Annotated in this window: 43 protein-coding genes, 1 tRNA gene and 2 rRNA genes; 19 read left to right on the plus strand and 27 right to left on the minus strand. The window is 54.2% G+C overall.

Features of this window, described 5'->3' with window-relative positions; genetic code table 11:
- The first annotated feature begins 3 nt into the window (after positions 1-3).
- The 3 genes from rrf (PUZ33_RS22110) to rrf (PUZ33_RS22120) all read left to right on the plus strand — a co-directional run bounded on the left by rrf (PUZ33_RS22110) (position 4) and on the right by rrf (PUZ33_RS22120) (position 368).
- A 5S ribosomal RNA gene (gene rrf / locus PUZ33_RS22110) occupies positions 4-119 on the plus strand.
- A 14-nt stretch (positions 120-133) separates the two neighbouring features.
- Positions 134-209 (plus strand) — tRNA-Thr (locus PUZ33_RS22115).
- Positions 210-252: 43 nt separating this feature from the next.
- Positions 253-368, plus strand: a 5S ribosomal RNA gene (rrf, locus tag PUZ33_RS22120).
- Positions 369-474: 106 nt separating this feature from the next.
- Here rrf (PUZ33_RS22120) and PUZ33_RS22125 read toward each other — a convergent pair.
- The 7 genes from PUZ33_RS22125 to PUZ33_RS22155 form a co-directional block, all read right to left on the minus strand.
- Positions 475-1,233 carry an amino acid ABC transporter ATP-binding protein gene (locus tag PUZ33_RS22125; RefSeq protein WP_013099005.1) on the minus strand — a complete coding sequence of 253 codons (759 nt, stop codon included), beginning with the start codon at positions 1,231-1,233 and terminating at the stop codon, positions 475-477.
- Positions 1,234-1,240: 7 nt separating this feature from the next.
- Positions 1,241-2,344, minus strand: coding sequence for an amino acid ABC transporter permease (locus tag PUZ33_RS22130; RefSeq protein WP_058680237.1), 1,104 nt, complete (start codon positions 2,342-2,344; stop codon positions 1,241-1,243).
- Between the two features lie 9 nt (positions 2,345-2,353).
- Positions 2,354-3,535 (minus strand): amino acid ABC transporter permease, encoded by a 1,182-nt coding sequence (locus PUZ33_RS22135; RefSeq protein ID WP_013099003.1) that lies wholly within the window; start codon positions 3,533-3,535, stop codon positions 2,354-2,356.
- A 67-nt stretch (positions 3,536-3,602) separates the two neighbouring features.
- Positions 3,603-4,628 (minus strand): amino acid ABC transporter substrate-binding protein, encoded by a 1,026-nt coding sequence (locus PUZ33_RS22140; RefSeq protein ID WP_013099002.1) that lies wholly within the window; start codon positions 4,626-4,628, stop codon positions 3,603-3,605.
- 473 nt (positions 4,629-5,101) lie between these two features.
- A complete protein-coding gene (locus PUZ33_RS22145; protein ID WP_013099001.1) occupies positions 5,102-5,323 on the minus strand; it encodes a lipoprotein in 222 nt (73 codons plus the stop codon).
- Between the two features lie 293 nt (positions 5,324-5,616).
- Complete coding sequence (locus tag PUZ33_RS22150; protein ID WP_058680238.1) at positions 5,617-8,730, minus strand: efflux RND transporter permease subunit; 3,114 nt, start codon at positions 8,728-8,730, stop codon at positions 5,617-5,619.
- 11 nt (positions 8,731-8,741) lie between these two features.
- The gene (locus PUZ33_RS22155; RefSeq protein ID WP_013098999.1) at positions 8,742-9,881 is read right to left on the minus strand and encodes an efflux RND transporter periplasmic adaptor subunit; all 1,140 of its coding nucleotides are present in this window, start codon (positions 9,879-9,881) and stop codon (positions 8,742-8,744) included.
- 386 nt (positions 9,882-10,267) lie between these two features.
- On the opposite strand from PUZ33_RS22155, the gene envR reads away from it, so the two are divergent.
- Positions 10,268-10,987: an acrEF/envCD operon transcriptional regulator gene (gene envR, locus PUZ33_RS22160; protein ID WP_058680239.1), complete on the plus strand. Its 720-nt coding sequence runs from the start codon at positions 10,268-10,270 to the stop codon at positions 10,985-10,987.
- Here envR and PUZ33_RS22165 read toward each other — a convergent pair.
- The 13 genes from PUZ33_RS22165 to acuI form a co-directional block, all read right to left on the minus strand.
- Positions 10,903-12,984 (minus strand): putative bifunctional diguanylate cyclase/phosphodiesterase, encoded by a 2,082-nt coding sequence (locus PUZ33_RS22165; protein WP_058680240.1) that lies wholly within the window; start codon positions 12,982-12,984, stop codon positions 10,903-10,905. The two genes, envR and PUZ33_RS22165, sit on opposite strands and share 85 nt — an antisense overlap.
- A 139-nt stretch (positions 12,985-13,123) precedes the next feature.
- Positions 13,124-13,288, minus strand: coding sequence for a DUF2556 family protein (locus tag PUZ33_RS22170; protein ID WP_029883261.1), 165 nt, complete (start codon positions 13,286-13,288; stop codon positions 13,124-13,126).
- Positions 13,289-13,468: 180 nt separating this feature from the next.
- On the minus strand, positions 13,469-13,765 hold the full coding sequence (fis, locus tag PUZ33_RS22175; protein ID WP_000462905.1) for a DNA-binding transcriptional regulator Fis: 297 nt from the start codon (positions 13,763-13,765) through the stop codon (positions 13,469-13,471).
- A gap of 23 nt (positions 13,766-13,788) precedes the next feature.
- Positions 13,789-14,754: a tRNA dihydrouridine synthase DusB gene (gene dusB, locus PUZ33_RS22180; RefSeq protein ID WP_013098996.1), complete on the minus strand. Its 966-nt coding sequence runs from the start codon at positions 14,752-14,754 to the stop codon at positions 13,789-13,791.
- Between the two features lie 329 nt (positions 14,755-15,083).
- Positions 15,084-15,965 carry a 50S ribosomal protein L11 methyltransferase gene (gene prmA, locus PUZ33_RS22185; RefSeq protein ID WP_058680241.1) on the minus strand — a complete coding sequence of 294 codons (882 nt, stop codon included), beginning with the start codon at positions 15,963-15,965 and terminating at the stop codon, positions 15,084-15,086.
- Between the two features lie 11 nt (positions 15,966-15,976).
- Positions 15,977-17,428 (minus strand): sodium/pantothenate symporter, encoded by a 1,452-nt coding sequence (gene panF, locus PUZ33_RS22190; protein WP_020687390.1) that lies wholly within the window; start codon positions 17,426-17,428, stop codon positions 15,977-15,979.
- On the minus strand, positions 17,418-17,660 hold the full coding sequence (locus PUZ33_RS22195) for a YhdT family protein (RefSeq protein ID WP_013098993.1): 243 nt from the start codon (positions 17,658-17,660) through the stop codon (positions 17,418-17,420). Before PUZ33_RS22195 ends, panF begins: the two co-directional genes overlap by 11 nt.
- Before the next feature lie 108 nt (positions 17,661-17,768).
- The gene (accC, locus tag PUZ33_RS22200) at positions 17,769-19,118 is read right to left on the minus strand and encodes an acetyl-CoA carboxylase biotin carboxylase subunit (RefSeq protein WP_003860388.1); all 1,350 of its coding nucleotides are present in this window, start codon (positions 19,116-19,118) and stop codon (positions 17,769-17,771) included.
- Between the two features lie 10 nt (positions 19,119-19,128).
- Complete coding sequence (gene accB / locus PUZ33_RS22205; protein WP_013098992.1) at positions 19,129-19,593, minus strand: acetyl-CoA carboxylase biotin carboxyl carrier protein; 465 nt, start codon at positions 19,591-19,593, stop codon at positions 19,129-19,131.
- A gap of 21 nt (positions 19,594-19,614) precedes the next feature.
- Positions 19,615-20,067, minus strand: coding sequence for a type II 3-dehydroquinate dehydratase (gene aroQ / locus PUZ33_RS22210; protein ID WP_040021895.1), 453 nt, complete (start codon positions 20,065-20,067; stop codon positions 19,615-19,617).
- Positions 20,068-20,300: 233 nt separating this feature from the next.
- Positions 20,301-20,900 carry a protein-methionine-sulfoxide reductase heme-binding subunit MsrQ gene (gene msrQ, locus PUZ33_RS22215; protein ID WP_013098990.1) on the minus strand — a complete coding sequence of 200 codons (600 nt, stop codon included), beginning with the start codon at positions 20,898-20,900 and terminating at the stop codon, positions 20,301-20,303.
- A complete protein-coding gene (msrP, locus tag PUZ33_RS22220) occupies positions 20,901-21,902 on the minus strand; it encodes a protein-methionine-sulfoxide reductase catalytic subunit MsrP (RefSeq protein ID WP_013098989.1) in 1,002 nt (333 codons plus the stop codon).
- A gap of 77 nt (positions 21,903-21,979) precedes the next feature.
- Positions 21,980-22,954, minus strand: a complete 975-nt coding sequence (gene acuI, locus PUZ33_RS22225; RefSeq protein ID WP_045293540.1) for an acrylyl-CoA reductase (NADPH) — start codon at positions 22,952-22,954, stop codon at positions 21,980-21,982.
- A 181-nt stretch (positions 22,955-23,135) separates the two neighbouring features.
- Between acuI and csrD the strand changes: the two genes are divergently transcribed.
- From csrD to tldD, 8 genes are all read left to right on the plus strand, one after another.
- On the plus strand, positions 23,136-25,076 hold the full coding sequence (gene csrD, locus PUZ33_RS22230) for an RNase E specificity factor CsrD (protein ID WP_013098987.1): 1,941 nt from the start codon (positions 23,136-23,138) through the stop codon (positions 25,074-25,076).
- Positions 25,077-25,358: 282 nt separating this feature from the next.
- The gene (gene mreB, locus PUZ33_RS22235; protein WP_000913396.1) at positions 25,359-26,402 is read left to right on the plus strand and encodes a rod shape-determining protein MreB; all 1,044 of its coding nucleotides are present in this window, start codon (positions 25,359-25,361) and stop codon (positions 26,400-26,402) included.
- A gap of 61 nt (positions 26,403-26,463) precedes the next feature.
- Positions 26,464-27,468 carry a rod shape-determining protein MreC gene (gene mreC / locus PUZ33_RS22240; protein ID WP_013098986.1) on the plus strand — a complete coding sequence of 335 codons (1,005 nt, stop codon included), beginning with the start codon at positions 26,464-26,466 and terminating at the stop codon, positions 27,466-27,468.
- Entirely contained in the window at positions 27,468-27,956 is a 489-nt protein-coding gene (gene mreD, locus PUZ33_RS22245; RefSeq protein WP_013098985.1) for a rod shape-determining protein MreD, read from the plus strand. Before mreC ends, mreD begins: the two co-directional genes overlap by 1 nt.
- A gap of 9 nt (positions 27,957-27,965) precedes the next feature.
- The gene (locus PUZ33_RS22250; RefSeq protein ID WP_038420713.1) at positions 27,966-28,559 is read left to right on the plus strand and encodes a Maf family protein; all 594 of its coding nucleotides are present in this window, start codon (positions 27,966-27,968) and stop codon (positions 28,557-28,559) included.
- A complete protein-coding gene (gene rng, locus PUZ33_RS22255; RefSeq protein WP_014833490.1) occupies positions 28,549-30,018 on the plus strand; it encodes a ribonuclease G in 1,470 nt (489 codons plus the stop codon). The genes PUZ33_RS22250 and rng overlap by 11 nt, the downstream gene beginning before the upstream one ends.
- 41 nt (positions 30,019-30,059) lie before the next feature.
- Positions 30,060-33,860: an AsmA2 domain-containing protein YhdP gene (yhdP, locus tag PUZ33_RS22260; RefSeq protein WP_274205370.1), complete on the plus strand. Its 3,801-nt coding sequence runs from the start codon at positions 30,060-30,062 to the stop codon at positions 33,858-33,860.
- Between the two features lie 84 nt (positions 33,861-33,944).
- On the plus strand, positions 33,945-35,390 hold the full coding sequence (tldD, locus tag PUZ33_RS22265) for a metalloprotease TldD (RefSeq protein WP_058680243.1): 1,446 nt from the start codon (positions 33,945-33,947) through the stop codon (positions 35,388-35,390).
- 49 nt (positions 35,391-35,439) lie between these two features.
- On the opposite strand, the gene aaeR is transcribed toward tldD, so the two are convergent.
- Complete coding sequence (aaeR, locus tag PUZ33_RS22270) at positions 35,440-36,366, minus strand: HTH-type transcriptional activator AaeR (RefSeq protein ID WP_013098979.1); 927 nt, start codon at positions 36,364-36,366, stop codon at positions 35,440-35,442.
- A 178-nt stretch (positions 36,367-36,544) separates the two neighbouring features.
- Here aaeR and aaeX point away from each other — a divergent pair, with 178 nt between their 5' ends.
- The 5 genes from aaeX to PUZ33_RS22295 all read left to right on the plus strand — a co-directional run bounded on the left by aaeX (position 36,545) and on the right by PUZ33_RS22295 (position 41,522).
- The gene (aaeX, locus tag PUZ33_RS22275; RefSeq protein WP_003860416.1) at positions 36,545-36,748 is read left to right on the plus strand and encodes a p-hydroxybenzoic acid efflux pump operon protein AaeX; all 204 of its coding nucleotides are present in this window, start codon (positions 36,545-36,547) and stop codon (positions 36,746-36,748) included.
- 7 nt (positions 36,749-36,755) lie between these two features.
- Entirely contained in the window at positions 36,756-37,688 is a 933-nt protein-coding gene (gene aaeA, locus PUZ33_RS22280) for a p-hydroxybenzoic acid efflux pump subunit AaeA (protein WP_013098978.1), read from the plus strand.
- 5 nt (positions 37,689-37,693) lie between these two features.
- Positions 37,694-39,661: a p-hydroxybenzoic acid efflux pump subunit AaeB gene (aaeB, locus tag PUZ33_RS22285; RefSeq protein WP_013098977.1), complete on the plus strand. Its 1,968-nt coding sequence runs from the start codon at positions 37,694-37,696 to the stop codon at positions 39,659-39,661.
- 88 nt (positions 39,662-39,749) lie between these two features.
- Positions 39,750-41,204: an NAD-dependent succinate-semialdehyde dehydrogenase gene (locus PUZ33_RS22290; RefSeq protein ID WP_013098976.1), complete on the plus strand. Its 1,455-nt coding sequence runs from the start codon at positions 39,750-39,752 to the stop codon at positions 41,202-41,204.
- A gap of 45 nt (positions 41,205-41,249) precedes the next feature.
- On the plus strand, positions 41,250-41,522 hold the full coding sequence (locus PUZ33_RS22295) for a barstar family protein (protein WP_013098975.1): 273 nt from the start codon (positions 41,250-41,252) through the stop codon (positions 41,520-41,522).
- Between the two features lie 67 nt (positions 41,523-41,589).
- Here the strand turns inward: PUZ33_RS22295 and yhcN (PUZ33_RS22300) are convergent, their stop codons facing one another.
- The 3 genes from yhcN (PUZ33_RS22300) to argR all read right to left on the minus strand — a co-directional run bounded on the left by yhcN (PUZ33_RS22300) (position 41,590) and on the right by argR (position 43,075).
- Positions 41,590-41,856, minus strand: a complete 267-nt coding sequence (gene yhcN / locus PUZ33_RS22300) for a peroxide/acid stress response protein YhcN (RefSeq protein WP_013098974.1) — start codon at positions 41,854-41,856, stop codon at positions 41,590-41,592.
- A gap of 109 nt (positions 41,857-41,965) precedes the next feature.
- Positions 41,966-42,229, minus strand: coding sequence for a peroxide/acid stress response protein YhcN (gene yhcN / locus PUZ33_RS22305; protein WP_013098973.1), 264 nt, complete (start codon positions 42,227-42,229; stop codon positions 41,966-41,968).
- Positions 42,230-42,604: 375 nt separating this feature from the next.
- Positions 42,605-43,075, minus strand: coding sequence for a transcriptional regulator ArgR (gene argR, locus PUZ33_RS22310; RefSeq protein ID WP_013098972.1), 471 nt, complete (start codon positions 43,073-43,075; stop codon positions 42,605-42,607).
- A 397-nt stretch (positions 43,076-43,472) separates the two neighbouring features.
- On the opposite strand from argR, the gene mdh reads away from it, so the two are divergent.
- Entirely contained in the window at positions 43,473-44,411 is a 939-nt protein-coding gene (gene mdh / locus PUZ33_RS22315; protein WP_058680244.1) for a malate dehydrogenase, read from the plus strand.
- Between the two features lie 51 nt (positions 44,412-44,462).
- On the opposite strand, the gene degS is transcribed toward mdh, so the two are convergent.
- The 3 genes from degS to zapG form a co-directional block, all read right to left on the minus strand.
- Positions 44,463-45,530: an outer membrane-stress sensor serine endopeptidase DegS gene (gene degS, locus PUZ33_RS22320; protein WP_013098970.1), complete on the minus strand. Its 1,068-nt coding sequence runs from the start codon at positions 45,528-45,530 to the stop codon at positions 44,463-44,465.
- A gap of 93 nt (positions 45,531-45,623) precedes the next feature.
- Positions 45,624-46,991 carry a serine endoprotease DegQ gene (gene degQ, locus PUZ33_RS22325; protein WP_013098969.1) on the minus strand — a complete coding sequence of 456 codons (1,368 nt, stop codon included), beginning with the start codon at positions 46,989-46,991 and terminating at the stop codon, positions 45,624-45,626.
- Positions 46,992-47,163: 172 nt separating this feature from the next.
- A complete protein-coding gene (gene zapG / locus PUZ33_RS22330; RefSeq protein WP_008502832.1) occupies positions 47,164-47,562 on the minus strand; it encodes a Z-ring associated protein ZapG in 399 nt (132 codons plus the stop codon).
- Between the two features lie 189 nt (positions 47,563-47,751).
- Between zapG and zapE the strand changes: the two genes are divergently transcribed.
- Positions 47,752-48,876: a cell division protein ZapE gene (gene zapE, locus PUZ33_RS22335; protein WP_058680245.1), complete on the plus strand. Its 1,125-nt coding sequence runs from the start codon at positions 47,752-47,754 to the stop codon at positions 48,874-48,876.
- Positions 48,877-49,019 lie beyond the last annotated feature (143 nt).

Here is a 49,019-nt window from a genome sequence, read left to right on the forward strand (position 1 = left end):
TTGCCTGGCGGCTTTAGCGCGGTGGTCCCACCTGACCCCATGCCGAACTCAGAAGTGAAACGCCGTAGCGCCGATGGTAGTGTGGGGTCTCCCCATGTGAGAGTAGGGAACTGCCAGGCATCAAATTTAGTGTGCTGATATGGCTCAGTTGGTAGAGCGCACCCTTGGTAAGGGTGAGGTCCCCAGTTCGACTCTGGGTATCAGCACCACTTTATACTTAGGTTAAAGTTCGGCAAGAAGTAAAAGAATTTGTCTGGCGGCTTTAGCGCGGTGGTCCCACCTGACCCCATGCCGAACTCAGAAGTGAAACGCCGTAGCGCCGATGGTAGTGTGGGGTCTCCCCATGTGAGAGTAGGGAACTGCCAGACATCAAACAAGTGAAAAGGCCATCCGAAAGGATGGCCTTTTTGCATTTCTACACGGCGCACAGCGTAGGCCGGGTAAGACGAAGCCGCTACCCGGCATAACAAACGACTAGTGAATCACCTGTGACAGGAATGCTTGCGTGCGTTCTGACTTCGGATGCGCAAAGAACTCATCCGGTGGCGCCTGTTCAACAATCTCTCCGCGATCCATAAAGATCACCCGATCAGCCACGGTCCTGGCGAACCCCATTTCATGAGTCACGCACAGCATAGTCATTCCGGATTGTGCCAGCCCAATCATGGTATCCAGGACTTCTTTCACCATTTCAGGATCCAGCGCTGAAGTTGGTTCATCAAACAGCATAATTTTGGGCTTCATGCACAGTGAACGGGCGATAGCCACACGCTGCTGCTGGCCACCCGATATCTGGCCTGGAAATTTATTGGCGTGCTCAGCAATACGTACACGTTCCAGATAGTGCATCGCTAACGCTTCAGCTTCCTTTTTTGGCATTTTGCGCACCCAAATCGGCGCAAGCGTACAGTTCTGTAGCACCGTCAGATGGGGGAACAGGTTAAAGTGCTGAAACACCATCCCGACTTCCTGACGCACGCGTTCGATGTTGCGAATGTCTTCATTCAGTTCGATACCATCAACAACAATACGCCCCTGCTGATGCTCCTCAAGGTGATTGATGCAGCGAATGGTTGTCGATTTCCCGGACCCGGAAGGGCCGCAAAGGACAATGCGTTCGCCCTGCTTGACCTTAAGATTGATATCTTTCAGGACGTGAAATTGCCCGTACCATTTATTCACGTTTTCCAGCGTAATCATCGCGTCGGCGGGTGTCATAGTTATTTGGCTCATAATTTCCTCAGTGCGGTGTACGCCCGGTGTTAAAGCGCTTTTCCAGATGCTGGCTATAGCGCGACATGCTAAAACAAAAGATCCAGTAGATCAGAGCAGCAAAGACATATCCTTCGGTGGACATGCCAAGCCAGACAGGGTCAACCGTTGCCTGTTGCACGCTGCTAAAGAGATCGAACAATCCGATAATGATCACGAGGCTGGTATCTTTGAAGAGGGCGATGATCGTGTTCACCAGCCCGGGGATAACCAGCTTGAGTGCCTGCGGAAGTATCACCAGCCCCTGTGTTTTCCAGTAACCGAGCGCCAGTGATTCCGCAGCCTCATACTGCCCTTTAGGCAATGCCTGCAGACCGCCACGCACCACTTCCGCAACGTAGGCTGACTGGAACAGAATGACTCCCACCAGGGCACGGATCAGTTTGTCTATCGTCGTGCCTTCTGCCATAAACAATGGCAGCATGACCGAAGACATAAAAAGGACGGTAATAAGCGGTACACCGCGCCAGAACTCAATGAAAATAACCGAGAGCACACGGACAACGGGCATTTTTGAGCGACGGCCTAGCGCCAGTAAAATGCCCCACGGCAGTGCGCCTGCGATCCCAACAGAAGCAATAATCAGCGTCAGCGTTAAGCCGCCCCATTGTCGGGTTTCCACACGTTCCAGCCCCAGGAAACCACCGTACAACAGCACCCACACAGCAATCGGATACACCACCGCCCAGCAGGCGATGTACCGTCCGCGTTGCGGCAGCCTTTTCCAGAACATCACGGCGATGGAGAGCAGCCCAATAACCAGCGCCAGATTGATTCGCCAGCGTTGTTCGTGCGGATACAATCCATACATGAACTGACCAAAACGCTCGTGGATAAACACCCAGCAAGCGCCAGCTTTTGTACAATCTGCCCGGGTTGAACCGACCCAGTTAGCCTGCAAGAAAGCCCAGTTAATGAGTGGCGGGATCAACTCCCACATCAGCCACAGACAAATTATTGTCAGCAGACTGTTACCCCAGCTGGAGAACAGATTCTTACGCGCCCAGAGAATAAAACGTCCACCTGTCGGGTTGGCAGGACGCGAAGAGTGCGACAGTATCGCTTTTGTCATCATAGTTCCTTAGCGCTCGACCAGTGCGATACGGCGGTTATACAGGTTCATCAGCAACGAGATCGCCAGGCTGATAATCAGATAGACGGACATGGTGATGGCAATGGTTTCAATGGCCTGTCCTGTCTGGTTAAGCACGGTGCCGGCGAACAGTGACACCATATCCGGGTAGCCAATTGCGGCGGCCAGCGACGAGTTTTTGACAATATTGAGGTACTGGCTGGTCAGGGGCGGAATGATGACCCGTAACGCCTGTGGAATAATGACCTGTCGAAGCGTTACCGTATGAGGTAACCCCAGAGAGCGTGCTGCCTCGTGCTGTCCATGCGGGACTGCCTGGATCCCCGCCCGAATGATTTCGGCGATAAACGCAGACGTATAAATGGAAAGGGCCAGGGTCAGGGCCGCCAGTTCAGGAATTAACACCATCCCGCCCTGGAAGTTAAAGCCCCGCAAATGTGGGACATCCCAGTGTAACGCGGCACCAAAAAGCCAGTGTGTCAGTAGCGGCAGACCGATAATCAAAAGCGCCGCAATTGGCCATGTCTTGCGAAGCTGCCCGGTTTTGATCTGATGTTTGCGGTTATAGCGAAATAGCCCGGCAGAGAGGGCGAGTGCGATGATAATCGCGGCGATAAAAGCATATATCCCTTCTGCGAGTTCAGGAGAAGGAATATAAAGCCCACGGTTGCTCAGAAAAAACAGATCGAAGGCATCGACAGCCTGACGTGGCCCCGGAAGGTTACGCAGCACGGCGAAATACCAGAAAAAAATCTGCAGCAGCGGCGGGATATTACGGAACGTCTCAATGTAAATGGTGGACAGCTTTCGCAGCAGCCAGTTATCTGACAGGCGAGCGAGGCCAATAAAAAAGCCCAGTATGGAGGCGAAAACAATACACAGCGCGGAGACCAGCAGTGTATTGAGTAAACCGACGAGGAACACGCGGCCGTAGGTATCGCCTTCCTGATAGTCAATAAGATGCTGAACAATGCCAAAACCCGCACTGCGATCCAGAAAAGCAAATCCGGAGGTAATACCACGATTATTCAGGTTGGTAACCGTGTTATGAATTAAATAAATGGCGATAAGAACAACCGCAAGAATGGCAATAATCTGGAATAGCCAGGCGCGGACCGCGGGATGAGAAAAGGATAACGATCCTTTTACGGGGGAGCGGCGATGGAACATAAAGAAACCTCGGTAACCATGACTCTGGAGTGGGCACTGCGTTCACAGTGCCCGTTACAGCAAAGACTTAACGTACTGGCGGTGCGTACTGAATACCGCCGTTATTCCAGAGATTGTTCTGGCCGCGTTTGATCTTCAGCGGGCTTTCCGATCCCACGTTGCGCTCAAAGATCTCAGCGTAGTTGCCCACCTGTTTAATGATGTGGTACGCCCACTTGTTATCCAGCTTCAGATCCTTGCCAAAATCGCCTTCTGTGCCCAGCAGGTGTGCCATATCCGGGGTAGACGGTTTGGCAGCTTTCTCATCGACGTTTTTCGAGCTGATACCCATCTCTTCTGCATTTAACATGGCGAACAGGGTCCAGCGAACGATAGAGAACCAGTCTTCGTCGCCACGGCGAACGACGGGACCAAGGGGCTCTTTAGAGATGACTTCAGGCAGGACGATCCACTCTGCCGGGTTACTCAGCTTAATACGCAGCGCGTAGAGCTGTGACTGGTCAGACGCCAGCGTATCGCAACGGCCAGATTCCAGCGCTTTGGCTGATTCATCAGAGCGATCGAATGTCACCGGGGTGTACTTCATATTATTCGCTTTGAAATAATCGGCGACGTTAAGCTCGGTATCGGTACCGGCCTGAATACATACGGTTGCACCGTCCAGCTCTTTGGCGCTTTTCAGACCCGCTTTATTGTGGGTCAGGAAACCGATGCCGTCATAATAGGTGACACCGGTGAATGACATCCCCATGCCTGCATCACGGGAGGAGGTCCAGGTGGTATTACGGGAGAGCATGTCCACTTCGCCGGACTGCAGCGCGGTGAAACGTTCTTTGGCCGTCAGCGGGGTATATTTTACTTTGCTGTCATCACCGAAAACGGCAGCGGCGACGCCCCGGCAGACGTCAACATCGATACCGGTAAATTTGCCGTTAGCATCGGCATAAGAGAAGCCAGGCAAACCGTCGCTGATACCGCACTGAACAAAACCTTTCTTTTTCACGGCATCCAGCGTTGTGCCCGCATGGGCCTGACCCGCAACAGCAAACAACATACCCGCAGCGGCCAGGCTGGCTATCATCGTCTTTTTCATAATGCATCCTGTGTGGCTAAATTTATCGTTATTTAGGTGTTTTAAACACTTTTACCCATCTGTGGCGTTGGCCGACGTTTATATAGCAAACGTAATGCCAGGTTTCGCGCTCGATGAAATAAGCGATAAGTGAACGCTTAATGCTGAGTGTAGACAGGCTTAAATAAAAGGAGCGCCCCGAAACGGTGCGAAATTACAACCTGTGCCACAAATCGGAGCAAAACTTTTAAGGAGGGTCAGAGAAAAAGAAGAGATAGTTTCCGGAGTGAATATTGGCCGGGTATTCAATAAGATGAATGGGTGAAAATCATTAAAACTGAATACAAAATTAAAAGGGGAAGTGAAAAAGAGGTGACAGGCTTCTGGCTAAAATTAATGGTGTGAATAAATACGGGTCTTTTTTTTACTGATTTGATATTACTGCACTCATTCAAAGCAAAAGCGCGGCCAGAGCCGCGCTTTCTGAACAGATGTTATCGGGTCAGGGCAACAATACCCAGCGTCAACCCCGCCACCGCGGCAGCACCACCAGCGATAGCACCTGCTGTTTCCCAGTTATCCTGAGTGGTACCTTTCATACAGGTATTGGTATGAACCAGTCGGCCCTGATCGTCGTATACCGGTACACATGGGGAGTCGTGCGCGCATCCAGCCAGCAGCGCAGCGAGTAGTGCAACGGAAATGAATCTTTTCATGATGTTACCTCAGTATTATTTCGCGTCCGCTACAAAGCCAGGAGGGCTATTAACGAACTGGAGGTTATTTTACCACCGGGATAAGCCCACGTTACACGAGGAATAATCTCAAATTATGTTGTTTGTAAACATCGTGGAGAAAAGCGTTTCGTCAGAACGAATTAATGGAGAAATTATGGAGTAACAACGTGGCGTTCTTACTTAATGCAAACTGACTCTTTTTAACACTGCGATCTTAATACACTGTTTATCTTAAAATAAAAAAGGCACCAGAGGTGCCTTTCAGGTATTCATTACTCTTTATGGCGCGTAAAGCGTCGCCGGACGACCACAAAGAAAACGGGCACGAAGAAGATAGCCAGAAGCGTTGCGGAAAGCATGCCCCCCATGACCCCTGTCCCGACCGCGTTTTGCGCACCGCTCCCGGCGCCATGGCTGATCACCAGCGGCATGACGCCAAGAATAAAGGCGAGCGAGGTCATCAGGATCGGTCGAAGGCGCATTCTCGATGCTTCCAGCGTGGCTTCAATGATGCCTTTACCCTCTTTTTCCATCAGATCTTTGGCAAACTCAACGATCAGAATGGCGTTTTTAGCCGACAAACCAATCGTTGTCAGCAAACCCACCTGGAAATAGACGTCATTGTTCAAGCCACGTAACGCTGCTGCAACCAGCGCCCCTATGACTCCCAGCGGAACCACCAGCATCACTGAGAAGGGAATGGACCAGCTTTCGTAAAGAGCAGCCAGACACAGGAACACCACTATCAGTGAAATAGCGTACAACGCAGGCGCCTGATTTCCGGAAAGTCGCTCCTGATAAGACATTCCTGTCCAGTCATACCCGATGCCGGAAGGCAGTTTTGCAGCAAGACTTTCCATCAGCGCCATGGCCTCACCGGTACTTTTACCGGGTGCGGACTCACCGATGATCTCCATGGATGGCATTCCGTTATAGCGCTCCAGGCGAGGTGAACCGTACACCCAGTGCGAGGTGCTAAAGGCGGAGAAAGGTACCATCTCACCATTTGCGCTGCGTACATACAGGTTGCTGATGTCACCAGGCAGCATACGGAAGTGCGCATCAGCCTGGACATAGACCTTTTTCACGCGTCCATGATCGATAAAGTCATTTACATAAGTTCCACCCAGGGCCGTTGAGATGGTCTGGTTGACATCAGAAAGACTGATGCCCAGCGCCTGAGCCTTCTCCTGGTCGACATCCAGTTTAAACTGCGGGGTATCTTCCAGACCATTTGGCCGCACGCGCACCAGCATGTCAGGGTGCGCTTTCACCATTCCGAGAAGCTCATTCCGCGCCTGCGTCAGCGAGGTATGCCCCAGGTTTGCCTGATCAATCAGTTCGAAGTCGAAGCCCGTTGCGGTTCCCAGTTCGATAATCGCAGGCAGGTTAAACGGAAATACGAGCCCATCTTTAATCTGACTGAAGGCTTTTGTCGCGCGGCCAACAATCGCCTCAACGCTATTTTCCGCTCCCGGTCGTGCTTCCCAGGGCTTCAGGCTGATAAAGGCAATACCGGCGTTCTGGCCCTGGCCGCTAAAACTAAAGCCATTAACGGTAAAGACAGATTCAACATTGGCCTTCTCGTTTTTCAGATAATAGTTCTGGACCTGATCGAGGACCTGCTGTGTACGCGTCTGGGTCGCACCGGCCGGAAGTTGCACCATCGTCATAAATACCCCCTGGTCCTCTTCGGGCAGGAAGGAGGTGGGCAAGCGCAGGAATAGCACCGCCATACCACCCACAATGATGATGTACACCACCAGGTAGCGTCCGGTCTTGCGTAAAATGCCGCTCACGCTGTTGCTGTAGTGCTCCACGCTGCGGTCAAAAAGCGCATTAAACCAGCCAAAGAAACCGCCTTTCTTTTCGTGGTGATCGCCGGATACCGGTTTAAGCAGGGTTGCGCACAGCGCGGGGGTCAGGATCAGGGCGACCAACACGGAGAGCGCCATTGCCGAAACGATGGTCAGTGAAAACTGGCGATAGATGGCCCCGGTCGAGCCACCGAAAAATGCCATCGGGATAAAGACCGCCGACAGCACCATGGCTATACCCACCAGTGCGCCCTGAATCTGTTCCATCGACTTCTGCGTCGCCTCTTTCGGCGGCAGTTTGTCTTCTACCATCACGCGTTCGACGTTCTCAACGACCACGATGGCATCATCAACCAGCAAGCCTATTGCCAGCACCATCCCGAACATCGTCAGGGTATTGATGGAGAACCCGAACGCCGCCAGCACCGCGAAGGTACCCAGCAAAACAACCGGCACCGCGATAGTGGGGATAAGCGTCGCGCGCAGATTTTGCAGGAACAGATACATCACCAGGAAGACGAGGATGATCGCTTCAAACAGGGTTTTCACCACTTCGTGAATAGAGATCTTCACAAACGGCGTGGTGTCGTACGGATAAACCACCTTCAGACCCTGTGGGAAGAATTGCTGCAGTTGCGCCAGCTTACTCTTAATGGCCGCCGCCGTATCCAGCGCATTTGCACCGGTCGCCAGCTTAATCCCCAGGCCGGTTGCGGCCTGCCCGTTGATTTTGGTCACCATATTGTAGTTTTCACCGCCCAGTTCAATGCGTGCGACATCCTTCAGGTGCACCATCGAGCCGTCCTGGTTCACCTTCAGCGTCACGCGGCCAAACTCTTCCGGTGATTTCAGGCGGGTTTGCGCAATGATCGAGGCGTTCAATTGCTGGCCCGGCACGGACGGCGTTCCGCCTAGCTGGCCTGCCGCTATCTGGTCATTCTGGGTTTTCAGTTGATTAATAATGTCCAGCGGCGTCAGCTGGTATTTATTCATCGCGTTACTGTCGAGCCAGATGCGCATTGCATACTGGGCACCAAACAGCTGAACATCACCCACCCCAGTGGTTCGACTAATGGCATCTTTCACATTCGAGGCGACGTAGTCGGAAATGTCATCCTGCGAGAGGCTTTTATTGTCTGAAACAAAGCCAGCCACCAGCAGGAAGCTGCTGCTGGACTTCTCAACGCCGATCCCTTGTTGCTGCACTTCCTGCGGCAGCAGCGGCATGGCGAGCTGAAGTTTATTCTGAACCTGAACCTGGGCGATATCCGGATCTGTACCAGACTCAAAGGTCAGGGTGATGGTGACATTACCTGCAGAATCGCTGGTGGATGACATATACATCAGGTTATCGATGCCGTTCATATTCTGTTCGATAACCTGCGTCACGGTATCCTGCACCGTCTGCGCATCTGCGCCAGGGTAGGTTGCGGTTATGGCAACCGCGGGCGGGGCGATAGTCGGATACTGCGCTACAGGCAGTTTGAGGATCGCCAGCCCACCTGCAATCATCAAAATGATGGCGAGTACCCAGGCGAAAACCGGCCTCTGGATAAAGAAATTAGCCATGACGTCGTTCCTTAACCGGCTGGAGTCGTAGAGGTATCGGGTGTGGCGACGACGGTAGCCCCAGGTTTGGCTTTTTGTAACCCACTGACAATCACGCGGTCACCGTTTTTCAGCCCCTCTGTGACCAGCCAGCGATCGCCAATGGCCTGAGAGGCAACGACGGTGCGTGACTCAACCTGGTTTTTGTCGTTAACAATCAGGACGGTTGCATCCCCACGCGGCGTGCGGGTGACGCCTTGCTGTGGGATCAGAATCGCATTCGGCTGCGTACCCTCATTAATGCGGGCGCGTACAAACATTCCCGGTAACAGCAGGTGTTGCGGATTCGGGAAAATCGCCCGCAGAGTGATGGAGCCAGTGCTTTCATCAACCGTCACATCAGAAAACTGCAGCGTGCCTTTTAGCGGATAGGGCTGACCATTCTCCATCAACAGCTCGACGGTGCTGGTGGTCTCCCCTTTTTGCAGGCTTGTCTGCTTCAGACGCATAAAATCATTGCTGGACTGGGTGACATCGACATACATCGGATCCAGTTGCTGTACCGTTGCCAGGGCGTTTGCCTGGCCGTTGGTGACGAGAGCTCCCTCGGTCACGCTGGATTTACCAATGCGACCATCGACGGGAGAGGTGACTTTGGTATAGGCAAGGTTGATGCGTGCGCTTTCAACTCCTGCTTTTGCAGCAACGACGCTGGCATCCGCCTGCTGAGCCGTCGCAACGGCCTGGTCGTACTCCTGCTTACTGACATACTGTGTGCCCACCAGCGGGAGATAACGTTTCACCGTAAGGTGCGCAATATTGGCTGCCGCCTGGGCTTTCGCCAGCTCTCCTTTTGCGCTGTCATACGCCGCCTGATAGCTGGCGGGATCGATCTGATAAAGTGACTGACCAGCTTTGACATCGCTGCCTTCGGTGAAATTGCGACGCAGGATAATGCCGCTAACCTGAGGACGCACTTCCGCAACGCGAAACGCATCTGTTCTGCCCGGCAGCTCTGTTGTCACAGTGAGGGGGGCACTTTTGACAATGTGTACACTCACCTGAGGCGGCTGCGGTTGATGTTGCTGATTTTCCTGCCCATCGCATCCGGCAAGCAGTGCGGCGCAGACAATAAAACCGGTTAAGGGCAAGCGTCTGAAATGATTCGTCATTACTGTTCCTTTAAATACCCATTAACCGATATTTCCGTGGATCGGTGACAGGGCAGGGGACAAAAACAAAAAATGTAGCTGCGTATAATAATGAGGGTATTTAATGTTTTTTAATTTATAAGTGCGGATAAATGCGGCAGGAAAGAAAATCAGAAGAAGGCTTTGCGTTTACAGCAATATACTTTAACAAAAGTAATCAGGAGAGTGATGTTTCATAGAGGGCATTCATCTGTTTTGTGAATTTCATTATTGGCATGTATTTGCCTCAATTATAAATAAAGCGAATTGACTTTTTTTGTGCAGAATTCACCTTGTCTTTCATGAATACTTCCGATTACAAAACCCTCCCAAACAGCTTAATTCTTGTGAGTAACGAGTAGTCGTCCATGGCGCGTAAAAAGAAAGCAGAGGCTCAACAAACCCGTCAACAGCTGATTGAAGCGGCTATCGGGCAGTTTGCGACACGTGGCGTAACCAACACAACGCTGACAGATATCGCCGATGCGGCAAAGGTGACGCGTGGGGCCGTCTACTGGCATTTCACCAGTAAAACAGAGATATTTAATGCTATCTGGGAACAGCAATTGCCGCTTCGCGATCTCATTCGTGACAGACTTTCTCTTTCCGAAAAAGATGATCCCTTGTTAATGCTTCGTGAGCAATTTATCACTGCGTTGCAATATATTGCGCATGAGCCTCGCCAGTGTGCGCTGTTACAGATTTTGTATCATAAGTGTGAATTTACCAGTGATATGGTTTCCGAGTATGAAATCAGGAAACGTATTGGTTTCAACAATGATTTTCTACGTGCGACACTGGAGCGCTGTATTTCACGAAACATCATTTCTTCGCAGGTCAATGTGGATTTAACGCTGATAGTGTTCCACGGATTTTTTAGCGGAATAATTAAAAACTGGTTAATGAATAACGACAGCTTCAACCTCTATCAACAGGCACCTGCTCTGGTCGATAACATTCTGGCGACACTCCCGGTGATGCGCGTGTCGCCACGTGAGGAGGCTTACGACTCGGTGTCGGGCAAGATCTCTCCCTGCTCGCAAAGCGCTTCAATGGTCTGCGCGCTGACAGGTTTCCCTAACAAATAGCCCTGAAGGGTATTACAGCCCAGTTCCGTCAAAAAGGCTTGCTGTGCTTCGGTTTCCACCCCTTCAGCCACCACTTTCAGATTCAGCGTTTTCGCCAGGGCGACAATCGCGGAGACAATGGTCGCATCTTCGCTTTCTCCACTGAGCTCTTTTACAAACGCCCTGTCGATTTTCAATTCACAGGCGGGTAAGCGTTTAAGATACAGCAGGCTCGAGTAGCCGGTACCAAAGTCATCAATAGAGGCTTTTACGCCTGCATTCGTCAGCTCTGTCAGCACCCGCACGCTCTCATCCGGGTTACTCATCGCAGTGGTTTCCGTCACTTCAAGGATCAGCATTTCTGGCGGTACCTGATGACGTGTCAGACAATCAAGCACCGTACTCACCAGAGAAGGTTGTTCAAACTGAAGTGTCGACAGGTTCACCGCCATTGACCAGTTTTGATGCCCTTTAAGGTGCCATTCCCGCAACTGGCGGCAGGCTTCGTTGATAACCCAGTTGCCAATGGGAATGATCTGTCCCGTTTTTTCTGCCAGCGGCAGGAACAGGTCTGGCGTCAGCAATCCCAGCTTCGGGTGTTGCCAGCGCAGGAGTGCCTCAAACCCGAGTACGGGGCCTGCCGGCGCGTGGAATTTGGGCTGATAATGCAACTGTAGCTCATTACGATCGATGGCCAGCCACAGATCGTTCATCAGCTGCAAATGGGTTTGCGCCAGCGTGTTCATGGAGGGCTGGAAAAAGTGATAACCGTTACGGCCCATATGCTTGGTGTGGTACATCGCCGCATCGGCGTTAAACATCAGCTCGCGATCGGTTTTGCCATCGTGAGGATAAAGCGCAATGCCAATACTGAGGGTCACCACCAGTTCATACGGATCCACATTGAATGGACTATCGATAGCGCGCACCAGGGCATTGGCAAGGGAGGCTGCATCGTCCGGCCCCCCAACTTCTGCCAGCAGAACAAATTCATCACCGCCAATACGTGCAAGGGTGAACTGGCCTTTCAGAGGGAGCAGCAGGCGTTGCGTAACGGCAACCAGCAGTTTATCGCCGACATCATGCCCGTAGGCGTCATTGACGGTTTTAAAGCCGTCGAGATCCATAAACATCAATGCGAAATGCGTGCCTTCACGATCTGCTTTGTTGATGGCCTGATCGAGTCGATCTTCCAGCAGGATACGATTGGGCAGGCGCGTCAGCGTATCCTGTAGCGCCAGCTGGGCCAGCTCCCGGTTTGCTTCCGCCAGAGACGAGGCGAGGAGAGAGGTGCGTGCCTGCAGGCGCGCATCCAGCATCGACACCAGCAGGGTGATACCAAGGATGGCGAGAGCGACAACGCTCACCAGCACGGCCAGCCAGCTGCCGTTAATCCCCTCATGGTGAGCCATGGTCGACACTGGAAACTGTGCGGCTTTCATCCCCGCATAATGCATTCCGGCAATCGCAATTCCCATCGTGATTGCGGCACCCATGCGCATCAGCGCGACCTGAGCGGCCTCATGACGCAGGCGGAACGTCAGCCACAGTGCCGCGAGCGACGCAGCAAGCGCAATAGCGACTGATATCGCCACCCATGTTTTATCCCAGATAATACCGGGCGTAACCTCCAGGGCCGCCATGCCGGTGTAATGCATGGCCACAATACCGGTTCCCATGACTAGTGCACCGGGCAGCAGACGGCGCAAACGCAGCTGCTCGCAGCTGACAAGCCACAGCGCAAACAAGGATGAACCCACGGCGATAACCATCGATAACCCCGTCAGGGTGGCGTTGTAGCTCATGCTCATGGAGAGATCCATCGCCAGCATGCCGATAAAATGCATCGCCCATACGCCAATACCCATTGCAACACCGCCACCGGCCAGCCAGATGCGCGCTGCCACGCCCTGACTTCCCGCCACACGCGCGGCCATATTCAGCGCGGTATAGGCAGCAAGGATAGCGACAACAAAGGAGAGGACGACAAGGATATGGTTGTATTGGCTAACCAGCATGATCGGTTCAACTCGAGTGTGAGGTTACGCAAGGGCGGTGGTGAAGGGCGAGACATTATCATCGTAAGGTAATGACTCAAAGGGATTTAAATCCCCGTTTTTATTAAGTGATTTCGGGGTTTTTGACGACGTTGGCGGCTCAGTCCAGCTCTGAACAATTGACGAGTTTAAGCGGGTTCACGGAATCCATATTGCGACACTTATCGGTTTCGGTGCTCATCAGTTCAATCCATTGCATCAGCAGCGCATCAAAGAGAAAAACTGAGATAGCAAAGACAACCAGCCACCAGTATTTACGAATCATTATGACATTCCGGAAGAAGAGAGCCAGTAAGGTGGTGGAAATATACACGAAAAGCGGCGGTTGAAAAGTAGGGAAAGCGAAGGTTTACAAAGCGTTGACGGTGGCAAATGTGGAGCAATAAAAAAGGCGCATCCCCATGCCAGGTAGCGCCTTTTTAAACAAGCATTTCGCTAACCGAAATTAGTTCATGCCGTATTTTTTCAGTTTCTTACGCAGAGTACCACGGTTGATACCCATCATCAGCGCAGCGCGGGTTTGGTTACCGCGGGTGTATTGCATCACCATGTCCAACAGTGGCTGTTCAACTTCAGCCAGTACCAGCTCATACAGGTCATTAACATCCTGACCATTCAGTTGAGCAAAATAGTTCTTCAGTGCCTGTTTAACCGAGTCACGCAGGGGTTTTTGAGTTACCTGATCCTGAGAGTTAACGGTAGAAACGGTCAGTACGTCAGAATTTACGCGTTGTTCGAACATAGTTCTGTCAGCTCTTTATTTCATTACGCAAGATTTTCGAAGTATGCCTCCAACGCCTCCAGCTGTTCGCTGGCATCCTCTATGGCGTTGAATGTGCGCCGAAACTGGTCATTTGGAGCGTGCTCCTGGAGATACCAGGAGACGTGTTTACGCGCAATTCGGTACCCTTTTGCCTGGCCGTAGTGGTCATGCAGTTCCCGAACATGCGAACAAAGCAAGCGCTTAACCTCTGCCAGAGGCAGCGGGGCAAGCAGCTCCCCAGTGTCCAGATAATGCTGGATTTCCCGAAAGATCCAGGGTCTTCCCTGAGCTGCACGTCCTATCATCAGAGCATCAGCTCCCGTATAGTCGAGCACAGCTCTGGCTTTAAGCGGGTCAGTAATGTCGCCATTCGCGATAATCGGAATGGAAACTTTCTGCTTAACTGCCCGAATGCTGTCGTATTCAGCTTCACCGTTGAACAAACAGGCGCGAGTGCGTCCATGAATGGTCAGGGCCTGAATGCCACAGTCTTCGGCCAGTTGGGCAATCTCTACACAGTTACGGTGTTCCGGCGACCAACCCGTGCGAATCTTCAACGTAACAGGAACGTCCACTGCGCTGACAACCGCCGTCAGGATTGACTTCACCTGGTCGGGGTATTGCAGAAGGGCTGAACCTGCAAGCTTGCGATTCACTTTTTTGGCCGGGCAACCCATGTTGATATCAATAATCTGGGCGCCACTTTCCACGTTAATCCGCGCGGCATCTGCCATCTCTTCAGGCACACTTCCGGCGATTTGCACGGTGCGAATACCTGGTTCATCAATGTGCACCATCCGAAGGCGGGATTTATCGCTTTCCCAGACCTGCGGGTTAGACGACATCATCTCGGAAACGGTTAAACCGGCTCCCATCTCATAACACAGCGTCCTGAACGGCCGGTCGGTAATACCTGCCATTGGGGCTGCGATCAGGCGATTTCTGAGCTGGTGGTGTCCGATGCGCATGAGTTAAGAAATGACCATACTGTGACTGCAAGGCGGCGTATATTACGCATTTTTTGCACGAGATGAAAGGCCAAACTTTGAACAATCCACTGTTGTAGATCAAGGAATCGCCACCCAGTCACAATGATAAAAATTATTTTTTATTTAAATCATTATGTTATGTATTAACGGCGATTTTATGACCGCTTACAATTTCCCGTAACTTCTCATCATTTCTCAAAAAATGAATCCGTTGAGCGGGATATTCTGCTGTTTTTAGCAGCAGATTCTCCCGCTTCTATGCGATCTGCGTCGCATTTTAGAACATCATCTCAGTACGAAAAATGTTCTTATTTTTTACGGCCCGTGATGCGGCACCACTCTTCTTTTTCCACCACCGGATCGAGGGTGAAGAGATCGGCGTAGGCTTCGCAAACGCTGTCAGCCTGGCTTGCCAGGATCCCGGACAGCCCCAGCAGACCGCCCTCAACGGGCAGCACGCTGATTAACGGTGCAAGCTCGCGTAATGGGCCCGCCAGGATGTTAGCGACCACCACATCGGCTTTCATGGCATCTGGCTGCGCGTCCGGCAGATACAGCTCAAGGCGATCGGAAACGCCGTTACGCTCGGCGTTATCACGACTGGCCTGAATAGCCTGCGGATCGATATCGATCCCGATGGCTTTTGCGGCGCCCAGCTTCAGTGCGGCAATGGCGAGGATCCCGGATCCACAGCCGAAGTCGATCACGGTTTTCCCTTCCAGATCCAGGCCATCCAGCCACTGCAGGCACAATGAGGTGGTCGGGTGGGTGCCGGTACCGAATGCCAGACCCGGATCGAGCATCACGTTGACCGCGTTTTCATCGGGAACCTCGCGCCAGCTTGGGCAGATCCACAGACGCTTGCCAAACTGCATGGGGTGGAAGTTATCCATCCACTCGCGTTCCCAGTCTTTGTCTTCCAGTTGTTCGATTTTGTGCGCAAAACCCGCGCCCAGCAGAGGATGATGTTCCAGAATCGCGACCACTTCTTTCATGTCGGTTTCGGCATCAAACAGGCCAATCACGTCGGTATCGCCCCACAGGCGCGTTTCGCCCGGCAGCGGCTCAAAGACCGGCGTGTCATGCGTGTCCTGGAAGGTGATAGAGACCGAGCCGGCCTCCATCAGCGCATCGCTCAGCTCTTCGGCGTGAGCGCCGGTTGTGTTCAGTTTTAGTTGGATCCACGGCATGGCAAAACTCTTTATTTATCAGTAGACATCATAGCGGGTTGTGGGACGGGTTGACCGAAACGGTTCCCCACCACAAACGCCAGTAAACTTAACAGTAACGAAGGCACAATTGGATGGAAGCCCAGGTACTGGATCTTAAAGGTGGCGAGCACGGCGTACACGACACCGCCAACAATCATGCCGCTTAGCGCGCCCGCAGCATTCGCGCGTTCCCAGTACAGGCCAAGCACCAGCGGCCACAGGAAAACAGCTTCAAGGCCGCCAAACGCAAGCAGGTTCAGCCAGATGATCATCTCCGGTGGACGCCAGGCGGCCAGCAGCAGCAGCGCCCCTAATAACAGCGTAATCACCGCAGACATCCGCTTTAAGCGTCGTTCGTTTTTCAACTGCTCGGGACGCAAATTCAGATAGAGATCTTTGATAATCGTAGCGGAACTTTGCAGCAACTGAGCGTTGATCGTCGACATAATGGCGGCCATCGGTGCGGCAAGGAAAATCCCGGCAGCAAAGGGTGGCAGGACTTTAACCATCAGGGTAGGGATCACCAGGTCGGGCACGGTAAGATCTGGGATCACCGCACGACCTAATGCACCCGCCAGATGCATTCCCAGCATCAGTATCGCCACCACAATGGTCCCGATAATAATGCCGCGATGAACCGCTTTACTGTCCTTATAGGAGATACACCGTACAGCGGTATGCGGCAGTCCAATGACGCCGAAGCAGACCAGCACCCAGAAGGAGGTCATAAAGGTGGGTGATAGAATGTCATCTGCGCCCTCTGGAGTGACCAGTTTCGGGTCAATCGCTTCAAGGGTTTCAACAGCATGGCTCAGGCCGCCTGCCGCATGGACAATCCCCACCAGCAGCACAATGGTTCCGATGAGCATCACCATGCCCTGCAGGGTGTCGTTCAGTACGCTGGCGCGAAATCCACCAAACGCCGTATAAAGCGCGATACTGATCCCAAAGATAAGCAGGCCAGTCTCGTAAGGGATCCCTGCTGCGGTTTCAAGCAGACGTGCACCGCCAATAAACTGCACCGTCATCGCACCCACAAAGGCGACCAGCAGGCTTAGACTTGCCAGCCATACCAGTAAACGGCTGCGGTAGCGGGCAAACAGCATGTCGTTCAGCGTCACGGCATTATAGCGACGCGCCAGAATAGCGAACTTCTTGCCGAGTATACCCAGCGAAAGCCAGATAGCCGGGAGCTGGATCATCGCCAGCAGCACCCAGCCTAACCCATATTTATAGGCTGCCCCGGGACCGCCAATAAATGAGCTGGCGCTGATATAGGTGGCGGTGAGCGTCATCGCTAACACAATGCCGCCCATTGAACGGCTGCCGAGGAAATATTCGTTCAGGAAGGTGCCGGTTGCCCTTTTGCGCATGGCATACACGGACACGCCAAACACGACCAACAAATACGCGATAAGCGGCAGAATGACTTCAAGCTGCATCGTCGTCCTCCAGCGGGATATCGCGATAAATGAATTTCACCATTGCCCAGCACAGCAGGATAAAAATCAGCGGTACCAGCAGACAGGCCATTTCAAACCAGTGAGGCAGGCCGGTGATGCCAATTGCAGAATCAGGTAAGTAAGCGGTTACTAACCATGCGGCAAGATAGAGAAGGGTCAGCCACAGCGCCCAGCGCGCTTCTTTATGGGCCTGAACAAAACGTTTGTCCATTTTTTGTCCCTTGTGGATGAAGAAAGCGGGGATTGTACATGATGGGCCTTGACGATCCCCAGAAATAAAAAAGGCCGGTTAAACCGGCCTTTTAGCATAGATGCTTTCTTACTTCTCGTTGAGACCGAGTTTTTTCTCCAGATAGTGGATGTTCGTCCCACCATTCTGGAAGTGCTCGTCGCTCATGATGCGCATCTGCAGATCAACGTTGGTTTTGATACCGTCGATGATTAGCTCCTGCAGGGCGTTCTTCATGCGGGCAATCGCCACGTCACGGTTTTCGCCGTAGCAGATAAGCTTACCGATCATTGAGTCATAGTACGGCGGTACGGTGTAACCGGCGTAGATATGAGACTCCCAACGCACGCCAAAGCCACCCGGCGCGTGGAAACGCGTGATTTTACCCGGGCTTGGCAGGAAGGTATTTGGGTCTTCGGCGTTGATACGGCACTCGACCGCATGGCCTTTGACCACTACTTCTTCCTGTTTGATGGACAGAGGCTGGCCGGCAGCGATACGCAGCTGCTCTTTGATCAGGTCAACGCCGGTGATCATTTCGGTAACCGGGTGTTCTACCTGAATACGGGTGTTCATCTCAATGAAGTAGAACTCACCGTTTTCGAACAGGAATTCGAAGGTACCCGCCCCGCGATAGCCAATGTCGACACACGCTTTGGCACAACGCTCGCCGATGTAGCGACGCAGTTCCGGGGTAATGCCCGGTGCTGGTGCTTCTTCGACCACTTTCTGGTGACGACGCTGCATGGAGCAGTCACGTTCTGCCAGATAGATAGCGTTACCCTGACCGTCAGCCAGCACCTGAATTTCGATGTGGCGTGGGTTTTCCAGGTATTTTTCCATATACACCATGTCATTGCTGAAAGCTGCTTTCGCTTCCGCTTTGGTCATGGAGATGGACTGTGCCAGTTCAGCGTCGCTGCGCACTACGCGCATACCGCGACCGCCGCCGCCGCCGGACGCCTTGATGATCACCGGGTAGCCAATGCGTTTAGCATGTGCACGGTTTGCATCCATGTCGTCAGTCAGCGGGCCGTCAGAACCTGGAACGGTTGGAACACCGGCTTTTTTCATCGCGGTGATTGCAGACACTTTGTCACCCATCAGGCGGATGGTGTCAGCTTTCGGGCCGATGAAGATAAAGCCAGAGCGTTCAACCTGCTCAGCAAAGTTGGCGTTCTCGGAGAGGAAGCCATAACCCGGGTGAATTGCCACCGCGCCAGTGATTTCAGCGGCGCTGATGATTGCCGGGATGTTCAGATAGCTTTTTACGGACGGAGCCGGGCCAATACAGACCGTCTCATCCGCCAGCAATACGTGTTTTAAATCGCGGTCCGCGCTTGAGTGCACAGCGACAGTCTTGATGCCCAGTTCTTTACAGGCACGAAGAATACGCAGTGCGATCTCGCCGCGGTTGGCGATAACAATTTTATCCAGCATGTTCGCCTCGTTACTCGATGACGACCAGCGGCTCGTCAAATTCTACCGGCTGACCACTTTCGACCAGAATCGCCTTCACAGTACCTGATTTGTCTGCTTCGATCTGGTTCATCATTTTCATGGCTTCAACGATACACAGGGTATCGCCTACGTTGACTTTCTGACCCACTTCGATGAACGCCTTCGCGTCCGGGCTCGGGGTGCGGTAGAAAGTACCAACCATTGGGGAACGTACGATGTGACCACTGATTTCTGCTGCAGCGGCAGGTGCGGCTTCAGTTGCGGCTGGTGCAACGGCTGCAGAGAGCGCAGGCTGCTGCACTGGCGCAGCATAAGCTTGCTGCATTACCGGGAAGCTAGCGGCTGGGGCTGCACGGCTGATGCGTACAGACTCTTCGCCTTCAGAAATTTCCAGTTCGGAGATGCCTGATTCTTCAACCAGCTCGATCAGTTTTTTAATCTTACGAATATCCATGAGTGGGTTCCGTACTCTTGTTTAGTGTGATTGTGACAGGCGTTTTACCGCTGTCTGTAAAGCGTATGAATAACCGTCTGCGCCCAGTCCGCAGATAACGCCAGCGGCGATATCCGACAGATACGAATGGTGGCGGAACGGCTCTCGGGCGTGCACGTTGCTGAGGTGGATCTCGATAAACGGGATACTCACCGCCAACAGTGCGTCGCGGATAGCAACACTGGTGTGCGTAAACGCGGCCGGATTGATCAGGATATAGTCCACAGTGTCTTTAGCCTGATGAATACGGTCGATGAGTGCGTACTCCGCGTTTGACTGAAAATGATCCAAATCCACATTCAGTGACGTTGCTTCCGTGCCCAAACGGTTAACAATTTCACTTAATGTCAGCGTGCCGTACTTCTCTGGCTCACGGGTGCCGAGCATGTTCAGGTTCGGTCCGTTTAAAACTAAGATTCGGAATTTTTCTGCCATTGTGTCGCTATCTCCTGCGAATCTCGGGTAAAAACCAAAATATACCTTTGAAACGCGAAAGTCACCTGATGACTTTCCTAAAATGCATTCAGGAAAACCAAAGTCGCACATTATAACGATTTCGTAGCATTTGGCAGCTAAATACTGGTCTTATCAGGGAAGATTATCAACCGCTATCCGAAAAAGAATGGCGGTTGATAAGTAATCTGCGGGAAAACGCACAGTTTCGCGAACTATCGCAACCACTGGCGGAACTTCTTGTAACGCCATGCTAAAAGCGCCAAAGCCAGCAGCGCGTAGAGGATGGGCTGAGGCGAGAGGATCTTCACGGACCACAGATAATGGATGGGTGCGAGGATCGCGACAAGATAGACGAAGTTGTGCAGCAACTGCCAGCGCTTACCCAGTTTTCGCTGCGCATATTGCGTGGATGTCAGCGCTAATGCCAGTAACACCAGCCAACTGACAATGCCCAGCGTCAGATAAGGACGCGTGACCAGTTCGCGGCCCAGCAGTGCCAGGTTGTTAATCCCCAGTTCCAGCAGCGCGTAGCTGGTCAGGTGCAACGTGGCCCAGGCAAAACACCATAGCCCTAATAGCCGACGTGTGCGTATCAATAATGGCTGTTTAGCGTAGCGCGCCAGCGGCGAAACCAGCAAGGTCGCCAGTAAAAATTTCAGAGCCATCCGACCGGTAAAGTGCTGGATATCTTTAGCCGGATCGGCACTAAAGAGCCCCTGGCTGGCGGCCCAGAACAACCAGATAAACGGGAGCAACCCGGCTAAATGCAGCAGCACTTTCAGCCAGGTTACCTGTTTTGCCGTTAAACGCACTCAGAAGTTCTCCCGTAAATTGAGGCCACGGTAGAGCGACGCCACTTCATCCGCATAGCCGTTAAAAAGCAGCGTGGGCTGACGCTTCACATCCAGCGCCCCGCCGGAACCGATAAACCGTTCCGTCGCCTGCGACCAGCGTGGGTGATCGACATGCGGGTTCACGTTGGCGAAGAAACCGTATTCGTCCGGCGCGGCGAGATTCCATGTTGTGGGCGGACGCTCGCGGGTGAGCTTAATACTGACGATCGATTTAATGCCCTTGAAGCCATATTTCCACGGTACCGTTAGCCGGATGGGGGCGCCGTTCTGCGGCGGGAGCGCTTTACCGTAAACGCCGACGGTCAGAAGGGTAAGAGGATGCATGGCTTCGTCAAGGCGTAATCCTTCTACATAAGGATATGCAAGCCCACCGCCGATGAACCGGTCCTTCTGGCCTGGCATCTCGTCCGGGGCGTAACGCGTCTGGAATGCGACATATTTCGCATTGCTGGTGGGTTCAACCATTGCCAGCAGCTTATGCAGCGGAAAACCTACCCACGGTACCACCATCGACCAGGCTTCCACGCAGCGCATACGATAGATGCGTTCCTCTAACGGGAAACGGGTGGTGAGATCGTGGTGATCCAGCGTTAAGGGTTTTGCCACTTCGCCGTCAATTTTCAACGTCCACGGATCGGTTTTCATGCTGCCTGCATTGGCCGCAGGATCGGCTTTATCAAGCCCGAATTCGTAGAAGTTGTTATAACCGGTGACTTTATCTTCTGGCGTGAGCGTCAGTTTGTTTTGCCACTCGGCAGGTTTCGTAAAGGTGAGTGGGGCACCGGAAGGGGCTTTTGGCCGATCGTTGCCTTTAAACCAGTCGAGCAAATCAGCGTGAGCCGCAGGTGTGAGCGACAACGCGGTGGCACTGATGCCAAGCATTTTCAGGATCTGGCGGCGCTGTAACATAAAGACAGATTCGGACGTTACGTCGGCTTCCGTCAGTTTTCGGGTTTTCATGGCATCCTCCGTCATGCGTTTTTCTAAGCATGACGGAGGAGAAGGATTAGCGCGAATATGTCACGAAAATTTGAAGATTAGGCAATTTTCACCAGCGCGCGGCCATGGAACTGATTATCCATGATCTTACCGGCATATTCCGGCGCCTGGCTGAGGGCGATTTCGGTTGCACTCTGCGTGAAGAAGGACTCAGGCAGGTCGCGTACCAGACGCTCCCAGGCTTCTGCACGACGGGCCGCCGGAGTCATGACGGAATCCACACCCTGCAGGCGCACGTTACGCAGGATAAAGGGCATAACGGTGGTTGGCAGCGCAAAACCGCCCGCCAGACCGCAGGCCGCCACGCAGCCGCCGTAGTTCATCTGCGCCAGCACTTTTGCCAGCACGTTATTTCCGACGGTATCCACCGCCCCGGCCCAGATCTGTTTTTCCAGCGGACGGGTTTCGGCAAATTCGTCGCGGCCAAGAATGCGGCTGGCACCAAGCTGACGCAGGTAGTCATGGGTGCTTTCACGGCCTGAGACCGCGACGACCTGATACCCCAGTTTGTGCAGTAAAGCCACCGCCGTGCTGCCAACGCCACCGCTGGCCCCGGTCACGACTATCTCGCCTGACTCAGGGCGGATACCGGCATCTTCAAGGGCCATGACACACAGCATGGCGGTAAAGCCTGCGGTACCGATAATCATCGCTTTGCGGCCATCCAGCCCAGCAGGCATGGGCACCAGCCACTCGCCTTTCACCCGCGCCTGCGTTGCCAGCCCGCCCCAGTGATTTTCGCCGACGCCCCAACCGGTGAGCAGCACCTGCTGGCCGGCATGAAACCGCGGATCTTCGCTGGAATGAACGTGGCCTGCAAAATCAATCCCTGGCACCATCGGGAAATTTCGGATGATTTTACCTTTGCCGGTGATGGCCAGGGCATCCTTGTAATTCAGACTGGACCAGTCGATGTCGACGGTGACGTCGCCTTCGGGCAGACGGCTCTCATCAAGGGCTTGCACCGAGGCAACGGTATTGCCGTCCTGCTGTTCTAAGATCAAAGCCTGCATACAGGATCCTCACTATTCTGATGATTGGAAAATGCGTTCTGAAGACTATACTCGCTCAATGAAACGCTATGCCGATTTAACGCAATAAATTGCCAGATACACCAGGTTTGGTAGTATGGCGCATTTGAAATGCAAGTTAGCGCTTACTCGCTACCCATCAACCCACGGAGTAATCTCAAGGATGCGATTAACGACGAAGTTCTCAGCTTTTATCACGTTGCTGACGGGGTTAACCATTTTTGTCACGCTCCTTGGCTGCTCCCTGAGCTTTTATAACGCCATTCAGGACAAGCTGGTCAACCGGGTTGAGTCTGTTGCGTCAGTTATTGATACGCGTCTGATTACCACTCCGCTACCGGAACTCTCCCGCGAGCTGGATGAATTGATGGTACCGGTTGATATTGTGCAGGTCGACATCACGCAGGGAAAGCATCCGGTATTAAGCCATCAGCGTCAGGGGAGCTATCGGCCTGCGGGCGTCGTGAGCCAGTATCGGGAAGTGAATGTCCATTCCCTTAAAAATCCGGGGATGACGATACGCCTGGTCTACCTCGATCCCATGGCCAGCTATTTCCGCTCGATGATGACCACCGCGCCACTCACCGTTGCCGTCGCCTTTATTGTCCTGCTGATTTTTCTTGCGGTTCGCTGGCTACGCCGTCAGCTCTCCGGTCAGGAGCTGCTGGAAAACCGCTCCGTGCGAATACTCAACGGGGAACGCGGCCCGCAGGTGCGGGGGTCGGTCTATGAGTGGCCGTCCAGCACCAGCAGCGCGCTGGACACGCTGCTTTCAGAAATTCAGTTCGCCAGCGATCAGCGCAGCCGCATGGATACGCTGATCCGTTCCTATGCCGCGCAGGATAACAAAACCGGTCTGAATAACCGCCTGTTCTTTGATAATCAACTGGCCACGCTGCTGGACGACCCGGAAAAAGTGGGAACGCACGGGGTCGTCATGATGGTTCGTCTGCCGGATTTCGATCTCCTGCGCGATACCTGGGGACGCCGCGTGGCGGAAGAGAACCTCTTTACGCTCATCAACTTGCTGTCGACTTTTATTATGCGCTATCCCGGCGCGCTGCTGGCGCGCTATCACCGCAGCGACTTTGCGGTGTTGTTACCCCATCGCACACTTAAGGAGTCGGAGAGCATCGCCAGCCAGTTGCTGAAGGCGGTGGATGCGCTGCCGCAGAGCAAAATGCTCGACCGGGATGATATGGTGCATATGGGGATCTGCGCCTGGCGCGGCGGGCAGTCAACTGAACAGGTGATGGAGCATGCGGAAGCGGCAACCCGAAACGCGGTGCTGCAAGGGGCGAACGGTTGGGCGGTATATGACGATTCCCTGCCTGAGAAAGGGCGTGGCAATGTGCGCTGGCGTACCCTGATTGAACAAATGTTGAGCCGCGGTGGCCCCCGCCTTTATCAAAAACCAGCGGTGATGAAAAACGGCCATGTTCACCACCGTGAATTAATGTGTCGCATTTTTGACGGCACGGAAGAGGTTATTTCAGCGGAATATCTGCCGATGGTCCTGCAATTTGGACTCTCCGAAGAGTATGACCGTCAGCAAATTAGCCGACTGATTCCGTTTTTATCTTTTTGGCCTGAAGAAAGTCTGGCATTACAGGTGACCGTCGAGTCGTTAATTCGCCCGCGTTTTCAACGCTGGCTGCGCGATACATTAATGCAATGCGAAAAATCGCAACGCAAACACATTATTTTTGAACTTGCAGAGGCGGATGTTGGTCAACACATCAGCCGGTTACGTCCGGTGGTACGTTTGATCAATGCGCTGGGTGCGCGTGTGGCGGTGACACAGGCGGGCCTGACGCTGGTCAGTACCAGCTGGATCAAGGAGCTGGATGTGGAATTATTAAAGCTACATCCGGGGCTGGTCAGGAATATTGAAAAGCGCACGGAAAACCAGCTGCTGGTGCAGAGTCTGGTGGAAGCGTGCAAGGGAACGCGAACACAAGTATTTGCCACGGGCGTGCGCTCCAGAGGCGAATGGCAGATGTTGACAGAGCGTGGTGTGATGGGCGGTCAGGGGGATTTTTTTGCCGCCTCTCAGCCGCTTGACACCAATGTGAAAAAATATTTGCAAAGATACTCTGTTTGACCTGCCGTTTACGCTGTTTTCACGTAGAATATCGCGCCTGTAGCTTTGAGTATGACGAGCAAAAAGCCAGTGAACGACCTTTAGCGGGTTACAAATGAAAGTGAGGAACGCTACTGTGTACTCAGCCCTGAGGGAGTCAGGGGATGAATTTGTAACAGAAGGAAACGTACTGCACAAATTTTCACCGCAGCAGGTGATTTTTGCGCCTTGTCGCTGCTGCGTGTGGTTGGTAAAGTAAGCGGATTTTGTTTTCCGCCCCAGCTTTCAGGATTATCCCTTAGTATGTTGAAAAAATTTCGTGGCATGTTTTCCAATGACCTGTCCATTGACCTGGGTACCGCGAATACCCTTATTTATGTAAAAGGACAAGGCATCGTATTGAATGAGCCTTCTGTTGTGGCCATTCGTCAGGATCGTGCCGGCTCGCCGAAAAGCGTAGCCGCAGTGGGTCATGACGCGAAGCAGATGCTGGGTCGTACCCCAGGTAACATCGCCGCGATCCGCCCAATGAAAGACGGCGTTATCGCTGACTTCTTCGTGACTGAAAAAATGCTTCAGCACTTCATCAAGCAGGTTCACAGCAACAGCTTCATGCGTCCAAGCCCACGTGTGCTGGTTTGTGTGCCGGTCGGTGCGACCCAGGTAGAACGTCGCGCAATTCGCGAATCTGCTCAGGGTGCAGGCGCGCGTGAAGTGTTCCTGATTGAAGAGCCAATGGCTGCGGCTATCGGTGCAGGCCTGCCTGTTTCTGAAGCTACCGGTTCGATGGTGGTTGATATCGGTGGTGGTACTACTGAAGTGGCCGTTATTTCCCTGAACGGCGTGGTTTACTCCTCTTCCGTGCGTATCGGTGGTGACCGTTTCGATGAAGCGATCATTAACTACGTGCGCCGTAACTACGGCTCCCTGATCGGTGAAGCGACCGCTGAGCGCATCAAGCACGAGATCGGTTCTGCTTATCCGGGTGATGAAGTTCGCGAAATCGAAGTGCGCGGCCGTAACCTGGCGGAAGGTGTGCCACGCGGCTTTACCCTGAACTCCAACGAAATTCTGGAAGCGCTGCAAGAGCCGCTGACCGGTATCGTGAGCGCGGTGATGGTTGCGCTGGAACAGTGCCCGCCTGAACTGGCGTCCGATATCTCTGAGCGCGGTATGGTTCTGACCGGTGGTGGTGCGCTGCTGCGTAACCTCGACCGCCTGTTAATGGAAGAGACAGGTATTCCTGTCGTAGTTGCAGAAGATCCACTGACTTGCGTCGCCCGTGGTGGTGGCAAGGCGCTGGAAATGATCGACATGCACGGCGGCGACTTGTTCAGCGAAGAGTAGTCATGGTGAAAGGGTAGCGAATCGCTACCCTTTCTCTCTGACACGAGAATACGCATAGCCTATGAAGCCAATTTTTAGCCGTGGCCCCTCGCTACAGTTTCGCCTGATCCTGGCGGTTCTGGTTGCGCTTGGTGTCATTATTGCCGATAGCCGCCTCGGTACGTTCAGCCAGATCAGAACGTACATGGATACCGCCGTCAGTCCTTTCTACTTTATATCCAATGGTCCCCGTGAACTGCTCGACTCCGTTTCTCAAACGCTGTCCTCACGTGACCAACTCGAACTTGAAAACCGGGCATTGCGCCAGGAACTGCTGTTGAAAAACAGCGAACTGCTGATGTTAGGGCAATACAAGCAGGAAAATGCGCGTCTGCGTGAGCTGCTTGGATCGCCGCTGCGTCAGGATGAGCAGAAGATGGTGACGCAGGTGATCTCCACCGTAAACGATCCTTACAGCGATCAGGTGGTGATCGACAAAGGTAGCGTGAATGGTGTGTATGAAGGTCAGCCTGTTATCAGTGATAAAGGTGTGGTGGGCCAGGTGGTCGCCGTCGCCAAACTGACCAGCCGTGTACTGCTGATCTGCGATGCCACCCATGCGCTGCCTATTCAGGTTCTGCGTAACGATATTCGCGTCATTGCGGCGGGTAACGGCTGCACGGACGATCTGCAGCTGGAGCACCTGCCAGCCAACACGGATATCCGTGTGGGCGACGTGCTGGTCACCTCCGGTCTGGGTGGACGTTTCCCTGAAGGGTATCCGGTTGCGGTTGTCTCTTCTGTGAAGCTTGATACGCAGCGTGCCTACACCGTGATTCAGGCGCGTCCAACGGCGGGTTTACAGCGTCTTCGCTACCTGCTGCTGCTGTGGGGAGCCGATCGTAACGGTGCCAACCCAATGACGCCTGAAGAGGTGCATCGCGTTGCCAATGAGCGCCTGATGCAGATGATGCCGCAGGTTCTTCCTGCTCCGGATGCGATGGGGCCGCCTGCGCCAGTACCCGCGCCGGCGACCGGGATAACGGATGCGCCGCCACCGCCTAAACTCTCATCCGGAGGGCAGTAGTGGCCAGTTATCGTAGCCAGGGACGCTGGGTTATCTGGCTCTCGTTTCTCATCGCGCTGTTGCTGCAGATAATGCCCTGGCCGGACGACATTCTTGTTTACCGGCCAAACTGGGTATTGCTCATTTTGCTCTACTGGATCCTCGCCCTGCCGCACCGCGTAAATGTTGGCACAGGCTTTGTAATGGGTGCCATACTGGATCTCATTAGTGGCTCAACGCTGGGTGTTCGCGCGTTATCCATGAGCATCATTGCATATCTCGTTGCACTCAAATTCCAGCTCTTTCGTAACCTCGCGCTCTGGCAACAGGCGCTGGTCGTGATGTTGTTGTCGCTTGCCGCGGATATCGTTGTTTTCTGGGCAGAGTTTTTAGTGATCAACGTCTCTTTCCGACCCGAAGTATTCTGGAGTAGTGTAGTCAACGGTGTGCTCTGGCCGTGGCTGTTCCTGCTGATGCGTAAGGTTCGCCAGCAGTTTGCTGTGCAGTAAAAGGTTTCTATGACGTCTATCTATCTTGCCTCCGGTTCTCCACGTCGTCAGGAGTTGCTCACGCAGTTGGGCATCGCTTTTGAACGTATCGTTACCGGCATCGAAGAAAAACGTGCTGAGGGCGAAAGTGCTCAGCAGTATGTTTCTCGCCTGGCGCGTGAGAAAGCGCAGGCTGGCGTTGCGTGCGTGCCACGCGACCTGCCGGTGCTGGGGGCGGATACCATCGTTATCCTTAACGGTGAAGTGCTTGAGAAACCGCGAGACGCTGAGCATGCAGCACATATGCTGCACAAAATGTCCGGGCAAACGCATCAGGTGATGACCGCGGTGGCGCTGGCGGACAGCAAGCACGTGCTGGATTGTCTGGTGGTGACGGACGTGACCTTCAGAGTACTGACCAACGACGAGATCGCCGCGTATATTGCCAGCGGTGAACCGATGGATAAAGCAGGTGCATACGGTATTCAAGGGCTGGGTGGCTGTTTTGTCAGGAAGATAAATGGCAGCTATCACGCCGTAGTCGGCTTACCGCTGGTGGAAACGTATGAGTTGCTGAGCAATTTTAACTCACTGCGTGAGGGAAGGGATAATTATGACGGCTGAATTGTTGGTAAACGTAACGCCATCGGAAACCCGTGTGGCCTACATTGATGGTGGCATTCTTCAGGAAATTCATATTGAGCGTGAAGCGCGACGCGGAATAGTAGGCAATATCTACAAAGGTCGTGTCAGCCGCGTACTGCCGGGTATGCAGGCGGCTTTTGTAGATATTGGACTGGATAAGGCGGCATTTTTACATGCCTCCGATATCATGCCGCATACCGAGTGTGTCGCAGGCGAAGAGCAAAAGCAGTTTGCCGTACGCGACATTTCGGAGCTGGTGCGTCAGGGGCAGGATCTGATGGTGCAGGTGGTGAAAGACCCCCTTGGCACCAAAGGCGCCCGTCTGACAACCGACATCACATTACCTTCCCGTTACCTGGTATTTATGCCCGGCGCGTCGCACGTGGGGGTTTCCCAGCGTATTGAAAGTGAAAGCGAGCGCGAGCGCCTTAAGAAAGTGGTCAGCGCCTACTGCGACGAACAGGGCGGGTTTATCATCCGAACCGCCGCCGAAGGGGTTAGCGAAGAGGATCTGGCATCCGATGCGGCTTACCTGAAGCGCGTCTGGACCAAGGTGATGGAGCGTAAAAAACGCAACCAGACCCGCTATCAGCTGTACGGTGAGCTGGCGCTTGCCCAGCGCGTGCTGCGTGATTTTGCTGATGCTCAGCTCGACCGAATCCGCGTGGACTCGCGCCTCACCTACGAAGCGCTGCTCGAATTTACCGCTGAGTACATTCCGGAAATGCCTGGCCTGCTGGAACATTACACCGGGCGTCAGCCAATCTTCGATCTCTATGATGTCGAAAATGAGATCCAGCGTGCGCTGGAGCGCAAGGTTGAACTGAAGTCCGGCGGTTATCTGATCATCGATCAGACCGAAGCAATGACCACCGTGGACATCAACACCGGTGCGTTTGTCGGCCATCGCAACCTGGATGACACCATCTTCAATACCAATATTGAAGCGACACAGGCTATTGCGCGCCAGCTTCGTCTGCGCAACCTGGGTGGCATTATCATCATCGACTTTATCGATATGAATAATGAAGACCATCGTCGTCGTGTACTGCACTCGCTTGAGCAGGCGCTGAGTAAAGATCGCGTAAAAACCAGCATTAACGGCTTCTCACAGCTGGGGCTGGTGGAAATGACGCGTAAACGGACCCGTGAAAGTGTGGAACATGTGCTGTGTAACGAGTGTCCAACCTGCCACGGACGCGGCACCGTAAAGACGGTGGAGACCGTCTGCTATGAGATCATGCGTGAAATTGTCCGCGTTCATCATGCCTACGACTCCGATCGTTTTCTGGTCTATGCTTCCCCTGCGGTGGCTGAAGCGCTGAAAGGTGAAGAGTCGCACGCGCTGGCGGAAGTGGAAATCTTTGTCGGCAAACAGGTAAAAGTACAAATTGAGCCGCTCTATAACCAGGAGCAATTTGACGTCGTCATGATGTAAGACGCAGTTCGCTGCGTGAAAAAGCTGACAAGGAGAGATGCGTGAGGCGATTGCCGGGGATTTTACTGCTTACAGGGGCAACGCTTGTCGTGATTGTCGCGCTGCTCGTGAGCGGGCTGCGCCTCGTTTTACCGCATCTGGACAGCTGGCGTCCGCAGGTGCTGGCGAAGATCGAATCCGCCACCGGTGTGCCGGTTGACGTAAGCCAGGTCAGCGCCAGTTGGCAAAACTTTGGCCCGACGCTGGATGCCCGGGACATCAGTGCCAGCCTGAAAGATGGCGGCTATCTGAAAATCAAACGCGTGACCCTGGCACTGGATGTCTGGCAAAGCCTGCTGCACATGCGCTGGCAGTTCCGCGATCTCACCTTTTATCAGCTTCAGTTTTTGACCAACACGCCGCTCTCCGGCGGGGATAACACGCAGAGCCTTGAAGCCAACCGCCTGAGCGATCTCTTCCTGCGTCAGTTCGATCATTTCGATCTGCGCGACAGCGAAGTGAGCTTTATTACCCTTTCCGGCCAACGCGCCGAACTCAAGATCCCCCAACTGACCTGGCTTAACGGCAAAGAGCGTCACCGTGCCGAGGGGCAGGTGAACCTCTCCAGCCTGAACGGCCAGCATGGGGTCATGCAGGTCCGTATGGATCTGCGTGACGACGACGGCTTGCTCAACAACGGCAAGGTGTGGCTACAGGCTGACGACGTGGATGTGAAGCCGTGGCTCGGCGACTGGCTGCAGCAAAACATGCAGCTGGAAACGGCCCGTTTTAGCCTGGAAGGCTGGATGACCCTGACGAAAGGCGTGTTCGCCAGCGGCGATATCTGGCTGAAGCAGGGCGGTGCAAGCTGGCAAGGCGAAAGCAAGCAGCATCAACTCTCTGTAGATAACCTCACCGCACATGTGACGAAAGAGAAAGGGGGCTGGCAGTTTGCCATCCCGGATACGCGCATCACCATGGACGGCAAACCCTGGCCGCGCGGCGCGCTGACGCTGGCATGGATGCCTGAGCAGGATGTCGGCGGCACGAATAATAAGCGTAGCGATGAGCTGCGTATCCGCGCCACGCATCTCGATTTGGCGGCCATTGAAGGGCTGCGCTCCATGGCAGCGAAGCTCTCTCCGGATTTGGGTGACGTTTGGCTGGCAACGCAGCCAAGTGGGGAAATTGACGCCCTCGCGCTGGATATCCCGCTGCAGGCAACCGAGAAAACCCGCTTCCAGGCGACGTGGAAAGATCTGGCCTGGAAACAGTGGAAACTGCTGCCGGGGGCTGAAAACTTCAGCGGCAAGCTGGAGGGCAGCGTTGAGAACGGCAGGCTGACCGTTGAGATGCATGACGCCAAAATGCCTTACGAAACGGTCTTCAGGGCACCTCTGGAAATTGAAAAAGGCAACGCGGTGCTTAACTGGCTGCGCAACGATAAGGGCTTCCAGCTTGATGGCCGCCATATCGATGTGAAAGCCAAAGCGGTTCATGCCCGCGGGGATTTCCGCTATTTAAAGCCTGAAGGTGAAGAGCCGTGGCTGGGTATTCTGGCGGGGATCAGCACCAGCGACGGTTCTCAGGCCTGGCGTTACTTCCCGGAAAACCTGATGGGTAAAGCGCTCGTGGACTACCTGAGCGGGGCGATCCAGGGCGGTCAGGCGGATAACGCCACCCTGGCCTATGGCGGTAATCCGCATCTTTTCCCATACAAACATAACGAAGGTCAGTTCCAGGTGCTGGTGCCGTTGCACAACGCTACCTTTGCGTTCCAGCCGGGCTGGCCTGCACTGAAAAACCTCGATATCGAGCTTAATTTTCTCAATGACGGGTTGTGGATGAAGTCAGACAGCGTCGCGCTGGGCGGCGTGACGGCCACCAACCTGACGGCAAATATCCCCGATTACTCAAAAGAGAAACTGCTGATTGATGCCGATATCAACGGGCCGGGCAAGGCGGTCGGTCCCTATTTTGAAGAGACGCCGCTGAAAGCTTCGCTGGCTGCCACGCTTGAGCAACTCCAGCTTGATGGCGATGTGAATGCTCGCTTACATCTGGATATCCCGCTGGACGGCGAAATGACCACCGCCAAAGGTGATGTCCGCCTGAACAACAACAGCCTGTATATCAAACCGCTGGAAAGTACGCTGAAGAACCTCAGCGGGCAGTTCAGCTTTGTGAACGGCAACCTGAAGAGTGAGCCGCTCACAGCCAACTGGTTCAATCAGCCCGTCAACATCGACTTCTCGACCATCGAGGGGGAGAAGGCCTACCAGGTGGCTGTCAATCTGGACGGTAACTGGCAACCCTCGCGGATGGATGTACTGCCGAAACCCATTCAGGAGTCGGTTGATGGTGCAGCCGCCTGGAAGGGGAAGGTGGATATTAAACTGCCCTACCACGCCGGTACGAAGTATAAGGTCGACCTTACTGGCGATCTGAAAAATCTCAGCAGCCAGCTGCCTGCACCGCTGGATAAACAGGCCGGACAGGCGCTGCCCGTGACGCTTAACGTCGTGGGCAACCTGAACAGCTTCGAGTTAACCGGCAGCGCGGGTGGCACGAATCATTTCAACAGCCGCTGGCTGCTCAACCGTAAGCTGACCCTGGACAAAGCCATCTGGACGACGGACAGCCGAACCACGCCTCCGCTCCCGGATCACCAGGGCATTGAGCTGAATCTCCCGCCGATGGATGGCGCGCAGTGGCTGGCGCTGTTCCAGAAAGGCGTCGGGCAAAACGTGGATGAGGCGGCGCAGTTCCCGCAAACCGTCACCGTGCGCACACCGTCGCTCACGCTGGGTGGGCAACAGTGGAACAACCTGAGTATCGTCTCTCAGCCCACGGCTAACGGCTCGAAAGTAGAGGCTCAGGGCAGGGAGATCAACGCCACCCTGACCATGCGCGATAACGCCCCGTGGCAGGCGGCAATCCGCTATCTCTACTACAACCCGGCAACGGCGGGCGGGAAAGATCAATCGACTCCGGCATCGCCGTTGAGTAACACTTCCCGCGTGGACTTCAGCGGCTGGCCGGATCTGCAACTGCGCTGTGCTGAGTGCTGGCTGTGGGGACAAAAATATGGCCGCATTGACGGTGACTTCGCGATTCAGGGCAACACGCTGAGCCTCACGGGTGGGCTGGTGGATACCGGCTTTGGTCGTCTGACGGCGGCGGGCGAGTGGGTGAATAACCCAGGCGAACAGCGCACCTCGCTGAAAGGCGACATTAAGGGTAACAAACTGGATGCGGCAGCCAATTTCTTTGGTATCAGCACGCCGCTGCGCGGCTCGTCATTTGACGTCGATTACGATCTTCACTGGCGTGACGCGCCGTGGAAGCCGGATGAGGCCTCGCTTAACGGCATACTGAAAACCCGCTTCGGAAAAGGTGAAATTGCCGATGTGAGCACGGGACGCGCCGGGCAGATCCTGCGTCTTCTGAGCTTTGATGCGCTGCTGCGTAAGCTGCGTTTCGATTTCAGCGATACCTTCAGTGAAGGGTTCTACTACGATTCCATCCGCAGTACGGCATGGATCAAGGACGGCGTTATGCATACGGACGACACGCTGGTGGACGGCCTGGAAGCGGATATCGCCATGAAGGGCTCGGTTAACCTTGTACGTCGCGAGCTGGATATGGAAGCCGTGGTGGCGCCAGAAATCTCCGCGAGCGTGGGGGTGGCAGCCGCCTTTGTGGTGAACCCGATTGTTGGTGCTGCGGTGTTTGCCGCCAGTAAAGTGCTGGGGCCGCTGTGGAGCAAAGTCTCTATTCTGCGCTACCGCATCACCGGTCCGGTGGATAAACCGCAGATTAATGAAGTGCTGCGCCAGCCGCGCAAAGATGCACAGCAATGATTTGACGTGGGCAGGTAATTGCCTCACTCTCAATAAATACGATCTTTATACCGCCACAGGCGGCAACGAACGAGTAGCAATACGATGAGTCTGAACCTGGTAAGTGAACATTTGCTCGCAGCGAACGGCCTGAGTCATCAGGATCTGTTCTCCATTCTTGGTCAACTGACCGAACGCCGTCTCGACTACGGCGATCTCTATTTCCAGTCGAGCTATCACGAATCCTGGGTTTTAGAAGACAGCATCATCAAAGATGGTTCTTACAACATTGACCAGGGCGTTGGCGTGCGCGCCATCAGCGGCGAGAAAACCGGTTTTGCCTATGCGGACCAGATAAGCCTGGCTGCGCTGGAGCAGAGCGCGCAGGCGGCACGTACCATCGTGCGTGACGCAGGCGATGGCCGTGTTAAAACGCTGGGTGAGGTGCAGCATTCTGCGCTCTACACCTGCATCGACCCGCTGCAGAGCATGAGCCGTGAAGAGAAGCTGGATATCCTGCGCCGCGTGGACAAAGTGGCGCGTGCTGCTGATAAACGCGTACAGGAAGTGTCTGCCAGCCTGAGCGGTGTCTATGAACTGATTCTGGTCGCGGCGACGGACGGCACCCTGGCGGCGGATGTCCGTCCGCTGGTGCGTCTCTCCATCAGCGTGCAGGTGGAAGAGGACGGCAAGCGCGAGCGTGGCTCAAGCGGCGGCGGTGGTCGTTTTGGTTATGACTGGTTCCTGGGTGACGTCGACGGTGAAGCCCGTGCCGACGCGTGGGCAAAAGAAGCCGTGCGTATGGCGATGGTGAATCTTTCTGCCGTGGCGGCACCTGCGGGGACATTCCCGGTGGTACTGGGCGCTGGCTGGCCGGGCGTGCTGCTGCATGAAGCCGTGGGGCATGGTCTGGAAGGGGACTTTAACCGCCGCGGCACCTCGGTATTTAGCGGTCAGATAGGGCAGCTTGTCTCCTCTGAACTGTGCACGGTGGTGGATGACGGTACCATGGTTGATCGCCGTGGCTCTATCTCCATCGATGATGAAGGTACGCCGGGTCAGTACAACGTGCTGATCGAAAACGGTGTGCTGAAAGGCTATATGCAGGACAAACTGAACGCGCGCCTGATGGGCGTGGCGCCAACGGGTAACGGCCGTCGTGAATCTTATGCGCATCTGCCGATGCCGCGTATGACTAACACCTACATGCTGCCAGGCCAGTCCACGCCGCAGGAGATCATCGAGTCTGTTGATTACGGGATCTTCGCGCCAAACTTTGGCGGTGGTCAGGTGGACATCACCTCCGGTAAATTCGTCTTCTCTACGTCAGAAGCGTATCTGATCGAAAAAGGCAAAGTGACCAAAGCGGTGAAAGGCGCGACGCTGATTGGTTCCGGTATCGAAGCCATGCAGCAGATCTCCATGGTCGGTAACGATCTCAAGCTGGACAACGGCGTGGGCGTCTGCGGTAAAGAGGGCCAGAGCCTGCCAGTGGGCGTGGGCCAGCCGACACTGAAGGTCGATAACCTCACGGTGGGCGGCACGGCGTAATTTTCTCCCCTCACCCTAACCCTCTCCCCAACGGGGAGAGGGGAAATACTTACTCTTTCCTTCTTCCCCGCATGCCCTGAAACAGTTCCGCGACCTCCACAAAATACTCGGTCAGATAGTTAATGCACACCTGCACCTTAAGCGGCAGTTTGTCTTTTTCGGTATACAGGGCATACACCGGACGCGGATCGGACTGGTAGCGAGGGAACAGGATCTCCAGCACTCCGCTGTTGATCTCATTGATCACCCACATTAACGGGACGTAAGCGATCCCGGCGCCCGCCACCAGCCAGCGCGAGATGGTCATCGGATCGTTGGTAACAAACCGTCCTTCCGGCAGCAGTCGGGTAGAAATGCCTTCCGGGGCAATCAGTTCAAATTCATTATCGGGGCGGACGCTGTACTCCAGCCAGGAGTGGTTGGCGAGATCGGCTGGTTTCTCCGGCACGCCGTACTGCGCCAGATAGCTCTTCGAGGCACAGACCACCATCGGCATACTCCCGAGTCGACGGGAGAAGAGGCTGGAGTCCTGCAGCGCGCCAACGCGGATCACCACATCCAGCCCGTCTGCGATCAGGTCCGGGGCGGGAATACCGGTAACCAGATTCACGGTTAATCCCGGATATTCTTTCAGCATCTCAGCGGTCATGGCGGCGAGAACATTTTGTGCCATAGTTGAAGAACAGCCAATCCGCAGTGTCCCGATGGGCGTGTTGTTAAAGGCATAGAGCTGCTCGTGAACATCCTGCACTTCATGCATCATGCGGCGACAGCCCTGATAGTAAATTTTACCCGCCTCCGTCAGACCAATACTGCGGGTGCTGCGGTTGAGCAGCTTCACCTGCAGTTCATCTTCCAGTTTTGACACCGTCTGACTGATGGAGGAGACGCTCATCTGCAACTGCCGGGCAGCAGCAGTAAATGAGCCAAGTTCAACCACTTTGGCGAAGACCGACATGCGTTTTAAACGTTCCATTGTTCACTCTGGCTTAAAAGTGATTTAGATCACATATTATAGATAACAGCATAACAGTTACGTTAATATATTATTAATTACATAACGGCTGCGCCATTCTCGCCCGGCGTTTCTTGCTCTCCCGCGGTGGCGTGCGCTAAAAATTCTGAAGCCTGCACTCTCTCTTATCAAGGTCAACATGAGTCTGTTTCCCGTTATCGTGGTGTTCGGTCTGTCGTTCCCACCGATATTTTTCGAGCTTCTTTTATCACTGGCGATCTTCTGGCTGGTGCGCAAGGTGCTGGTTCCTACCGGGATCTACGATTTCGTCTGGCACCCTGCATTGTTCAATACCGCGCTGTATTGCTGCCTGTTCTACCTGATATCGCGCATGTTTGTCTGAGGTTGATGTGAAAACGCTAACAAGAAAAATCTCCCGCACCGCCATCACCATGGCGCTGGTTATCCTCGCGTTCATCGCTATTTTTCGCGCCTGGGTCTATTACACCGAATCACCGTGGACGCGTGACGCGCGTTTTAGCGCCGATGTCGTGGCGATCGCCCCCGACGTGGCCGGTCTTATCACGGCGGTTAACGTCCACGATAACCAGCTGGTGAAGAAAGACCAGGTGCTGTTCACCATTGACCAGCCGCGTTACCAGAAAGCACTGGAAGAAGCGGAAGCGGATGTCGCCTATTACCAGGCGCTGGCTGCGGAGAAACGCCGCGAGGCGGGCCGCCGTAACCAGCTGGGGGTTCAGGCGATGTCCCGGGAAGAGATCGATCAGTCTAACAACGTGCTGCAAACCGTGCTGCATCAGCTGGCAAAGGCGCAGGCGACGCGCGACCTGGCGAAGCTCGATCTGGAGCGTACCGTGATCCGCGCACCTGCCGATGGCTGGGTCACCAACCTGAATGTCTATGCCGGGGAGTTTATCACCCGCGGTTCAACCGCCGTGGCGCTGGTGAAACAAAACTCATTCTATGTGCTTGCCTATATGGAAGAGACCAAACTGGAAGGCGTTCGTCCGGGCTACCGCGCAGAGATCACGCCGCTTGGCAGTAACCGCGTCTTTAAAGGTACCGTAGATAGCGTTGCGGCTGGCGTCACCAACTCCAGCAGCTCCAATGATGCGAAAGGGATGGCGACGGTTGATTCCAACCTGGAATGGGTGCGCCTGGCCCAGCGTGTGCCGGTACGTATTCATCTGGACGAACAGCAGGGCAACCTGTGGCCTGCGGGCACAACCGCGACGGTGGTGATCACCGGTGAGAAAGACCGGGACGCCAGCCAGGACTCTATTTTCCGTAAAATCGCCCATCGTCTGCGCGAGTTTGGTTAATCGCTATGGGGATCTTTACTATCGCCAGCCAGCACATTCGCTTCGCCGTGAAGCTGGCGAGTGCCATTGTGCTGGCGCTGTTTGTCGGCTTTCACTTCCAGCTGGAAACCCCCCGCTGGGCGGTGTTAACGGCGGCGATTGTCGCGGCTGGCCCGGCATTCGCGGCAGGTGGGGAGCCTTACTCCGGGGCGATCCGCTATCGCGGGATGCTGCGTATCATCGGGACGTTTATCGGCTGTATCGCCGCGCTCACCATTATCATTTTGATGATCCGCACGCCACTGTTGATGGTATTGGTGTGCTGTATCTGGGCGGGCTTCTGCACCTGGCTCTCCTCTCTGGTGAAGGTCGAAAACTCTTACGCCTGGGGGCTGGCGGGTTATACCGCACTGATTATTGTCATCACCATTCAAACCGAACCGCTGCTCGCGCCGCAGTTTGCCGTGGAACGCTGCAGTGAGATCGTGATTGGTATCGTCTGCGCAATTGTTGCTGACCTGCTTTTCTCCCCTCGCTCCATCAAACAGGAGGTGGATCGCGAACTGGATGCGCTGATCGTCTCCCAGTATCAGCTGATGCAGCTCTGCATCAAGCACGGTGACAGCGAAGAGGTGGACAAAGCCTGGAGTGGACTGGTTCGCCGCACGCAGGCGCTGGAAGGGATGCGCAGTAACCTTAATATGGAGTCCTCGCGCTGGGCGCGTGCCAACCGTCGTCTTAAAGCGATCAATACCGTCTCCTTAACGCTGATTACCCAGGCGTGCGAAACCTACCTTATTCAGAACACCCGCCCGGAATCGGTTACCGATACCTTTCGCGAACTGTTTGCCGAGCCGGTGGAAACGGTGCAGGACGTACATAAGCAGCTCAAACGCATGCGGCGGGTCATCGCCTGGACCGGAGAGCGCGACACACCGGTGACCATTTATACGTGGGTTGGCGCCGCGACGCGCTACCTGCTGCTGAAACGGGGCGTGATCGGCAATACGAAAATCAGCGCGGCGGAAGAGGAAGTCCTGCAGGGTGAAGTGGTGATCAAGGCGGAATCGGCTGAGCGCCACCACGCGATGGTCAACTTCTGGCGTACCACGCTTGCCTGTATGCTCGGCACGCTGTTCTGGCTGTGGACTGGCTGGACCTCCGGCAGCGGCGCGATGGTCATGATTGCTGTCGTCACGGCGCTGGCAATGCGTCTGCCCAACCCGCGTATGGTCGCTATCGATTTCCTGTACGGCACGATTGCCGCGTTACCGCTTGGCGCGCTCTATTTCCTGGTGATCCTCCCGTCCACGCAGCAGAGCATGTTGCTGCTCTGTATCAGTCTCGCGGTAATGGCATTCTTTATCGGGATAGAAGTGCAGAAGCGCCGTCTGGGATCGCTCGGTGCCCTCGCCAGTACTATTAATATTCTGGTGCTGGATAACCCCATGACGTTCCATTTCAGCCAGTTCCTCGACAGCGCCCTGGGTCAGCTGGTGGGCTGTTTCCTGGCGATGATGGTGATTCTGCTGGTGCGCGACAATTCCCAGGCGCGAACAGGTCGCGTGCTGTTGAACCAGTTCGTTTCGGCGGCGGTCTCCTCCATGACCACCAACACTGCGCGCCGTAAAGAGAACCATCTGCCTGCGCTCTATCAGCAGCTGTTTTTACTGTTGAATAAGTTCCCTGGCGACATTGCCCGCTTTCGTCTGGCGTTAACCATGATCATTGCGCATCAGCGTCTGCGTAACGCACCGGTGCCCATCAACGACGATCTGTCGGCATTCCACCGCCAGTTGCGCCGTACCGCGGACCATGTGCTTTCCGCCTCCAGTGATGACAAACGACGCCGTTACTTTAAGCAGTTGCTGGAAGAGCTGGATGTCTACCAGGAGAAGCTCAGGGTCTGGGAAGCACCTCCTCAGGTGACAGAGCCGGTAGCGCGGCTGGTGTTTATGCTGCACCGCTACCAGAATGTCCTGACGGATAACTGACTGAAGTAAAAAACCGACGCTAAAAGCGTCGGTTTTTTTGTGGCTATACTTATTTCTGCAGGCTCTTACATTCAGAAAGGGAGGACACATGACTACCCAGGCGCTTCAGGACCACATTCTTTTTCAGACCGGTTATCTGGTTAACGGCATATGGAAACCGCTGGACACGACGTTTGATGTGTTAAACCCGGCCACCGGTGATGTTATCGCCAAAGTGGCGAAAGCCGGTAAAGCAGAAACCGAAGAGGCGATTGCCGCCGCCGCGAAAGCCTTCCCGGCCTGGCGGGCCAAAACCGCGAAAGAGCGCTCGACCATTCTCTATCGCTGGTATGAACTGATAATTGAGAATAAAAGCTGGCTTGGTCGGTTAATGACCACCGAACAGGGCAAACCCCTGAAAGAAGCTGAAGGCGAGGTGGAGTACGCCGCCAGTTTTATTCAGTGGTTTGCCGAAGAGGCCAAGCGTGCTAACGGTGAAATTATTCCGCCGATCAAACCGGGCTCCCGCATTCTGGCTACCCGTGAGCCTGTGGGAGTGGTGGCGGCAATTACGCCGTGGAACTTCCCGATGGCGATGCTCACCCGTAAGCTTGGTCCGGCGCTGGCAGCGGGGTGTACCGGGGTCATCAAACCGGCAAACAACACCCCGCTCAGCGCGTTTGCGCTGCTCACGCTGGCGAAACAGGCCGGTGTGCCGGATGGCGTCCTCAACGCCGTGGCCGGTAATACGCATGAGATCAGCGACGCGATTATGGCGAGCCACGAGGTGCGGAAAATCTCGTTTACCGGCTCCACTTCCGTCGGCAAAACGCTGGTGCGTAACGCCGCGGACACCATGAAAAAAGTTTCGATGGAGCTGGGGGGGAATGCCCCGTATATCGTGTTTGAAGATGCGGACATCGATGCTGCCGTCAAAGGGGCAATCGCCAACAAATTCCGTAATGCCGGACAGGTCTGCGTCAGCGTTAACCGCTTCTATATTCAGGAAACCGTCTACGACAAGTTTGTGAACAAACTGGCCGATGCGGTGAACGCGCTGAAGGTGGGAAATGGCCTGGAAGACGGTGTGGTCGTAGGCCCGCTGATTGAACCCTCCGCGGTGAACAAAGTGCGCGAGCATGTGGAAGACGCTGTTGCCCGGGGGGCGACTGTCCTGGCGGGCGGTAAACCACATCCGCTTGGTGGCAATTTCTGGATGCCCACCGTGCTGGGCGACTGTCATGAAGGCATGAAACTGGCGGAAGAAGAGACGTTTGGTCCCGTTGCCGCCTGCTTCCGTTTCACTTCTGAAGATGAAGTCATCCAGCGCGCCAACAACACGCCTTATGGTCTGGCGGCTTACTTTTATACTCAGAATCTGTCGCGCGTTTTCCGCGTCTCGCAGGCAATCGAAAGCGGGATGATTGGGATTAATGAGTGCGCCGTTTCCACGGAGCTTGGACCTTTTGGTGGGGTAAAAGAGTCTGGCCTGGGTCGAGAAGGGTCCGTGCTGGGGCTGGAAGAGTATCTGGAAGTCAAAACCCTGCATATCGGGGGATTATAATAGACAGGGCGGCATCTGCCGCTCGCCTGGACTGGGTGGCTGGCAATGAAAACCTATACCTTTGATTTTGACGAGATCGACAGTCAGGAAGACTTCTATCGTGAATTTATCCGGGCGTTTGATCTGGAACGGGAAAGCGTCACGAATCTGGATATGCTGTGGGATGTGGTGACCGGCAGTCAGCTGCCGTTACCGCTGGAAATAGAGTTTATTCATCTGCCCGATAAGCTGCGCAGGCGATTTGGGGCGCTGATTTTATTGTTTGATGAAGCAGAAGAAGAGCTGGAAGGGCAGTTGCGTTTCAACGCGCGCCATTGATTACGCGAAAAAAAGCCCCTGACCAGCGAGACCAGGGGCAAGTCGTATGATGAGATACGACGAGGGTTTATTTATACAGTTCTGCCGTAGCGTGCCAGTGGTCACCCTGATTCAGTTCGGTGACGCGGTAGCTGCTGGCGCCTGCTTTTTCAGCTTTTGCAGCCAGCTCCTGACGGATATCCATCGGAGAGCCGGTGACGGACGTTACGGAAACACTACCCATAGACTGCAGATTTTGCGCCTGCTCGGTATTCACCTGCTGGACGGCTGCGCTTGCGCCGAAAGAGAGAACCGATGCCAGACCGAGGGTTGCGATGATTAATTTGGTTTTCATAGTCTTTGCTCCTGAAGAGGTTTTTGCTCAACGGCGAGAAGGGTTGAACTGCTATTTTTATGCCTGGTGCCGTTGAGTGGAGATAGTCGTCTTCTGTTATTACTAAACCTTATTTATACAGCTCAGCGGTAGCGTGCCAGTGGTCACCGGAACGCGCTTCAATGATGCGATAGGATGATGCACCTTGTTCTTCCGCTTTTTTGTTCAGCATCTCATGCATGTCCATTGGAGACGTGCCGATTGCGCCGACAGAAACCGTACCGATAGCCTCACGGGATTGCGCCTGATCGGCATTAATGGAATCTGCTGCGAAAGCACCGAATGACAGGACAGACAGGACGCTCAGCGCCGCTACAGTTGTTTTGATTTTCATGATTTTTACCTCGTCGAATTTTTTAGTGGGGTCTTTGTTTCGTGACCCTCATCACAAAATCAAGTATACACTAATAACGGTAAAAATTAATACCAGACTAATTGTTTCATGGGTAATTACGTGTTAAACAGCGCAATTTTTATAACCTAATGGCATAATATTGGTCATTTTCTGTTCACGTTGGCGTGTTATATCTAAGTAAATCATATGGATAAATGATTTTGATATTTTGTGCGATTCTTTGATTTATCATTCACTGGCTGAATGTTAATGAGTGGTAAAAAGCACTATTTGTTAAATTGAGGACAGGAGAAAACAGGGGATAACGCAGCGGGGGCAGAATGAACCCCGTAGCGACGCTACGGGGAGAGAGGATTACAGCTCCTGTTCGAACAGAACCAGGATCGCCTCGTGGAGATCTTTCACCGAAAAGCCGTTGGCTGGCGTGGTAAAGATGGTGTCATCACCGGCGATGGTACCGAGAATCCCTTCCGTTTTACCCAGAGAGTCCAGCATGCGGGCAATCAGCTGTGCGGCGCCAGGGCTTGTGTGGATCACCACAACGGCATCGTTGTGGTCGATATCCAGAACCAGATTCTTCAGCGGGCTGGAGGTTGTCGGCACGCCAAGTTCAGCTGGCAGGCAATAGACCATCTCCATTTTGGCGTTACGGGTACGCACCGCGCCAAATTTGGTCAACATACGGGAGACTTTCGACTGGTTGATATTGTCGAAGCCTTGTTCCTGCAGCGCCTGAACAATTTCTCCCTGAGAACTGAATTTCTCTTCTTTGAGTAGCGCTTTAAACGCCTTTACTAATTCTTCTTGCTTAGACGAGCTTCGCATAAGTCACCCGGAATATGACGATAGAAACAACATTATTATGCATGTGGATGAATTTTTATGCAAATTATCTACCAGGCAGTAGCCTGAAATAATGTTATGAAAGGGAGTGATATTATCAGATTTCGTTATCGGAAAACATGCCTGGGTCACGCCACGCAAATAAGCTTAAAAGTAAATTAAATGTTATCAAAATGATGTTGTTTTGGTGGCGTGGCAGGGTGTATTGTAACCACCTCTTAATTCGTTGCCATCTGTTGTCAGAGAGTCTTCTGGGAAGAGAGAAAGTCGCGTGACCTCAAATTCTTTAGCTACGAAAATTGTAATTAATTACCTGCTGAATTAAGGTCGCCGCAACGGATTTACAGATACTTAAGTTAACCATAATAAGGAGTTTAGGATGAAAGTCGCAGTCCTCGGCGCTGCTGGTGGTATCGGCCAGGCGCTTGCCCTACTACTGAAAACCCAACTGCCTTCAGGCTCAGAACTCTCCCTGTACGACATTGCTCCGGTAACCCCAGGTGTGGCGGTTGACCTGAGCCACATCCCGACCGCTGTTAACATCAAAGGCTTCTCCGGCGAAGACGCGCGTCCTGCGCTGCAGGGTGCTGACGTTGTGCTGATCTCCGCTGGTGTGGCGCGTAAGCCAGGTATGGATCGTTCCGACCTGTTCAACGTCAACGCAGGCATCGTGAAAAACCTGGTGCAGCAGATCGCTGAAGTGTGTCCGAAAGCGTGCATCGGTATCATCACTAACCCGGTGAACACCACGGTCGCTATTGCGGCAGAAGTACTGAAGAAAGCAGGCGTTTACGACAAGAACAAACTGTTCGGCGTGACCACGCTGGATATCATCCGTTCTAACACCTTCGTGGCTGAGCTGAAAGGCAAGCAGCCTACGGAAGTTGAAGTGCCGGTCATCGGTGGTCACTCTGGTGTGACAATTCTGCCTCTGCTGTCGCAGATCCCAAGCGTGAGCTTCACCGAGCAGGAAGTGGCTGACCTGACCAAACGTATCCAGAACGCAGGCACCGAAGTGGTGGAAGCGAAGGCGGGTGGCGGTTCTGCAACGCTGTCTATGGGCCAGGCGGCTGCACGTTTCGGTCTGTCACTGGTTCGCGCGCTGCAGGGCGAGAAGGGCGTGGTTGAATGCGCTTATGTTGAAGGCGATGGCGAACACGCGCGCTTCTTCTCCCAGCCGCTGCTGCTCGGTAAAAACGGTATCGAAGAGCGTAAGCCAATTGGCACGCTGAGCGCGTTTGAACAAAACGCGATGGAAGGTATGCTGGACACGCTGAAGAAAGATATCACGCTGGGCGAAGAGTTCGTTAACAAGTGATCTTGTCCCGGTAAAAAAAACGGAGCGCTACGCTCCGTTTTTTTATGCCCGTCAGTTGGTGGCCGGGTATTCCTGAATGGTCACATGCAGCGTCAGTTTCTTATCGTTGCGCATGACTTCAACCGGGATGATGGAACCCGGGCGAATTTCTGCCACCTGGTCCATCGTCTCAAGCGCAGAGACCGCCGGTGTGCCGTTGACCGACAGAATGACATCATTAACCTGAATGCCCGCATTGGCAGCCGGTCCGCCAGGCGCCACTTCGTTAACCACAATCCCCTGAATCTGATCGATCCCGCCACCCTGCGTATGCATAGGGGCAATTTCGCGACCACCAATTCCGATGTAACCGCGGATCACGCGACCGTCCCGGATCAGCTTGTCCATAATTTTGGTTGCCAGCTGGAACGGAATGGCAAAGCCGATCCCTTCCGGCGTCTCGCCATCGTTGCTTTTATCGAAGGAGAGGGTGTTGATACCCATAAGCTCGCCCAGCGAGTTGACCAGCGCACCGCCGGAGTTCCCGTGGTTGATGGAGGCATCGGTTTGCAGGAAGTTCTGCCGTCCCGATGGGTTCAGACCGATGCGACCCGTGGCGCTGATGATCCCCTGGGTGATGGTCTGCCCCAGGTTGTATGGGTTACCGATAGCCAGAACCACATCGCCAATGTGCGGAGTGCGTTTACGGTTGATCGGAATCACCGGCAGCCCGCCGGTGGCGTTGATTTTCAGCACGGCCAGATCGGTCAGGCTGTCAGAGCCGACAAGTAAGGCCTCAAACACGCGGCCATCCTGAAGTGCGACGATGATCTGGTCAGCATCGTTGATCACGTGCTTGTTGGTAATGATGTATCCGCGATCGTCCATAATCACGCCGGAGCCGAGGGTACGGATCTCCAGCTGGTTATGGGCTGAACTGTTAAGACCACGGTTGTAGACGTTCACCACTGCGGGTGCGGCACGGCGAACGGCCTGATTATAGGTGGCAGGCGTTTCATCCGCGCTGTCAAACTGGGGAGCCGACAGCTTGTTGAACTGGCGTAAAGACGGCATGGCCGCTAACAGCAGGCCCGCAACAATCAAACCGATGGCAATGGAACGAAAGAGCTTTAAAAGCATGATGCGCGTGTCGTTAAAAAAGGAACGGTTTGCAGCATAACATGAGTTATCCCGGACATCACACGCGGCGGTGATACCCGGGAGAGCAAATGCTTAGCGCAACAGAATATAGATAGATTCGTTGCCGCGCATAATTTGCAGGGCAATGACCGTTGGTTTACTTTCCAGCACCTTGCGCAGCTCAGCGATGGACTGCACGCGGGTGCGATTCACGCCGATGATCACATCATCCTGATGCAATCCCGCCTGTGCGGCAGGGCTGCTCTTCTCTACGGTATCGATGCTGATGCCTTTGGTGCCGTCTTTCAGTTGCCCGTCGCTGAGGGTCGCGCCCTGCAGTGCCGGGGCGATAAGCTCCGCACTGGCGGATGAAGAGGTGCTCTTGTCCAGCGTCACTTCCACATTCAGCGGTTTGCCGTCACGAATCAGGCCCAGCTTCACTTTGGCGCCCGGTTCGGTGGTGGCGATACGTGAGCGCAGTTCTGCAAAGCTGCTCAGCGGCTTATCATTCAGGCTGACGATCACATCACCTGATTTAATGCCCGCTTTTGCCGAGCCGGAATTGGGCAGCACTTCACTGACGAACGCACCGCGCTGCACGTTGATGTTGAACGCTTTTGCGATATCGGCGCTCATCTCCATCCCTTTGATGCCCAGCAGGCCGCGTTTGACTTCACCAAACTGGATAAGCTGCTGTGCCAGCGTTTTGGCCATATTGCTGGGAATCGCAAACCCGATCCCGATACTGCCGCCACCTGGCGCGAGGATTGCTGTGTTAATACCAATCAGCTCGCCGTTAAGGTTCAGCAGCGCCCCGCCGGAGTTCCCGCGGTTAATTGAGGCATCGGTCTGGATAAAGTTTTCCAGGCCTTCAAGATTCAGGCCGCTGCGCCCCAGCGCGGAAATGATCCCGGAAGTCGCCGTTTGTCCTAAACCAAAGGGGTTGCCCACGGCAACAGCAAAGTCGCCGACGCGCAGTTTGTCGGAGTCCGCGATGGCAATCTGGGTCAGATTACTTGGGTTTTGCACCTGCAACAGCGCGATGTCGCTCTGGTCATCGCCGCCGATCAGTTTGGCATCAAATTCCCGACCATCATTCAGTTGCACGCTGATTTTATCGGCCTGGCTGATAACGTGGTTGTTGGTCAGAATATAGCCTTTGGCCGCATCAATGATGACGCCTGAGCCCAGCCCTTCAAAAGGCTGAGCCTGCTGGTCGGGCGACTCATCGCCAAAATATTTTTTCAGTTCTTCAGGTACGCGCTGGCTTTGCACGGCAGTGCCTTCTACCTGCACGCTGACTACCGCAGGCAACACTTTTTCCAGCATGGGTGCGAGGCTCGGAATCGCCGTCTGGCCCGGCACCTGCGAGGGAAGGGCGGCAAAGGCAGGGAAGGACGCCGAGAGAGATAACCCGACACTTAACGCTAACGCGCTCAACAGCTGGTTCTTTTTCTTCATCGATGCTGACTCTCGTAACCTGGAGTAAAGGAAAAAACGGGCCCAAAAACACGTTGATGTTATTGAATTTTAAACCGCTGAACAATGAGGTGTTTAACTAAATAATAGCTGGGGTCAGGAAGAAAGGACGGGCGCAATCGCTGCGCCCGTAAAATAATTTCAGGTTGTGTGATTAATCGCGCTTAACACCGCCGCGCAGCAGGCCGGACGCGCCATCAGAATAGTCGCGAGGCATCTGAACAGGGGCCTGATCGTTACCGGCCTCAGAGTCTGCCAGACGGTTGCGGAACGGGTTGGTTTCCGCGGTCATTTCCGGCAGCAGGCTGCTGGAGCTTTTTGCCATGTGCTGATACAGCTGGCGATAATCGGTCGCCATGTTGTCCAGCAGCTCAGCGCTACGGGCAAAGTGGCTGACCAGCTCTTCGCGGTACTCTTCCAGCTCGGCTTTGTTCTTTTCCAGTTCGTATTGCAGTGACTGCTGCTGACGCAATTTGCGATTACCGAAACGCATGGCCACAGCACCGATCACGATGCCGACGACTAAACCGATTAGCGCATATTCCCAGGTCATGAACTTCTCCCGTTGTCTTGTTGTTCCGTAGGGTGTTGGCTCGGCTCCTGCCTGTGCCTGATATTGCCACTATAACCGCTATTTCTGCAGAAGTGGAATCCTGACGTATCATCGCGTAGTGTAGAACGGCCTTTTTTTCATCAGTCACGCCTGCTGATGAGGTTTAATTGAAGGAATAACAACAAGATTATGCAAAACCTGTCCCCCGCATCGCGATATCAACTGGCCCTGGACGAGGGCTCACATCAGCCGGATGACGTTCAACGTGAAGCGGTTAACCGTCTGGATACCCTTTTCCATGAGCTTACGGCAAAACCTGCGGAAGCAGGGCAGAGCGGTGGGCTGAAGGCGGCATTGAGCCGACTGCTCGGAAAAAAAGAGCCACAGGCTAACGCTCCGGCACGCGGTTTATATATGTGGGGCGGTGTCGGTCGCGGGAAAACCTGGTTGATGGATCTGTTTTATCAGAGCCTGCCGGGTGAGCGTAAACAACGCCTGCACTTCCACCGCTTTATGCTGCGGGTGCATGAAGAGTTAACGGCGCTGCAGGGCAAAAGCGATCCGCTGGATATTGTGGCTGACAGGTTTAAGGCCGAAACGGACGTCCTCTGTTTCGATGAGTTTTTTGTTTCGGATATCACCGATGCCATGCTGTTGGGCGGCCTGATGAAAGCGCTGTTTGCCCGCGGCATCACGCTGGTCGCCACCTCGAATATTCCGCCGGATGAGCTGTATCGTAACGGCCTCCAGCGGGCGCGTTTCCTGCCTGCCATTGATGCCATCAAACAGCATTGTGACATTATGAATGTTGATGCAGGCGTGGATTACCGTTTGCGCACGCTGACTCAGGCGCACCTGTGGCTCTCACCGCTGAATGCCGAGACCACCCGTCAGATGGATAAACTGTGGCTGGCGCTGGCGGGGGCAAAGCGCGAAAACGCCCCGACGCTGGAGATTAACCATCGTCCGTTGCCTACGCTCGGTGTTGAAAACCAAACGCTGGCGGTCTCTTTTGCGACGCTGTGCGTGGATGCCCGCAGTCAGCACGACTACATCGCCCTTTCGCGCCTGTTCCACACGGTGATGCTGCTGGATGTACCCGTCATGACACGGCTGATGGAAAGCGAGGCGCGACGCTTCATTGCGCTGGTGGACGAGTTTTACGAACGCCACGTCAAGCTGGTGGTGAGTGCCGAGGTGCCTTTATATGAGGTATATCAGGGGGAACGTTTGAAGTTTGAGTTCCAGCGCTGCCTGTCGCGCCTGCAGGAGATGCAGAGCGAGGAGTATCTGAAGCTGGAGCATATGCCTTAAATGCTACCCTCTCCCCGTGGGCTGAGGGTTCCCCAGAAAAATGAAAAGCACGATGAAGTGTGATCTACTGGTTGCGCTAACAAATCAGAAGAGACCTCATCGTGCCTTTACAGACAGTCTGCCAGAAATTTTTCTCCGCGTCT

Origin of the sequence: Enterobacter cloacae complex sp. 2022EL-00981, from assembly GCF_028737495.1 — a bacterium.
GTDB lineage: Bacteria > Pseudomonadota > Gammaproteobacteria > Enterobacterales > Enterobacteriaceae > Enterobacter > Enterobacter cloacae.

What these genes read in the sequence shown, in the direction of transcription:
- aroQ (WP_040021895.1), bottom strand. Translation starts at nt 20,067, where the DNA reads ATGGCAGAAAAATTCCGAATCTTAGTTTTAAACGGACCGAACCTGAAC.
- PUZ33_RS22165 (WP_058680240.1), bottom strand. Translation starts at nt 12,984, where the DNA reads ATGCTGGTTAGCCAATACAACCATATCCTTGTCGTCCTCTCCTTTGTT.
- tldD (WP_058680243.1), top strand. Translation starts at nt 33,945, where the DNA reads ATGAGTCTGAACCTGGTAAGTGAACATTTGCTCGCAGCGAACGGCCTG.
- msrP (WP_013098989.1), bottom strand. Translation starts at nt 21,902, where the DNA reads ATGAAAACCCGAAAACTGACGGAAGCCGACGTAACGTCCGAATCTGTC.
- mreC (WP_013098986.1), top strand. Translation starts at nt 26,464, where the DNA reads ATGAAGCCAATTTTTAGCCGTGGCCCCTCGCTACAGTTTCGCCTGATC.
- PUZ33_RS22140 (WP_013099002.1), bottom strand. Translation starts at nt 4,628, where the DNA reads ATGAAAAAGACGATGATAGCCAGCCTGGCCGCTGCGGGTATGTTGTTT.
- mdh (WP_058680244.1), top strand. Translation starts at nt 43,473, where the DNA reads ATGAAAGTCGCAGTCCTCGGCGCTGCTGGTGGTATCGGCCAGGCGCTT.
- accB (WP_013098992.1), bottom strand. Translation starts at nt 19,593, where the DNA reads ATGGATATTCGTAAGATTAAAAAACTGATCGAGCTGGTTGAAGAATCA.
- PUZ33_RS22125 (WP_013099005.1), bottom strand. Translation starts at nt 1,233, where the DNA reads ATGAGCCAAATAACTATGACACCCGCCGACGCGATGATTACGCTGGAA.
- PUZ33_RS22195 (WP_013098993.1), bottom strand. Translation starts at nt 17,660, where the DNA reads ATGGACAAACGTTTTGTTCAGGCCCATAAAGAAGCGCGCTGGGCGCTG.
- PUZ33_RS22290 (WP_013098976.1), top strand. Translation starts at nt 39,750, where the DNA reads ATGACTACCCAGGCGCTTCAGGACCACATTCTTTTTCAGACCGGTTAT.
- PUZ33_RS22250 (WP_038420713.1), top strand. Translation starts at nt 27,966, where the DNA reads ATGACGTCTATCTATCTTGCCTCCGGTTCTCCACGTCGTCAGGAGTTG.
- csrD (WP_013098987.1), top strand. Translation starts at nt 23,136, where the DNA reads ATGCGATTAACGACGAAGTTCTCAGCTTTTATCACGTTGCTGACGGGG.
- PUZ33_RS22295 (WP_013098975.1), top strand. Translation starts at nt 41,250, where the DNA reads ATGAAAACCTATACCTTTGATTTTGACGAGATCGACAGTCAGGAAGAC.
- fis (WP_000462905.1), bottom strand. Translation starts at nt 13,765, where the DNA reads ATGTTCGAACAACGCGTAAATTCTGACGTACTGACCGTTTCTACCGTT.
- zapE (WP_058680245.1), top strand. Translation starts at nt 47,752, where the DNA reads ATGCAAAACCTGTCCCCCGCATCGCGATATCAACTGGCCCTGGACGAG.
- rng (WP_014833490.1), top strand. Translation starts at nt 28,549, where the DNA reads ATGACGGCTGAATTGTTGGTAAACGTAACGCCATCGGAAACCCGTGTG.
- PUZ33_RS22150 (WP_058680238.1), bottom strand. Translation starts at nt 8,730, where the DNA reads ATGGCTAATTTCTTTATCCAGAGGCCGGTTTTCGCCTGGGTACTCGCC.
- aaeR (WP_013098979.1), bottom strand. Translation starts at nt 36,366, where the DNA reads ATGGAACGTTTAAAACGCATGTCGGTCTTCGCCAAAGTGGTTGAACTT.
- dusB (WP_013098996.1), bottom strand. Translation starts at nt 14,754, where the DNA reads ATGCGCATCGGACACCACCAGCTCAGAAATCGCCTGATCGCAGCCCCA.
- prmA (WP_058680241.1), bottom strand. Translation starts at nt 15,965, where the DNA reads ATGCCGTGGATCCAACTAAAACTGAACACAACCGGCGCTCACGCCGAA.
- envR (WP_058680239.1), top strand. Translation starts at nt 10,268, where the DNA reads ATGGCGCGTAAAAAGAAAGCAGAGGCTCAACAAACCCGTCAACAGCTG.
- PUZ33_RS22145 (WP_013099001.1), bottom strand. Translation starts at nt 5,323, where the DNA reads ATGAAAAGATTCATTTCCGTTGCACTACTCGCTGCGCTGCTGGCTGGA.
- PUZ33_RS22135 (WP_013099003.1), bottom strand. Translation starts at nt 3,535, where the DNA reads ATGTTCCATCGCCGCTCCCCCGTAAAAGGATCGTTATCCTTTTCTCAT.
- aaeX (WP_003860416.1), top strand. Translation starts at nt 36,545, where the DNA reads ATGAGTCTGTTTCCCGTTATCGTGGTGTTCGGTCTGTCGTTCCCACCG.
- PUZ33_RS22130 (WP_058680237.1), bottom strand. Translation starts at nt 2,344, where the DNA reads ATGACAAAAGCGATACTGTCGCACTCTTCGCGTCCTGCCAACCCGACA.
- accC (WP_003860388.1), bottom strand. Translation starts at nt 19,118, where the DNA reads ATGCTGGATAAAATTGTTATCGCCAACCGCGGCGAGATCGCACTGCGT.
- degQ (WP_013098969.1), bottom strand. Translation starts at nt 46,991, where the DNA reads ATGAAGAAAAAGAACCAGCTGTTGAGCGCGTTAGCGTTAAGTGTCGGG.
- PUZ33_RS22155 (WP_013098999.1), bottom strand. Translation starts at nt 9,881, where the DNA reads ATGACGAATCATTTCAGACGCTTGCCCTTAACCGGTTTTATTGTCTGC.
- PUZ33_RS22170 (WP_029883261.1), bottom strand. Translation starts at nt 13,288, where the DNA reads ATGATTCGTAAATACTGGTGGCTGGTTGTCTTTGCTATCTCAGTTTTT.
- acuI (WP_045293540.1), bottom strand. Translation starts at nt 22,954, where the DNA reads ATGCAGGCTTTGATCTTAGAACAGCAGGACGGCAATACCGTTGCCTCG.
- degS (WP_013098970.1), bottom strand. Translation starts at nt 45,530, where the DNA reads ATGCTTTTAAAGCTCTTTCGTTCCATTGCCATCGGTTTGATTGTTGCG.
- zapG (WP_008502832.1), bottom strand. Translation starts at nt 47,562, where the DNA reads ATGACCTGGGAATATGCGCTAATCGGTTTAGTCGTCGGCATCGTGATC.
- mreB (WP_000913396.1), top strand. Translation starts at nt 25,359, where the DNA reads ATGTTGAAAAAATTTCGTGGCATGTTTTCCAATGACCTGTCCATTGAC.
- argR (WP_013098972.1), bottom strand. Translation starts at nt 43,075, where the DNA reads ATGCGAAGCTCGTCTAAGCAAGAAGAATTAGTAAAGGCGTTTAAAGCG.
- panF (WP_020687390.1), bottom strand. Translation starts at nt 17,428, where the DNA reads ATGCAGCTTGAAGTCATTCTGCCGCTTATCGCGTATTTGTTGGTCGTG.
- yhcN (WP_013098973.1), bottom strand. Translation starts at nt 42,229, where the DNA reads ATGAAAATCAAAACAACTGTAGCGGCGCTGAGCGTCCTGTCTGTCCTG.
- yhcN (WP_013098974.1), bottom strand. Translation starts at nt 41,856, where the DNA reads ATGAAAACCAAATTAATCATCGCAACCCTCGGTCTGGCATCGGTTCTC.
- aaeB (WP_013098977.1), top strand. Translation starts at nt 37,694, where the DNA reads ATGGGGATCTTTACTATCGCCAGCCAGCACATTCGCTTCGCCGTGAAG.